51 protein-coding genes, 2 pseudogenes and 1 other annotated feature are annotated in these 57,671 nt (G+C 37.4%); of the genes and pseudogenes, 48 read left to right on the forward strand and 5 right to left on the reverse strand.

Translation table 11 applies throughout. The annotated features are described in order from the left end of the window. Positions 1-113 precede the first annotated feature (113 nt). Positions 114-624: pseudogene (locus AC5KOD_RS13845) on the reverse strand (HPP family protein). Between the two features lie 126 nt (positions 625-750). Between AC5KOD_RS13845 and AC5KOD_RS13850 the strand changes: the two are divergent. The 10 genes and pseudogenes from AC5KOD_RS13850 to AC5KOD_RS13895 all read left to right on the forward strand — a co-directional run bounded on the left by AC5KOD_RS13850 (position 751) and on the right by AC5KOD_RS13895 (position 11,860). After that, positions 751-1,320 carry a CGNR zinc finger domain-containing protein gene (locus AC5KOD_RS13850; protein ID WP_496915157.1) on the forward strand — a complete coding sequence of 190 codons (570 nt, stop codon included), beginning with the start codon at positions 751-753 and terminating at the stop codon, positions 1,318-1,320. Positions 1,321-1,702: 382 nt separating this feature from the next. After that, on the forward strand, positions 1,703-2,854 hold the full coding sequence (locus AC5KOD_RS13855) for a hypothetical protein (protein WP_496915158.1): 1,152 nt from the start codon (positions 1,703-1,705) through the stop codon (positions 2,852-2,854). A gap of 123 nt (positions 2,855-2,977) precedes the next feature. After that, a complete protein-coding gene (locus tag AC5KOD_RS13860; protein ID WP_496915159.1) occupies positions 2,978-3,793 on the forward strand; it encodes an AraC family transcriptional regulator in 816 nt (271 codons plus the stop codon). Between the two features lie 124 nt (positions 3,794-3,917). Further along, the gene (locus tag AC5KOD_RS13865) at positions 3,918-5,228 is read left to right on the forward strand and encodes an alpha-glucosidase/alpha-galactosidase (protein WP_496915160.1); all 1,311 of its coding nucleotides are present in this window, start codon (positions 3,918-3,920) and stop codon (positions 5,226-5,228) included. A gap of 765 nt (positions 5,229-5,993) precedes the next feature. Then, positions 5,994-6,095: pseudogene (locus AC5KOD_RS13870) on the forward strand (SEC-C metal-binding domain-containing protein); the annotation flags it as partial. A 265-nt stretch (positions 6,096-6,360) separates the two neighbouring features. Beyond that, entirely contained in the window at positions 6,361-6,927 is a 567-nt protein-coding gene (gene ahpC, locus AC5KOD_RS13875; RefSeq protein ID WP_496915161.1) for an alkyl hydroperoxide reductase subunit C, read from the forward strand. 76 nt (positions 6,928-7,003) lie between these two features. Then, positions 7,004-8,689 carry an FAD-dependent oxidoreductase gene (locus AC5KOD_RS13880; RefSeq protein ID WP_496915162.1) on the forward strand — a complete coding sequence of 562 codons (1,686 nt, stop codon included), beginning with the start codon at positions 7,004-7,006 and terminating at the stop codon, positions 8,687-8,689. Positions 8,690-9,015: 326 nt separating this feature from the next. Further along, positions 9,016-10,509, forward strand: a complete 1,494-nt coding sequence (thrC, locus tag AC5KOD_RS13885; protein WP_496915163.1) for a threonine synthase — start codon at positions 9,016-9,018, stop codon at positions 10,507-10,509. Positions 10,510-10,520: 11 nt separating this feature from the next. Continuing rightward, complete coding sequence (locus tag AC5KOD_RS13890) at positions 10,521-10,991, forward strand: ASCH domain-containing protein (protein ID WP_496915164.1); 471 nt, start codon at positions 10,521-10,523, stop codon at positions 10,989-10,991. Positions 10,992-11,125: 134 nt separating this feature from the next. Then, the gene (locus tag AC5KOD_RS13895; RefSeq protein WP_496915165.1) at positions 11,126-11,860 is read left to right on the forward strand and encodes a class I SAM-dependent methyltransferase; all 735 of its coding nucleotides are present in this window, start codon (positions 11,126-11,128) and stop codon (positions 11,858-11,860) included. 39 nt (positions 11,861-11,899) lie between these two features. Here the strand turns inward: AC5KOD_RS13895 and AC5KOD_RS13900 are convergent, their stop codons facing one another. Next, positions 11,900-12,871: an asparaginase gene (locus AC5KOD_RS13900; protein WP_496915166.1), complete on the reverse strand. Its 972-nt coding sequence runs from the start codon at positions 12,869-12,871 to the stop codon at positions 11,900-11,902. 118 nt (positions 12,872-12,989) lie between these two features. Between AC5KOD_RS13900 and AC5KOD_RS13905 the strand changes: the two genes are divergently transcribed. Genes AC5KOD_RS13905 through AC5KOD_RS13915 form a run of 3 tightly spaced genes read left to right on the forward strand, consistent with a single transcriptional unit; the run spans position 12,990 to position 15,195 of the window. Beyond that, a complete protein-coding gene (locus AC5KOD_RS13905) occupies positions 12,990-13,823 on the forward strand; it encodes a DUF72 domain-containing protein (RefSeq protein WP_496915167.1) in 834 nt (277 codons plus the stop codon). Between the two features lie 10 nt (positions 13,824-13,833). Next, positions 13,834-14,676 (forward strand): Cof-type HAD-IIB family hydrolase, encoded by an 843-nt coding sequence (locus tag AC5KOD_RS13910; RefSeq protein WP_496915168.1) that lies wholly within the window; start codon positions 13,834-13,836, stop codon positions 14,674-14,676. A gap of 15 nt (positions 14,677-14,691) precedes the next feature. Next, complete coding sequence (locus AC5KOD_RS13915) at positions 14,692-15,195, forward strand: pyrophosphohydrolase domain-containing protein (RefSeq protein WP_496915169.1); 504 nt, start codon at positions 14,692-14,694, stop codon at positions 15,193-15,195. A 246-nt stretch (positions 15,196-15,441) separates the two neighbouring features. Here AC5KOD_RS13915 and AC5KOD_RS13920 read toward each other — a convergent pair whose 3' ends face one another. Next, positions 15,442-16,797, reverse strand: a complete 1,356-nt coding sequence (locus tag AC5KOD_RS13920; RefSeq protein WP_496915170.1) for an aspartate kinase — start codon at positions 16,795-16,797, stop codon at positions 15,442-15,444. A 659-nt stretch (positions 16,798-17,456) separates the two neighbouring features. On the opposite strand from AC5KOD_RS13920, the gene AC5KOD_RS13925 reads away from it, so the two are divergent. From AC5KOD_RS13925 to AC5KOD_RS13970, 10 genes are all read left to right on the forward strand, one after another. Beyond that, positions 17,457-19,190: a septation ring formation regulator EzrA gene (locus AC5KOD_RS13925; RefSeq protein ID WP_496915171.1), complete on the forward strand. Its 1,734-nt coding sequence runs from the start codon at positions 17,457-17,459 to the stop codon at positions 19,188-19,190. 198 nt (positions 19,191-19,388) lie between these two features. Then, positions 19,389-20,537 (forward strand): cysteine desulfurase family protein, encoded by a 1,149-nt coding sequence (locus AC5KOD_RS13930; RefSeq protein WP_496915172.1) that lies wholly within the window; start codon positions 19,389-19,391, stop codon positions 20,535-20,537. 12 nt (positions 20,538-20,549) lie between these two features. After that, a complete protein-coding gene (gene thiI / locus AC5KOD_RS13935) occupies positions 20,550-21,767 on the forward strand; it encodes a tRNA uracil 4-sulfurtransferase ThiI (RefSeq protein ID WP_496915173.1) in 1,218 nt (405 codons plus the stop codon). Positions 21,768-21,921: 154 nt separating this feature from the next. Then, the gene (locus AC5KOD_RS13940) at positions 21,922-22,590 is read left to right on the forward strand and encodes a redox-sensing transcriptional repressor Rex (protein ID WP_496915174.1); all 669 of its coding nucleotides are present in this window, start codon (positions 21,922-21,924) and stop codon (positions 22,588-22,590) included. Positions 22,591-22,663: 73 nt separating this feature from the next. After that, entirely contained in the window at positions 22,664-23,155 is a 492-nt protein-coding gene (gene tpx, locus AC5KOD_RS13945) for a thiol peroxidase (RefSeq protein WP_496915175.1), read from the forward strand. Positions 23,156-23,263: 108 nt separating this feature from the next. Further along, positions 23,264-23,479, forward strand: a binding site (T-box leader). Between the two features lie 120 nt (positions 23,480-23,599). Continuing rightward, positions 23,600-26,245, forward strand: a complete 2,646-nt coding sequence (locus AC5KOD_RS13950; RefSeq protein ID WP_496915176.1) for a valine--tRNA ligase — start codon at positions 23,600-23,602, stop codon at positions 26,243-26,245. Between the two features lie 18 nt (positions 26,246-26,263). Next, positions 26,264-27,562: a bifunctional folylpolyglutamate synthase/dihydrofolate synthase gene (locus tag AC5KOD_RS13955; protein WP_496915177.1), complete on the forward strand. Its 1,299-nt coding sequence runs from the start codon at positions 26,264-26,266 to the stop codon at positions 27,560-27,562. 77 nt (positions 27,563-27,639) lie between these two features. Then, complete coding sequence (locus tag AC5KOD_RS13960) at positions 27,640-28,305, forward strand: HAD family hydrolase (protein ID WP_496915178.1); 666 nt, start codon at positions 27,640-27,642, stop codon at positions 28,303-28,305. Between the two features lie 97 nt (positions 28,306-28,402). After that, positions 28,403-29,062 (forward strand): RadC family protein, encoded by a 660-nt coding sequence (gene radC, locus AC5KOD_RS13965; RefSeq protein WP_496915215.1) that lies wholly within the window; start codon positions 28,403-28,405, stop codon positions 29,060-29,062. A gap of 182 nt (positions 29,063-29,244) precedes the next feature. Beyond that, complete coding sequence (locus tag AC5KOD_RS13970; RefSeq protein WP_496915179.1) at positions 29,245-29,448, forward strand: cold-shock protein; 204 nt, start codon at positions 29,245-29,247, stop codon at positions 29,446-29,448. A 138-nt stretch (positions 29,449-29,586) separates the two neighbouring features. On the opposite strand, the gene AC5KOD_RS13975 is transcribed toward AC5KOD_RS13970, so the two are convergent. Further along, positions 29,587-29,754, reverse strand: coding sequence for a DUF3042 family protein (locus tag AC5KOD_RS13975; RefSeq protein WP_496915180.1), 168 nt, complete (start codon positions 29,752-29,754; stop codon positions 29,587-29,589). Between the two features lie 189 nt (positions 29,755-29,943). Between AC5KOD_RS13975 and AC5KOD_RS13980 the strand changes: the two genes are divergently transcribed. The 10 genes from AC5KOD_RS13980 (at position 29,944) to thrB (ending at position 41,220) form a co-directional block, all read left to right on the forward strand. Further along, entirely contained in the window at positions 29,944-30,684 is a 741-nt protein-coding gene (locus AC5KOD_RS13980; RefSeq protein ID WP_496915181.1) for a glycerophosphodiester phosphodiesterase, read from the forward strand. Between the two features lie 17 nt (positions 30,685-30,701). Then, positions 30,702-31,643, forward strand: coding sequence for a tRNA (adenosine(37)-N6)-dimethylallyltransferase MiaA (gene miaA, locus AC5KOD_RS13985; RefSeq protein WP_496915182.1), 942 nt, complete (start codon positions 30,702-30,704; stop codon positions 31,641-31,643). 17 nt (positions 31,644-31,660) lie between these two features. Continuing rightward, positions 31,661-32,899 carry a GTPase HflX gene (gene hflX, locus AC5KOD_RS13990; RefSeq protein WP_496915183.1) on the forward strand — a complete coding sequence of 413 codons (1,239 nt, stop codon included), beginning with the start codon at positions 31,661-31,663 and terminating at the stop codon, positions 32,897-32,899. Beyond that, positions 32,896-34,158 carry a methionine gamma-lyase family protein gene (locus AC5KOD_RS13995; RefSeq protein WP_496915184.1) on the forward strand — a complete coding sequence of 421 codons (1,263 nt, stop codon included), beginning with the start codon at positions 32,896-32,898 and terminating at the stop codon, positions 34,156-34,158. The genes hflX and AC5KOD_RS13995 overlap by 4 nt, the downstream gene beginning before the upstream one ends. Before the next feature lie 340 nt (positions 34,159-34,498). Beyond that, a complete protein-coding gene (locus tag AC5KOD_RS14000) occupies positions 34,499-34,882 on the forward strand; it encodes a MerR family transcriptional regulator (protein ID WP_496915185.1) in 384 nt (127 codons plus the stop codon). A gap of 28 nt (positions 34,883-34,910) precedes the next feature. Then, entirely contained in the window at positions 34,911-36,251 is a 1,341-nt protein-coding gene (gene glnA / locus AC5KOD_RS14005; protein ID WP_496915186.1) for a type I glutamate--ammonia ligase, read from the forward strand. A gap of 155 nt (positions 36,252-36,406) precedes the next feature. Next, on the forward strand, positions 36,407-38,131 hold the full coding sequence (locus AC5KOD_RS14010; RefSeq protein WP_496915187.1) for a phospho-sugar mutase: 1,725 nt from the start codon (positions 36,407-36,409) through the stop codon (positions 38,129-38,131). Between the two features lie 219 nt (positions 38,132-38,350). Continuing rightward, positions 38,351-38,659 carry an ArsR/SmtB family transcription factor gene (locus AC5KOD_RS14015; RefSeq protein ID WP_496915188.1) on the forward strand — a complete coding sequence of 103 codons (309 nt, stop codon included), beginning with the start codon at positions 38,351-38,353 and terminating at the stop codon, positions 38,657-38,659. A gap of 340 nt (positions 38,660-38,999) precedes the next feature. Further along, a complete protein-coding gene (locus AC5KOD_RS14020; protein WP_496915189.1) occupies positions 39,000-40,286 on the forward strand; it encodes a homoserine dehydrogenase in 1,287 nt (428 codons plus the stop codon). A gap of 73 nt (positions 40,287-40,359) precedes the next feature. Beyond that, positions 40,360-41,220 (forward strand): homoserine kinase, encoded by an 861-nt coding sequence (gene thrB / locus AC5KOD_RS14025; RefSeq protein ID WP_496915190.1) that lies wholly within the window; start codon positions 40,360-40,362, stop codon positions 41,218-41,220. A gap of 78 nt (positions 41,221-41,298) precedes the next feature. On the opposite strand, the gene AC5KOD_RS14030 is transcribed toward thrB, so the two are convergent. Next, positions 41,299-42,126, reverse strand: a complete 828-nt coding sequence (locus tag AC5KOD_RS14030) for a pyruvate, water dikinase regulatory protein (RefSeq protein WP_496915191.1) — start codon at positions 42,124-42,126, stop codon at positions 41,299-41,301. Positions 42,127-42,267: 141 nt separating this feature from the next. Between AC5KOD_RS14030 and AC5KOD_RS14035 the strand changes: the two genes are divergently transcribed. From AC5KOD_RS14035 to AC5KOD_RS14105, 15 genes are all read left to right on the forward strand, one after another. Beyond that, the gene (locus tag AC5KOD_RS14035; protein WP_496915192.1) at positions 42,268-42,702 is read left to right on the forward strand and encodes a Fur family transcriptional regulator; all 435 of its coding nucleotides are present in this window, start codon (positions 42,268-42,270) and stop codon (positions 42,700-42,702) included. A gap of 157 nt (positions 42,703-42,859) precedes the next feature. Next, positions 42,860-43,036, forward strand: a complete 177-nt coding sequence (gene rpsU, locus AC5KOD_RS14040) for a 30S ribosomal protein S21 (protein WP_023605663.1) — start codon at positions 42,860-42,862, stop codon at positions 43,034-43,036. Positions 43,037-43,061: 25 nt separating this feature from the next. Further along, positions 43,062-43,511 (forward strand): GatB/YqeY domain-containing protein, encoded by a 450-nt coding sequence (locus tag AC5KOD_RS14045; RefSeq protein ID WP_496915193.1) that lies wholly within the window; start codon positions 43,062-43,064, stop codon positions 43,509-43,511. A gap of 231 nt (positions 43,512-43,742) precedes the next feature. After that, positions 43,743-44,708, forward strand: a complete 966-nt coding sequence (locus tag AC5KOD_RS14050; protein WP_496915194.1) for a PhoH family protein — start codon at positions 43,743-43,745, stop codon at positions 44,706-44,708. Between the two features lie 103 nt (positions 44,709-44,811). Beyond that, positions 44,812-47,007 (forward strand): HD family phosphohydrolase, encoded by a 2,196-nt coding sequence (locus AC5KOD_RS14055; RefSeq protein WP_496915195.1) that lies wholly within the window; start codon positions 44,812-44,814, stop codon positions 47,005-47,007. Between the two features lie 2 nt (positions 47,008-47,009). Further along, positions 47,010-47,483: an rRNA maturation RNase YbeY gene (gene ybeY, locus AC5KOD_RS14060; RefSeq protein WP_496915196.1), complete on the forward strand. Its 474-nt coding sequence runs from the start codon at positions 47,010-47,012 to the stop codon at positions 47,481-47,483. Then, positions 47,467-47,880 carry a diacylglycerol kinase family protein gene (locus tag AC5KOD_RS14065; protein ID WP_496915197.1) on the forward strand — a complete coding sequence of 138 codons (414 nt, stop codon included), beginning with the start codon at positions 47,467-47,469 and terminating at the stop codon, positions 47,878-47,880. Before ybeY ends, AC5KOD_RS14065 begins: the two co-directional genes overlap by 17 nt. Before the next feature lie 15 nt (positions 47,881-47,895). Continuing rightward, the gene (gene era, locus AC5KOD_RS14070) at positions 47,896-48,798 is read left to right on the forward strand and encodes a GTPase Era (RefSeq protein ID WP_496915198.1); all 903 of its coding nucleotides are present in this window, start codon (positions 47,896-47,898) and stop codon (positions 48,796-48,798) included. A gap of 124 nt (positions 48,799-48,922) precedes the next feature. After that, positions 48,923-49,765, forward strand: a complete 843-nt coding sequence (gene recO, locus AC5KOD_RS14075; protein WP_496915199.1) for a DNA repair protein RecO — start codon at positions 48,923-48,925, stop codon at positions 49,763-49,765. Positions 49,766-50,056: 291 nt separating this feature from the next. Continuing rightward, positions 50,057-50,950 carry a glycine--tRNA ligase subunit alpha gene (gene glyQ / locus AC5KOD_RS14080; protein WP_496915200.1) on the forward strand — a complete coding sequence of 298 codons (894 nt, stop codon included), beginning with the start codon at positions 50,057-50,059 and terminating at the stop codon, positions 50,948-50,950. 1 nt (position 50,951) lies between these two features. After that, positions 50,952-53,042, forward strand: coding sequence for a glycine--tRNA ligase subunit beta (gene glyS / locus AC5KOD_RS14085; protein WP_496915201.1), 2,091 nt, complete (start codon positions 50,952-50,954; stop codon positions 53,040-53,042). Between the two features lie 21 nt (positions 53,043-53,063). Further along, positions 53,064-53,444, forward strand: a complete 381-nt coding sequence (locus AC5KOD_RS14090) for a RidA family protein (protein ID WP_496915202.1) — start codon at positions 53,064-53,066, stop codon at positions 53,442-53,444. Positions 53,445-53,738: 294 nt separating this feature from the next. After that, positions 53,739-55,292 carry an FtsX-like permease family protein gene (locus tag AC5KOD_RS14095; RefSeq protein WP_496915203.1) on the forward strand — a complete coding sequence of 518 codons (1,554 nt, stop codon included), beginning with the start codon at positions 53,739-53,741 and terminating at the stop codon, positions 55,290-55,292. Positions 55,293-55,305: 13 nt separating this feature from the next. Further along, positions 55,306-55,980: an ABC transporter ATP-binding protein gene (locus AC5KOD_RS14100; protein WP_496915204.1), complete on the forward strand. Its 675-nt coding sequence runs from the start codon at positions 55,306-55,308 to the stop codon at positions 55,978-55,980. Further along, complete coding sequence (locus AC5KOD_RS14105) at positions 55,973-57,517, forward strand: PASTA domain-containing protein (protein ID WP_496915205.1); 1,545 nt, start codon at positions 55,973-55,975, stop codon at positions 57,515-57,517. The genes AC5KOD_RS14100 and AC5KOD_RS14105 overlap by 8 nt, the downstream gene beginning before the upstream one ends. Positions 57,518-57,671 lie beyond the last annotated feature (154 nt).

The following is a 57,671-nucleotide window of genomic DNA, read 5'->3' on the forward strand; positions in this document are numbered from 1 at the left end:
CAGATACCTAGAAAAAATTTGTATTCTTCTCTAGGTTTATTTATGTTGCATTAAAAATCACAACAAACAATTTTAAAATAGTTCAGTTTTTACTTGACCTTTTTATAGCTGGCTTAAATCCAAAAGGTTGGATATTTTCTTTTTCCAGATAAATTATTAACAACTAATGCAGTTAATACTATTACGACCGAACCTAGAAGAACAGGAGTGACTAAATAAGACCATCCCACTGCATTTGTGCTAAGTAAAACAACTAATGGATCTGCTCCGGCTGGTGGATGTGTTGTTTTTGTCAACATCATAAGTGCTATTGATAATCCTACTGCAAAAGCTGTGACCATTAAAGAACTTCCTAAATGTCTTACATAATAATCCAATCAACGTTGCAACCAAATGTCCTCCTATAATGTTTCTAGGTTGTGATAGTGGCGAATCCCATACACCAAACGCCAAAACACAACTTGCTCCGAATGGTGCCATAATCCATAATTCATCTGTCAAACTTATTAGCAGAAGGAGTAAAAATATTACTGTAAACCCTCCTATGAAGCCAATAATACTTGCATAAGGATCGATTTGTAGGGGAGTTCTATTCTTAGACCTCATTTTTTTTACAAATTTCATAACTAACCTCCTTTTTTATTTATTATAGGTTAGTTTTTATAACCTGTCAAATCAGATTTAAGAGGTTAGTGAAATGGACGAACTGAATTCAATGTGATAGGATAATATTAAGGAGGTAATCATTCTATGCCTAATGAATTTCCGAAGATAACCGAAAATATATCACTGAATTTTTTGAATACTAGAATTGTTAGAAATGGAAAAACTGTTGAGCTAATGAATACGCCTGAAGATTTTCGGGAATGGATTGATAGTGAATCAGTTGGGGAAGAGTATAGCTATCAAATGGATTATTTATCGCCCTATTTCGAATCGATAACAGACGTATCAGAGGTTATATCTTTAAGAGATTATATCTGCACAAAAATTAATGATGCATTAACTGGGAACACTTCATTTTGCACTTTACAAAAGTGGATTGAAGCAGAATTGGACACGCATTCTTTTTTCGTCAAATTTTCAAAAAATAAAAAAATACTTGTCCCAAAACACAAGAACTTCATTGGCTTTAAATCGCTCATTTTCATTTACTTGTCTAATCTCATTGAAAGTAATGAGTTGGAAAAAGTGAGTCGTTGCAAAAATCCAGAATGTATTTTGTTGTTTATTAATAAAACTGGTCGTAGAAAATGGTGTTCCATGAAAATTTGTGGAAATAGAAGTAAAGTAGAGCGATATGAACAGAAACATAAGTAAAGTATCATAATAATTTGCAGTTTTTTTAGTCTGCTGTACTAGCGAAATACCTAAAAGGATGATGCATGGGACTAAAGAGCTAATGACACGGAATATTACTTCCAAGTTATTGGCTCTTTGTCTTAGAGGATAATGAGAGTTTGATAGTTTTTGATCTAAAAAAGCCAGTTATTAAAACGTTAAATAATTTTTAGAATTTTTTAACAATTGGTATTTTTTTAGAAGTAATCAGTATAGGGATTGGGTTTTTTTATGATTTTTCACAATAATCAGTTCGAAAAAAACAGCTTAATTTTTAGGCGCGATTGACTTCTTTCTATTAAATATGATATTTTGGGGGTGTCAGAAAAAATAATCATATTTAGTCAGATGGAGGAAAAAAATGAAAAAGAAATTAAGCATAATCACGGCATTATTTGTATTAGTCGTTATGTTAGGAGCTTGTGGAAGTGATCCTCGTAGCCAATTTGTTGAACAAATGAAAAAAATGAGTGAAACTAAAAATAATGCAGGGTCATTTGAAATGGGGGTAGTCGACTTAGAATTGGCTCAAGCCGCTTCAGGTGACGCAGCTAATAACGCGATGATGGGGATGATCATGTCGTCAATTAAGGATATTAAATTGACAGGTGATTATCTGACAGATGCTAAGAATTCCAATAATTTTGAGATGAAGATGAACTTAAGCTTGATGGGAACGGATATTCCACTTAATATGGTTGGAAGTATTGGCAGTGAACCAAAAATCTATATGGCGACGGATGTTATGTCGTCTATTCTGGAAGTAGCTAAAGCTTTCGGTGGCAGTAAGGTACCAGATATTACGGGTTTAGATGAGTTAAAAGGGAAATATATTGATTTGATGGCGATGCAAGAAGCGCAAGATAAAAAAGCGTCAAAAGCTGATCTTGAAGACATGAAGACCGCACAAGAATTTGGTAAAGCCTATCAAAAAGAAGTGGCTAAATATATTAGTGGATTAGATAAGAAGAGTTTTACCAAAAAAGATGACGTAATTTCCCATACTTTTACGAAAAAAGAATTAGTAGAAATGATTGAATTAACTAAAAAAGTAGCGAAATCAGATAAGAAATTTTCCGATTTTAAGGTAGATGAAGAGGATAAAATCGACGATGTATTTGCTGAATTTAGCGAGTTTTCTATAACGATCAAGGTGAATACAAAATCTAACGCGACTAAAATGCGGATGGTAATGAGACCTAGTAAAGATAGTAGTGCGAGTGAAGGATTTAAATTACTGTCATTTGATATGAAGACAACTAGTAAATCAAGTAAAGAGACAGTTAAAATGCCAGCTAAGAAAGACATTCTTTCAGAAGATGAGATGAAAGAATTGATGACTCAGTCAGGCACCTCTATGACATTGACAGATGAGCAATTCAAGGAGCTAATTGATGAGGCTAAAGCGACTAAGGGTGACTACGATGAAGAAGAAAAAAGTCAGCTATTAGCGATCTATCAAGAAGTTTTGACTGAAGCTCAATACAAAGAGCTGGAAGCAGCCTTGAAGTAAAAGAATAAGTTCACCAGAAGCTATGTAGCAATAGTTTCTGGTGTTTTTTATTTGGAAAAAAGCGCTGTTCTTCACTCATTCTTTGAGGTAGACTATAAGTAATATGAGAGCAAGGAGGAAATGATGGAACATTTAGATTATTATTTTGATCCCCCCTTGATGTTATCGTTTCATGTTTTTAATTTAGGGTACGAACAATGCTTACCAGGGCATCAGTTTGGCCCTCACGTTCGAGAGCATTATGTGATTCATTATGTTTTGGAAGGGCGAGGTTATTTTGAAAAATCTGGCGTTCGTTACGAACTCGAAGCAGGGCAATTCTTTTTGATTGAACCTGATGAGGTAACCTTTTACAAGGCAGATGAAGAGAATCCTTGGGTTTATTTTTGGCTAGGCTTTAATGGAAGTGAGACCGAGAGACTGTTGAAAATTTTAGGCTTACTTGATTATAACCGCGTGGGAACAGTTAAGGATCAGAATCAGTTGAAAAAGTGGCTTGAGTTGGCTTTAGAAGCTGGTTCTAGCATTGAGACCAATTCATTCTATATTCAAGGAGTGAGTCAGGCGATTTTAGGGGAGTTTCAACTTGAAGAACATTCTACGTACCGAGAGATTAGTCAACAAAATGTTCACATTGAAAAATTCTTAAATGCGGTTCATACTAATTTTGGCCGGACAGATTATTCTGTACAAGAAATAGCTCGGACGTTGAATTTGACGGCCCCTTATTTAACAGCATTAGTTAAAAAGGAATTAGGCAAGACGCCGAGTCAATTATTGTCAGCGTATCGGTTAGAAAAAGCTGCTTATCTATTAAAAAAAACAGATATGCGAGTTAATGAAGTAGCATTAGCGGTTGGCTACGAAAGCCCTCTAAGCTTTAGTCGCGCGTATAAAAAAATGTACGGTTTAGCGCCTAGTCTGGAACATCTTAAATAATGTTTGGTTTAAGATAAATTAAGTTATATCCTTTTTGCTGTTATTTCCTTATGATAAAGGCACTAACAATTCAGTTAGAAAAGCTATCTGCTAGATAGCCTGACTGATCAAGGAGGATATTTTTATGGTGAAAATTGCTTTTATTGGTGCAGGAAGTACGGTCTTTGCTAAAAATGTATTAGGAGATGCTATGTTAACTCCGAGTCTTAATCGAGCGGAAATTGCTCTTTATGACATTGATGCCAAGCGGTTGAATGAGTCGGAACTGATGCTAAAGACAATTAATAAAAATTGTAATGCAGGCCGTGCAACGATTATCTCTTATGATAATCGGATTGAGGCGTTACGAGGAGCGGATTTTGTTATTAATGCGATTCAGGTTGGTGGGTACCAACCAAGTACAGTGATTGACTTTGAGATTCCTAAAAAATATGGGTTACGACAAACTATTGCTGATACTTTAGGGATTGGCGGTATCTTTAGAGGGCTTCGGACACTTCCGGTGATGTTTGAATTTGCCAAAGAAATGGAAGAGGTATGTCCAGAGGCATGGCTGTTAAATTACACGAATCCAATGGCAATTTTAACAATGGGGATGCTAAAGGGGACAAAAATTAAGACGGTAGGTCTATGTCATAGTGTTCAGGTGTGTGTCCCAGATTTGTTTGCTCATCTAGGGATTACTGATCAGTACGATTTATCTGATTTTAAGTGGTCGATTGCGGGAATTAATCATATGGCCTGGCTATTAGAAATTACGTATAAGGGACAAGATTTTTATCCAGAAATTCGTCGACTAGCAGCTGAAAAGGCCCACCCTCATGATGACTCAGTTCGTTTTGAGCTTATGAAGCATTTTGGTTTTTATATTACTGAATCAAGCGAGCATAATGCGGAATATCATCCGTATTTTATTAAAGATAGATATCCTGAGCTGATTAATGATTTGGGGATTCCTTTGGATGAGTATATCAGACGTTGTGAAGAACAGATTCAAAATTGGGAAAAACAACGAGATGATATTGTTCATAATGGCGAGTTAACTCATGAGCGGAGTAAAGAATATGCGTCTTATATAATGGAGGCAATCGTTACAAATGTGCCAACAGTAATTGCGGGAAATGTGCTAAATACAGGTTTGATCACAAATTTACCGGCTGATGCTTGTGTGGAAGTTCCGTGTTTAGTTGATAGAAATGGTGTTCAACCGACAGTAGTTGGAGAACTGCCAACTCAACTGGCGGCGCTTAATCGAACAAATATCAACGTACAGGAACTGACTGTTGAGGCAGCGATGACTCTGGAACGAGATAAAATTTATCAAGCGGCGATGTTAGATCCCCACACAAGTGCTGAATTATCTTTAGAAGACATTCATAATTTGGTGGATGATCTAATTGAGGCTCATGGTGATTATTTGCCTAAGTATCATTAGTATTAAGCGCGAGAAGGAGGGGGGGGATTTTTATCGGACTCTTTCCTCGCGCTTTTTGGAGTATTTTTTGTTAGAGTAGGTAGTAAATAGTGATGTGCTGGACTCATATAATAGGGTAGGCCGGGCATTGCTGAAATTAATTTGAAAATAGGGCTGAAATCCGCTATAATTATAAAGGTTCGTCTAGGAACATAATTAAATTATGGAGGATGTTTTATGACTCACAAAGATTTTTCCGAAAAGAAAATGGAAAATGTAATCAGCCAAGCTAATGAATGGTTTGCAGCATTTAAAGAAAGTACACAATTTAAGGAATTAAGCTCTTCTGCGCAAACGACTAGTGGCGTTGTGACGATGGCTTTATCAGAATGGATGTATAAAGAGGAATTGCGTGGAGGTCGTGAATGGACTGCTACAACTTTAGAAAACATTTTGGTTAACGTCTTTCCTAGAGAAGTAAGTGAATACTCAGAAGTTTTGTCTGATATTTCAAGTATTTTAACTCACTATTTTACCTTTTTAAAGGAAGACAAAAAAATAACAAATGCAGATACACTTTTGCGCAGATTAGCTAAATTATCTTTTGGGGAAGTGACAACGGAAGACGTTGTGGATACTCCTAAAGAGGTAAAAAAATCACAAGCGAAGAGTAAAAAGAGTGAAAAATCAGTTCATTCAGAAAAATATTCTGCTAGAGATATTGCTCAATTTAATAGTTTTGAAATGGGTAACGCAATTAATGCGATGAGTCAGCCTCAATCTGTTAAGGAAGCTAAAAAGACCGAAGAGGTTGTAAAAAAAGTTGGCCGTAATGAGCCGTGTCCATGTGGTAGTGGAAAAAAATTCAAAAAATGTCATGGTAAATAAGAAAAAATTAAAAGCTAAATCTATTTAGATTTAGTTTTTTTTTATTCTTTCATTCTCAATTGGGTTGATCATTTTCTCAGTTGGGTGGCACATAATTATTGATTTTTAATTTGATAAGAATTGCTCTTTTTTGCGTAACGTGGTGTCTTTTAAATGTGTTTCCTTGTTTATATTCGTTTAGATATTTTTTTGACACCCTTGTTTTTATTTGTTATCATAATAAAGTAATATAAAATATTAATTAGTAAGAAGGAGAATGTAAATTATGAGTAATTTAATTAACAAGCAATTATTTGATTTTGAAACAGATGCGTACCGTCAAGGTGAATTCATTAAGGTGAAAACTGAAGATGTGTTAGGCAAATGGAGTATTTTCTTCTTCTATCCAGCAGATTTTTCTTTTGTTTGTCCAACTGAATTAGGGGACGTACAAGATCATTATAAAGAATTACAAGCAGCAGGTTGCGAGGTTTATTCCGTGTCAACAGATAGTCATTTTGTTCACAAGGCGTGGGCGGATGCAACAGATACAATCGGACGTCTTGAGTACACAATGTTGGCAGATACAAATGGAAAGATTTCTCGTTTCTTTGGCGTAATGGATGAAGAAGCTGGCCAAGCGTTTCGTGGGTCATTTATTATCAACCCTCGTGGTGAAATCAAAGCTTATGAAATTCATGATATGGGAATTGGCCGTAATGCCGAAGAGCTTGTTAGAAAATTAGAAGCAGCTGTTTTCGTTGAAGAGCATGGCGATCAAGTTTGTCCAGCAAACTGGAAACCAGGCGAAGATACTATCGCACCTAGCTTAGATTTAGTAGGAAAACTTTAAAAAACGGTTAGTTAAAAGGAGCTGTGACGCATTGTCACAGCCCCTTTTCTTAAAATCAAAGAAAGCAGGTTATAACATGAAACATATTTATGATTTAGTTGTCATCGGTGCTGGTTCTGCGGCACTTTCAGCTGGAATATATGCAGGTCGTTCAATGATGGATGTACTAATTATAGAAAAAGATAAAATTGGCGGGCAAGTCACAACTACATCTAGTATTGTTAATTATCCAGGGGTTCGCAATGGAACAGGTCCCGCTATGATGGAGGAAATGCGTTTACAGGCAACTGATTTTGGTGCTGAATTTGTAACAGATGATATTTTAGAAGTTGATTTAGCCGGTGAAATCAAACTGCTAACTGGTAAATCGGGTAAGGTTTATCAAGCCCGCTCAGTGATGATTGCGACGGGGGCTTCACCTAATAAAATTGGTTTTCCTGGAGAAGCTGAGTTTACTGGACGAGGAATTGGTTATTGTTCTACCTGTGATGGAGAGTTCTTTACTGGCTTAGATATTTTTGTTCTTGGTGGTGGTTACGCGGCTGCTGAGGAAGCGGTTTTCTTAACTCGTTTTGGTAAAAAAGTTCATATGATTATTCGTGAACCCGACTTTACCTGTGCAGAGATGACTGCAAATCAAGCAAAAAATCACCCTAAAATAGATATTGTCTATAATACAGAAGTTAAAGAAATTAGTGGCGATGGCCTGTTGCAGAAAGCTATTTTTGTTAATAATCAGACAGGGGAAGAAACTATTTTTGAGGCGGATGAAGCAGATGGTTCATTTGGCATGTTCGTTTTTGCGGGAAATAAGCCAAATACTGCAATGTTTAAAGGGCAGGTTGAGATGACACCACAGGGCTTCATTCCAACAAATGAAATGATGGAAACCAATATTCCGGGTGTTTATGGGATTGGTGATTTACGAGTAAAAGAATTGCGCCAAATTGTGACGGCAGTGGCGGATGGTGCGATTGCCGCAACTAAAGCTCAACAATACGTCAATGAAGAAAAAGAACGCCTTGGTATTCCTGTAACTCATAAGGAAATTAAAACGGTCAATGGTGAACCTGCTTCATCATCAACCACTCAACAACCTGCTGCTAATGCAGAACCAACTAAAAAAGGCGAGTGGTTCCCAGCTGCGATGAAAGAGCAGTTAAAAGGGATATTTGCTAAGCTGACTAAAAAAGTGGTAATTAAAACTATTTTAGATGCGAGTCAGCATAAAACGATGGAACTTTCAAGTTTTATTGAGGAGATCAGTACATTAAGCGACAAGATTAGTGTGAAAAATGTTTCTCGTGGCGAAGATACTGAATTAGAGCGTTCTATGAAGTTGGAGCGATTGCCAGCAGCAGCTTTGTTTAATGAAAAGGATGAGTATACAGGAATAAAGTTCAGCGGGATTCCTAGTGGTCATGAATTGAACTCGTTTGTTCTAGCTATCTACAATGTGGGGAGCGACGGGCAAGCGCTGGAAGAAGGTCAGTTAGATAAGATTACAGCCTTACCAAAGACTAAAGTTCAAATTTGTGTGTCCTTAACGTGTCATTATTGTCCAGATGTTGTGGCAGCTTGTCAACGAATTGCCGCAGCAAATCATAATATCGAAGCAGAAATGATTGATACAGCTCTTTTCCCAGAACTTAAAAAAGAGAAAAAAATTATGAGTGTTCCAGCGATGATTATTAATGATCAAAAAGTAGTTTTCGGAGCTAAGAACATGGATGAAATTTTAGAAGAGCTAGCAAACGCATAAAGCTATTAGCGCGATACCTTAACGCTCTTCGATGCCCTTATTTCACATAGAAGTTAATGCAATCGGTAACGTAGTGAGTAGACGTTGGGAGTACTGTGGGTTTGTCATATAATATACGTGGAATCAAACGAGGGGGACGTTGTCTCATCCTCGTTTTTTTCTACTGTAATCTTGTGATGATCTCATGTAATTTTAATGATAAATAGATGACAAAGGTGTCATATTGGACTTTTTTTGATGAAATTGCCATTTTATTAAAAAAATCTCATAAAAAAATGGTATACTAAGAGCATTATTATTTTTAAGATGAAAAGGGGTTTTCATAAATGGCATTAATCTATCAAAGTACACGGGATAAAAACAATCAAGTAACGGCATCTCAGGCTATTTTACAAGGTCTAGCAGTTGATGGGGGACTTTATGTGCCGACTGAGGTACCAACTGTTGACCTAGATTTTTCGAAGCTAGGCAAGATGAGTTATCAAGAGGTTGCTTACCTCGTAATGAAAGAATTTTTAACTGATTTTACTGAAGAAGAACTTAAGCATTGTATTAACTCAGCCTATGATCATAAATTTTCGGATGAAAAAATCGCTCCACTTAGAAAAGTGGGTAAAGATTATTTTCTAGAGCTATTTCACGGTTCAACGATTGCCTTTAAAGACATGGCCTTGTCAATTTTACCTTATTTAATGACTACATCGGCGAAGAAGAATAACGTGGATCAAGAAATTGTTATTCTAACGGCGACTTCAGGAGATACAGGAAAAGCTGCTATGGCAGGTTTTGCTGATGTACCGGGCACCAAAATAATTGTTTTTTATCCTAAAAATGGTGTTAGTCCCATTCAAGAAAAGCAAATGGTGACCCAAAAAGGGCGCAATACATGGGTAGTGGCAATTACAGGGAACTTTGACGATGCTCAAACGAATGTCAAAGAAATGTTTAATAATCAAGAATTGAAACAAGTTATGGCTAATAACGGCAAACAGTTTTCATCTGCAAATTCGATTAACATTGGTCGCTTAGTGCCACAAATTGTGTATTATGTTTACGCTTATGCCCAACTAGTATCAAGTGGCTCAATTACTGCAGGCGATAAAATAAATATTTCCGTTCCAACTGGTAATTTTGGCAATATTTTGGCGGCCTATTACGCGCAGCAAATTGGTGTGCCGATTAATAAACTAGTGTGTGCGTCTAATGAGAATAATGTTTTAGCGGATTTCTTGCGTTCAGGAACCTACAATCGTAATCGTGAATTTATGGTGACTAATTCGCCATCTATGGATATCTTGGTTTCAAGTAACTTAGAGCGGCTATTGTTTCACATTGCTAATAATGATGATAAGCAAACAAAGGCTTTAATGGATAGTTTGAATGCTGTAGGGAAATACAGCATTACCCAAGAGATGTCAGAGGGCTTAACTAATTTTTATGGTGATTTTGCTACTGAAAAGGAGTCAGCTACTGAGCTTAAAGTGGTGTTTAAAGAAGAAGATTATACGATGGACCCTCATACTGCTGTGGCTACCGCAGTTTATGAAAACTACCGAGAGGCTACGGGAGATAAGCATCCAACAGTGGTTGTCTCAACAGCTAGTCCGTATAAATTCCCACGGGCAGTTGTTGAATCCTTAGTTGGAGAGGTGTCAGAAAATATCGATGATTTCGCCTTGGTGGAACAATTGGCTGAGTTATCAGGAATAGAGATTCCTACGGCGGTAAGTGAGTTAGCAACTGCGGAGGTACGCCATGATATCGTCGTTGAGACCTCACACATGCAAGAAACTGTAGAATCTATTTTAAAATTGAAATGAGTGAGTAACTGATGGATGAAACAAACCAAACTATTGAATTATTTTGGCAGGAATTTTTAAGCAAATCGTCTGCTAATTTAGCTGATACAACTTATGAAGCATGGGCTTTTGGGAATAGCCCAGAGATGGCTGATGAGCTCTTAGACCTAGTGCTTAAAGGGATTAAAACTGGAACGGCAGGGGCTTATGACTCATATTTAAAGGACAACGACCCACTTCCAGAAATTGGCAGCTATAGTGTCTGTCTTTCTGGTGATGGTCAACCTAAATGTGTGATTCAAACACGTGGGGTAAAGACGGTCAAATTTAAGGATATTACTGAAGAGGATGCTTATAAGGAAGGCGAAGGGGAGCGGACTTTAGATTATTGGCGCCGAGTTCACCAAGCGTTTTGGGAAAGAGAATTTGTTAAGCATTCGCTGTCTTTTTCACCTGAGATGCTAGTTGTTTATGAAGAGTTTCAAGTTGTATACCAGCCATGAGCTAGATATCTGTCAATGAGCGAAGGAGCGGGACTTATGTCTCGTTCTTTTTACTTATCCGCTTGACTTGCAGTAGGACTGAAAGTAGGGAATAATAGAGATGATAGAAAGTGGTTATTAGGAGGGGAAAGAAGATGACCAATCATTATGATGACGAGCAATTTTTTAAAGCTTATGAGGAAATGGATCGATCAAAATATGGGCTTGAAGGTGCGGGTGAGTGGCATGAACTAAAAAAACTACTGCCCGATTTTACTGGAAAACGAGTGCTTGATTTAGGCTGCGGGTATGGCTGGCACTGTCGTTATGCGGTAGAACAAGGAGCGGATTATGTGTTAGGGATCGATTTGTCTTCAAAGATGTTGGAGAAAGCCAGAGAGCTAACCGACTCTTCCAAGATTACTTATCGAGAATTAGATTTTCAAGAATTGACTACTATTTTAGAAAGCTTTGACGTTGTTATTAGTTCATTGGCCTTTCATTATGTTCCAGATTTTGAGCAGATTGTTGAAGAGGTGAGTCGTTTGTTGAGGCCAGAGGGACAATTCATTTTTTCAGTGGAGCATCCTGTCTTTACTGCGGAAGGCTCACAAGAGTGGTGCTATGATAGTGAAGGGGAAATTAGTCATTGGCCTGTAGATAGTTATTACCGAGAAGGCTACCGGGAAAGTAACTTTTTGGGGCAAAAAATCGTTAAATACCACAAAACCTTAACGACGTATATAAATAGTTTGCTGACTTATGGTTTTAGGCTTAAACAACTGGTAGAGGCCAAACCCAGTATAGAAATGCTAGAAAAAATTCCAGAGCTGGCTGATGAATTGAGACGACCAATGATGTTGTTAGTCGCAGCTGAAAAAGAGCTGTGATAGGATCGCCATCGCAGCTCTTATTTTACTCGAACACTGTTATACTTGTTCAATTATAAAGTTAGATAATTCTGTTGGACTTAGGTTAGCATTTAATGCAACCATGAGTTTAATTCGAGCTTTCTGGCTGTTAAGCCCATTACAAAAAAGGACGCCTTTTTTTTCTAACTGAATGCCTCCGCCTTCATAATCATAGACGCCTTCAGCGATACCATTAAAGCAGCGAGAAACTAACACAAGTGGAACACCCTCGGCAATGAGTTTATCTATAGCGGGAATGGTTTGTGGAGGTAAATTACCTGCACCAAGAGCTTCAATTACAAGTCCGTCAATCTGATTAGTAAGTAAATCAAGGATACTTGTGCCCATACCAGCGTAAGCTTTAACAATTGGAATACGCCCGTCAACAGTGTTTATATCCATCGTATGAGTAGTAAGTAATTGTTGATAAAAACTAACTTGGTGTTTGTTAACTAACCCAATTGGACCAAAAGTAGGGGTTCTAAAGGTGGCAACATTTGTTGTATGAGTTTTCGTGACGTAGCGGGCTGTATGAATTTCATCATTCATCACAACTAGTGTTCCTTTATTAAGGGCCTCATCACTAGCAGCAACTCGAACTGCCGTCAGATAATTGTAAAGCCCATCGGAGCCAATTTCATTACTTGAACGCATGGCACCTGTCAAAACAATTGGTAATTTATCGCCAATCGTGATGTCTAAAAAATAGGCTGTTTCTTCTAGTGTATCTGTTCCATGGGTGATAACGACACCGTCGATACCATCTGCAAGTCCGAGTAGAATGCGATTTTTAAGCATTAACATATGATCTGGTGTAATGTGCGGAGAGGGAATATAAAAAAAGTCTTCAATAATTAATTCGAGCTCCTGATCGTCATGAGTAGGTAAATCTAGCAAGGGGTTGCGTTTTTCTGTGGAGACTGCTTTAGTTTCTAAGTCTTCTGACATGGCGATGGTACCGCCAGTATGAAGAACGAGTATTTTTTTCATAAGATCCCCAACTTTCCTATTTAATTTCCTTGTTTATTATAACAAACTCCTTCGACAATGGCTTGTTTTTGCTAAACAAATTAAGATTGTGTAAAATATAGATGAGAGGATGACGGCAATGATTAATATCGGCTTAACTACTTGGTCCGAACATACTAGTTTAATAAAAAAGCCCAGAGCAACGCTGGGCGACTATGCGTCTAAATTGCCGGTTGTTGAAGTCGACAATCCATTTTATGGTATTCCTAGCCGAAAAACATTTCAAAATTGGGAGAGTCAGACTCCTGATGGCTTTAAGTTTTTTGTGAAAGCTAATCAAGCGATGACCCTACAAACTTCTTGGGAGGATTATTATGATTCCGAGAGGGCTCTTTACGAGACGTATCTGACCGCGATTGAACCACTTGTTTTAGCAGGAAAATTAGAAGCTGTATTGTGTCAATTTCCAGCGATGTTTGATTGTACGAGAGATAATATCGTTCATTTACGCCGAATACGTCAGTATTTAGGAGCCTTGCCGGTAAGTGTCGAATTGCGACATCCTAGTTGGTATGAGCCTCAACTGATCACAAAGACCATTGAATTTATGCGAGCTGAAGAATTCATTTTATTGACGATTGATGAGCCGCAAGTCGCGGATCGTTCAATTCCCTTTTATCCAGTAGTCACTCACCCTGATAAGGCGATTTTCAGACTCCATGGACGCTATAAAGATGGCTGGATTGCTAAAGGGGATGACTGGCGAAAGAGGCGAACGCTTTACCGCTATAATCAAGAGGAATTAGAGGAAATTAAAGGAGCAGTGCTAAAGGTCGCGTCACAAGTTAAAACAACTACGGTTATCTTCAATAATAATTCTGGAGGAGATGCGGCCGATAACGCGCTGGCTTTGAAAGAGTTATTAGGCATTGATTATTCAGGATTGAATCCAGAGCAGATTGATCTATTTTAGGAGCGAGAGAATGAACATACGTGCTGTATTTTTTGATATTGATGGAACATTAGTTACTCAACAGGCAAAAGCGTTAGAGTCAACAAAAGAAAGCATTGAAAAATTGAAGGCTCAAGGAATAATTTGTGGCATTGCTACAGGCCGTGGGCCAGTGAGACTCGATGATCAGATTGACAAATTAGCATTAGATGTGTTTGTTACATACAATGGTCAGTATGTATATACCCCCACGGAAGTCTTGTATGCCAATGCCTTTCCTACTGAATTGGTGAAAAAGTTGGCAGCTTTTTGTGACAAAAATAAACGTCAAATTCTTTTTGGTAGTAGTGATGAACTAGCTGGTAGTTCAATTATGAGTATTGGCCAAAAGGCATGGGCGAAACGTCTCCAGCGATTTTTGCCTCAGGCTAGAAATTCACTTCTATTTAAAAAGCTTGCTCAAAAAATTAGTCGAACGGGTAATAAACAACGCTATCAGGATCTAGCTATTTTGACCAAACCTATCTATCAGTGTGTGTTAATCAGTCCAGAAAGTGAGCAGCCTTTTTTAGAAACGCTGTTTCCTGAATGTAAATTTACTCGTTCTAATCCCTATACAGTTGATATTATTTTGAAAGAAAACTCAAAAAGTGTGGGGATTCAAAAACTTGCTGACCATTTGAATTTTACGTTAACTCAAACGATGGCTTTTGGTGATAGTTGGAATGACACGGAGATGCTACAAGCGGTTGGCGTAGGAGTGGCTATGGGAAATGCCACTGATGATATTAAGAAATTGGCTGATTACGTGACTGCTAGTAATGTTGACGATGGTATTTATAAAGCACTTTATCACTATCAAATTATTTCGTAGAAAAGAGGAATTTAGATGACACCTTATGAACAAGCAAAAGAGTTTCATGATAAGTTTCATCCAAGTGAAAATAAGTATCCAACTGCTTTTTCTTCACAAGAGGCACTTTATCGAGCTGGTTTCAAAGCAGAAGAATTAGTTGAATTTTTATACGCTTCAGCCAATAATAATCAAGCGGAGTTTCAAGAGCTAGTCACTCAATTGAAAGAGAGCATCGATCAATCGGTGGAAAAGATAACCCTCAAATCAGAGACAGTTCAAGATCCATTAGTTGAAGAAGTTGACGCATTGTTGGATACTCTTTACTTCACATATGGGTCTTTTGTTTTAATGGGAGTGGATCCAACAGAGCTCTTTACGATTGTTCATCAAGCGAATATGGGAAAGTTATTTCCAGATGGTCTTCCGCATTTTCATCCAGTAACCGGTAAAGTCATGAAACCAGAAAATTGGGCGATTGATTTTGCCCCAGAAAAAAAAATAAAACAAGCGTTGGATCAACAACGAAAAACAAGCTAGAAGTCTGTCTAGTTTTTTATGCTGAAAACCTTGAAATACCAAGGGGGTGAACAGGACTCGATCGAGGACTTTGGTGTAAGGTGTTGTTTTGCTGTGTGTTTTAAGGTTCTTGATGGAGGACTTCTGTTTTAACCTTGCTTATTTTTATTTCAGTGATTTATGGATGACGATAGATGAATGCTGTTTCTTATAAAAATCCCCCATCACTTTTAAGTGATGGGGGATTTGAACTATTAGTGATTAAGTTTAATCAAAAAATGATTGGTAAAGAGCTTGAATTGCCACATTTTCATGACAGCTTTTAATTCCAAAAAGAATACTAACCTCAGATGATCCTTGGTTAATCATTTCTAAATTGACTCCGGCTGCAGAAAGTGCATTTGTACTCTTTGCGGCTGTTCCAATATTGCTCTTCATACCTTCGCCAACGATCGCAATCATCGACAAATTATGATTAACATGGATTTCATCGACGTGAAGTTCGTTTTTAAAGCGAGCCATTAGACGATCTTCGACTTCGGGTGTTAATTGATATTCGCGGACAATGATTGAAATATCATCGATTCCAGACGGCATGTGTTCATACTTAAGGTTTTCGTCCTCAAGGATTTCAAGCACCTTACGTCCAAAGCCGATTTCTCTATTCATTAAGTATTTACTCATATAGAAGATAGCAAAACCAGAATCACCGGCAATGCCAATAACACCTTCTTCACCCACATGTCGATCCAGTAAAATCTTTGTGCCAGGTGCACTTGGATTATTCGTATTTTTTATTACAACCTCGATTCCAGCCTGATAGGCTGGGATTAGAGCCTCATCGTGAAAGACCCCAAATCCAGCGTAACTTAATTCACGCATTTCTCTAAAGGTCAGCTCTTCAATTTTTTGAGGATGTGAAACTAGCCCAGGATGGGCCGCAAAAATTGCATCTACATCAGTGAAATTTTCATAAAGATCTGCTTTAACACCGGCTGCTAAAATAGAACCGGTAATATCTGACCCTCCTCGAGAAAACGTGCATATCTCACCAGCTTCAGTGTATCCAAAGAAACCAGGGATTACTAGAACTTCTTCGGTATCACGTAAGTCAAGCAGCTTTCTATAAGAATCAGGCAGAATCATCGCATTCCCAGGCTCAGCACTGACAATTAGGCCTGCATCCTGTGGATTTAGATAACGAGCATTCAGACCATTCTTTTTGAAAAAGGTAGCAACTAGTTTGGCGTTATTATTCTCACCGCTTGCTTTAAATCGATCTAACACCCATGCAGGATCTTGATTTAAACTAGTATCAGCGGCCAAATTAATAATAGTCTGGCGGATGTCAGAAACGATGTCCTCTCCTAAATCAAGTTCAAATGCAATGGCCTCATACCGCTCAATAATTCGTCTTTGAACGGTTTGATAATCAATATCTGCTAGAAAAGCTTCTGCATAATCAATTAGTAAATCTGTTACTTTGTCATCTTCTGCAAATCTTTTCCCGGGCGCAGAAACAACAACAATTTTACGTTCATCATCAGATTTGACGATGGCTAATACTTTATTCAATTGAGTTGAGGAAGCAAGTGAACTTCCTCCAAATTTTACAACCTTCATACGTTCAACCCCTACCATTCGTAAGCTTTACTTTAATAATTAAGTGTTTACTTAACAGAATACCTAAATTAGCTAGTAAAATCAATACAGAAGAGTCGAAAATTATGATAATTTAGTATTTTTTTATTCTTGTATCCTAATTATTGATAGAAGCAAAAGAGTCGCAACTATTTAATTTTTGACTAAACTAGCGATTGAACGAAGTTCACTTTGGTAAGTAAAGGCGTTATTAAGCGGAAATAGTAAAGAAATAACGAGAAAAAAATATTTTAGCCAGATAAAACTAGCAATTATCTAAAATAAGTTGTATAATTTTTTAGGGAAAAGCCTTTTTCGTGAAGGCTTTTTGTTTATGTAAGTTATCTAATCTGAGTAGAGATTCTAGTTAGGTTGGGATTTTGCTTAGTTAACCTTGAAAATTAAGTTAGTTTTTGTGTCTGTTTACTTGAAGCTTTTAAAGCTTTTATCATTTAACTAGTGAATGATATGATTTCCTATGTTATAATTTTAGAGATAGATGCAAAAAATAGAAACAAATTAAAAATAAACCTTAAAATGATTTACTTTTAGTGTTTTTTAGTATCAAAAATGCTAGGCTTATAGCTGTGTTATAACTAAAAGTAATCTTGATAATTGATAGAAAAGACGGAGGAAATTTCATGAAATCAACTAGTATCTGGCTTTGGGTATTCTTAGCGGTCATCGTCATCATCGCTTTGCTATATTTTATCGCTTTTTTAATGAAAAGAAAAAATGAAGAACGATTGGACGAATTAGAAAAGCGGAAGATTGATTTGTTTGATCTGCCAGTCATTGAAGAAGTTGAAGAAGTTAAAAAGATGCATTTAGTTGGTCAAAGTCAAAATACTTTTAGAGAATGGAATCAGCGTTGGACAGATATTTCTACCGCTTCCTTTGCAGAGCTAGAAAGCCGTATTTACGAAGTTGAAAATTTGAATGAAACATTCAGATTTATGAAAGTAAAGAGTGCTATTGAAGATGCTTATGAAACAATGGATGAGATGGAAGAGCAAGTTGAATCAATTCGTTTAGGATTGAAAGAGTTGCGTGAGAGTGAAGAACGAAACTCCTTAGCTGTGCAACAAGCTCTAGATAAATACGAAGAAATCAGCGCGTTATCTAAAGAAGAAACGAAAAAATATGGTCCTGCTATTAGCGAAATTCAAAAACAAGTACAAAGTATTGAAAATGAGTTCACTCAATTTGTTGCATTGAATACGGCTGGTGACCCTATGGAAGCTGGTTCTGTGTTAGAGCATGCTGAGGCACGAACGTATGAATTAGAAGCGATTATGGAAATGATTCCTCCTCTGTATGAAGAGTTGGATAAAGTTTTTCCTAATCAGATGAAAGAAATTATTAATGGCCATAAAAAATTAGTGAAGCAAAACTTTAAATTTCCAGAAGATGAAATCAAAAAGAATATTGTTAAAGTAAATTCTCGTATCAAAAAGAATTTAGCTTACTTAGAAAAATGTGAAGTACAGGTTGTAGCCGAAAATAATGCGGACATTTCAGAACGTATTGATCAATTATATGAAGTGATGGAAACCGAAATAAAAGCTCAGACTTATGTCAAAGCTAATATGAAGACTATCCGAGAGTTTATTGGACATGCACTACGGAATAATCGTCAGCTGTTAATCGAATTAGATCATATATCTCAAAGCTATGCTTTAAATCATAATGAACTAGGACGCTCGCGTGGCTTCCAAACACAGTTAGAAGAATTGACGAAACAGTTTACTGCGATTGAAGAGCAGCTTAAGAACCATGAAGCCGTTTATAGTGAGGTTGAGGTTCGCTTAAAAGACGCCTATGCGTTGTTGGATGAAATTGAAAATCAACAAATTGAGATTAATACTTCGTTACAATCATTGCGTAAAGGTGAAAAAATTGCGCAGAAGAAGATTGATGATTTTGAGTTTAGTTTGCGAAACATGAAACGGTATGTGGATAAACAACGTCTGCCAGGTGTGCCAAAAGAGTACTTAGAATTTTTCTTTGTGGCAACGGATCGAATTGAAGAATTAAGTAAAGAGTTAAACAAAATTCGAATTGATATGGAACAGATTAATCGTTTAGTAGAGTACTGTGAAAAGGACATAGAAGTACTTGAAGAGAAAACAAATGAATTAGTAGATAGTGCGGCCTTGACGGAGCAAATGTTACAATATTCTAATCGTTATCGCCATAGTCATGAAGGAGTTAGCCAAGCGATAGATAAGACATTACAATTGTTTAATGTTGAGTATCGTTATCAAGATGCGTTAGACGAAATAGGTTCTGCTTTAGAGCGGACTGAACCTGGTGCGTTTAAACGAATTGAATCTTTCTATTTTAACAATAAAGAAAGTATCACTCATTTTTAACTGAACTAAACTGTTTCTCTCGGAACTATTATACGGGAGAAACAGTTTTTCTTTTCATTTTCTTTAAGAAGTCGATTGTATTTTGGGAAAATAGCGACTATAATGAATAGGGATTTTTAGTAGAGGTAGCTAATTAATGATGATGACTTACAAGAAATACTATCAGCATGTAAGACTGATAGAGAAAAGAGGCAAAAAATGATTTATTTTGATAATAGTGCAACGACAAAAATACATCCAAGTGTTTTGGATACGTATCTTAAGACAAGTCAACGAATTATTGGAAATCCGTCAAGTCTGCATCAATTGGGAAGTCAAGCAACTCGTCTTCTTGATCAATCTCGCAAGCAGATTGCAGAGTTACTGGAAGTATTTCCAGAAGAGATTTATTTTACGAGTGGTGGGACTGAAGGAGATAACTGGGTTATCAAAGGGACTGCGATTGAAAAAAATGGATTTGGTAAGCATTTAATTATTTCTGATATTGAGCATTCAGCAGTTTCAAAGGCTGCGCAGCAATTAGAACAGTTTGGATTTGAAATTTCCAAGGTACCAGTAGACAATCGTGGAATGGTTGATGTCTCAGCGCTATCGTTGCTCATTCGTCCTGAGACTATCTTGGTTTCAATTATGGCCGTTAATAACGAAGTTGGAAGTGTTCAACCTATTGAAGAAGTTAGTAAGATTTTGGCACCTTATCCAACCATTCACTTTCATGTAGATGCTGTTCAAGCCTTAGGAAAGGTACCATCTTCAAGGTGGTTAACTCCGCGTGTTGATTTCGCTACTTTCTCAGCTCATAAATTCCATGGACCAAAAGGGGTCGGGTTTCTTTTCAGTCGTAGAGGTCGGTTAATCGCCCCACTTTTAAATGGAGGTGGTCAAGAGAGTAATCATCGTAGTGGGACTGAAAATGTTCCGGGAATTGTTGCAATGTCTCGGGCGGTCCGTTTGCATTTAGACGATCAAGATTTGAAAAATCGGCGAGAAGCTAATATTAAAGAGTATCTCTTGGATTCATTAGGTAAGTATGATAAAGTGACCATTTTTTCTGAGAATAACGAGAATTTTGCTCCTCATATTCTATGCTTTGGCTTAAAAGGAATTAAGGGAGAGGTATTGGTCCATGCTTTTGAGCAAAAAGATATCATAATCTCAACGACGAGCGCCTGTTCAAGTCGCAGTAAGGTTGCTGGAAGCACGCTACATGCAATGGGTGTTCATGATGCTGTTGCAACTACAGCCGTTCGCTTAAGTTTAGAAGCTGGATCGACCATGGTTGAAGCTGAGCAGTTTATGATTGTTTTTAATCAGTTGTATCAACAATTCTCAAAAATTAATGATTAGGGAGGGAAGTTAATGAACTATACAGAAATTATGGTCCGCTATGGAGAACTTTCTACCAAAGGTAAAAATAAGCGGATTTTTATTAGTATTTTAGCATCTAATGTCAAGAAGGCACTTAATCAATACCCTAAAGTGAAAGTTCATGCGAATCGAGATCGTATGCATTTGCTACTAAATGGAGAAGACAGTGCAGGGGTTATCGAATCTTTAAAACCAATTTTTGGTATTCAAAATGTATCACCTTCAATAAAGATAGAGAAAACGACTGAGGCTATTTATGCAACAGCAGTGACTTTGATGAAAGAAGTCTATCAAGAAGGACAAAGTTTTAAGGTGAATACTAAGCGTTCAGACAAAGAATTTGAATTGGATACTAATGAGTTAAACCGAGAAGTTGGTCATCATGTTATTCAAGCTATTCCTGATATTGTTGTGCAAATGAAGAAACCAGATATAACCTTGCGAGTAGAAATTAGACCAGATGGAGCGTTTATATCCTGTGAAACAATTTTAGGGGCTGGTGGCCTACCGGTGGGGTCAAGTGGCCGTGGTATGTTAATGCTTTCCGGTGGAATTGATTCGCCAGTAGCTGGTTATTTGGCTATGAAGCGTGGGGTTCAAATCGAAGCTGTTCATTTTCATAGTCCTCCTTATACAAGTCAACAAGCATTAAATAAAGCAAAGGATTTAACGGTCAAATTGGTACCATATGTTGGGAGTATTCAGTTTATCGAAGTGCCTTTTACAGAAATTCAAGAAGAAATTAAGAAACATGTTGAAGAAGGCTATTTGATGACAGTCACTCGTCGGTTTATGTTGCGAATTACAGATCGTATTCGTGAGAAGCGCAAAGGCTTAGCAATTATTAATGGTGAATCACTAGGGCAGGTTGCTTCTCAGACCTTACATAGCATGATTGCGATTAATGAAGTTACGTCAACGCCAATCATTCGTCCAGTGGTCTCGATGGATAAGAGTGAGATTATCGAAATAGCGGAAAAAATTGATACCTTTGATTTGGCTATTCAACCATTTGAGGATTGCTGCACAATCTTTGCTCCACCAAAACCAAAAACTAAACCTCGTTTAGATAGAGCAATCGGTTATGAAGAAAAATTAGATGTAGAAGGGTTGATCGAACGAGCTGTTGCGGGGATAAAAGTCAGTGAAATACAGTCAGGTCAACAATTTTTAGCAGGAAAACAAGAAGAATTTGACGACTTATTATAATATAAATAAAGGGTTGGAACGGAAGTATTTTTACTTTTTGTTTCAATCTTTTTTATATATTGAGATAATTAATCAGTATTTTCACAAAGTTATTGTAAAGAGTCTCAGTCAATGGTACACTTAAAGTGTGAATGTTTTAACAAGAGGTGAGAGAATGAAAAAAGAAGAAGAATGTAAAATACCAAATGCAACAGCAAAAAGAATTCCTTTGTATTATCGCTATTTAAAAATTTTAGAAGAATCGAATGTTGAACGAATTAAGTCTAAGGAATTTAGCCAATTAATCCAGGTTCCTTCTGCGACAATCCGACGTGATTTTTCACATTTTGGTGAATTAGGAAGAAGTGGCTATGGCTATGACGTTAGCTATTTAATTCAAGTGTTTAGTCATATCCTAAATACTCAAGTTGAGAAGCGCATTGCGCTGATTGGTGTTGGGAATTTAGGGAAAGCGTTGATTAAAAATAATTTTCGTCGAAATGAATACTTGAACATCGTCAGTGCCTTCGATAGTGATCCAAATCTGGTGGGGACAAAAATTAATAACATCACAATCCGTCATATGGATGAGCTAGATGAAGTTGTTGCAAAAGAGGGCGTTATGACAGCTATTTCAACAGTTCCAAGTAAGCATTCTCAAGGAGCAGTTGATTCGATTGTTGCTTCTGGAATTACTGCAATCTTAAATTTTGCGCCAGGTAGGGTAAAAGTTCCTGACAATGTTAAGATCCAGTACATCGATTTAACGACAGAATTGCAAACATTGATTTATTTTGACGAAAACTTTACTTCCAATCATCAGTTTAATTTCGCTAACCAGTAAGCATGAGTTTTGTTTTTAGATGAGATATCTCGTATACTAATAGTATCAAATATGGGAGGAGTTATCAGTAAATATGAAGGTAACATTGAAAGGCAAGCCATTAGAATTAGCAGGTGTCCAACCAAAAGTAGGAGAAAAAGCACCCGATTTTTCATTAGTTAATTTGAATAAACAAATTATTCAATTGTCAGATCTTTCAGATAAACCCGTGATTATTAGTGTGGTTCCAAATATTAATACGAGTGTATGTCAATTGCAAACGAAGCGTTTTAATGAGGAAGCGGCTAAAATAGACGGCGTTCATTTTTTAACTATTTCTAATAATACTAAAGAGGAACAAGAGTCTTGGTGTGCAGCAGAAGGCGTTGATATGCAGATGCTTCATGATACAGAGTTGAAATTTGGCAAGCTTTATGGCTTGTTTATGCCAGAGGTTGACTTGTTAGCTCGCGCAATTTTTGTAGTAGATAGAGAGATGACGATTGTTTACGAAGAGTTAGTGCCAGAGATTGCAACAGAACCAGATTATGAAAAAGCACTAGTAGCTGCTAAAGAATTAATTTAATCAGATTAACCTCCTTTGTTTGAGTTCTTAAGAAGGAGGTTTTTTTGTTGTGATGTTAGTTTATCTAGAAGAATGTTTGACGTAAAGTGACTTTCCATGTAGAATATGGTAAGGACATTGAGCAAGAAGAGTAGCTGTTGAAATAGTGCTAGAAAGAGAACCCTAAGGCTGAAAGGTTTTTACTAGGAAGAGAGTGAAGGTAGCTTGTGAGTCGATTAATTGAACTGATAGTAAGTTAATCCGAGTCGTGATCGTTATCTCACGCTAGAGATATAACTTTTTTGGTTATAAATTAGGTGGTACCGCGTGAATGACGCCCTAAGACACATGTGTGTTTTAGGGCTTTTTTGTTGTAGACAATCATCTCTACAGTCATTTTAGCGTCCCTATACTATCAGAGAATTGTTAATAATTACTAAATATACATAGGAAAGAGGAATGGTTATGTCAGAAGAAAAAAACTTAGCTCCTAAATATGCGCCCCAAGAAGTTGAAGTTGGGCGTTATGCAAAGTGGGTTGAGGATAAGCGATTTGTTCCAAGTGGCGATTTAGACGCAGCTCCGTATTCAATTGTTATCCCTCCGCCAAATGTGACTGGAAAATTACATTTGGGGCATGCATGGGATACAACATTACAGGATATTATTATTCGTCATAAGAGGATGCAGGGTTATGATACATTATGGTTACCAGGGATGGACCATGCCGGTATTGCAACTCAAACAAAAGTAGAAGAAAAGCTGGCTGAGGATGGTTTAACACGGTATGATTTAGGGCGTGAAAAGTTTGTAGAAAAAACATGGGAATGGAAAGAAGAGTATGCGGGGCATATTCGAGATCAATGGGCAAAGATTGGTATATCAGTTGATTATTCTCGCGAACGCTTTACTTTAGATGAAGGGTTGTCGGATGCTGTACGGAAGGTATTTGTTGGCCTATATGAAAAAGGGTTGATCTATCGCGGCGAATATATTATCAACTGGGACCCGAAAGCTAAGACTGCTCTTTCAGATATTGAAGTTATTCACAAAGATGTAGAAGGTGCTTTTTATCATATGAGTTACTTATTAGCAGATGGTAGTGGGGAATCAGTTGAGATTGCGACAACTCGTCCTGAAACAATGTTAGGAGATACGGCCGTGGCAGTACATCCTGATGATGCACGTTATCAACATCTGATTGGTAAAAAAGTTATTTTACCTTTATTGAATAAAGAAATTCCTGTGGTGGCAGATGGGTATGTGGACCCTGAATTTGGAACAGGTGTCGTAAAAATTACGCCAGCACACGATCCAAATGACTTTGAGGTCGGTAACCGTCACAGTTTGCCGCGAGTTAATGTCATGAATGAAGATGGCTCTATTAATAGTCTTGGTGGGAAGTACGAAGGCATGGATCGCTTTGTAGCTCGAAAACAAGTCATCAAGGATTTAGAGGCGGAAGGCCGTTTGGTTAAAATAGAAAAAATGAGTCACAGTGTTGGTCACTCTGAACGGAGTGGTGTTGTTGTTGAACCTCGTTTGTCAACTCAATGGTTTGTTAAAATGGCGCCACTTGCTCAAGAAGCGCTGGCTAACCAAAAAACAGATGACCGTGTTGATTTTTATCCGCCGCGCTTTAATCAAACTTTTACAACGTGGATGGAAAATGTTCATGACTGGGTTATTTCACGTCAATTATGGTGGGGACATCAAATTCCTGCTTGGTATCATAAAGAAACAGGAGAGATGTATGTTGGTGAAGACGCTCCGGCCGACAGTGAGAACTGGGTACAAGATGAGGATGTCCTTGATACGTGGTTTAGCTCAGCTTTATGGCCTTTTTCAACTTTAGGCTGGCCGAATGAAGAAGCGCCAGATTATCAACGTTATTTCCCTAATTCGACCCTAGTTACAGGATATGATATTATCTTTTTCTGGGTGAGTCGCATGATGTTCCAAAGTTTGGAATTCACTGGTAAAGCACCGTTTAAGAATGTCTTAATGCATGGGTTGATTAGAGCGGAAGATGGCCGCAAAATGAGTAAATCTCTTGGTAACGGGATTGATCCGATGGAAGTGATTGATAAATACGGAGCTGATGCGTTGCGTTGGTTTATGTCAAATGGATCAACGCCAGGTCAGGACATGCGTTTTAGTTATGATAAGATGGATGCGTCTTGGAATTTTATCAACAAAATTTGGAATGCTAGTCGATTTGTTTTGATGAATACGGAAGAATTTACGTTTGAAGAGATTGATTTAACGGGTCATAAAACGGTAGCTGATCGGTGGATTTTGACACGATTGAATGAAACGATTGAGCGTGTTAATACGTTATTTGAGAAGTTTGAATTTGGAGAAGCCGGTCGTCATTTATATAACTTTATCTGGGATGATTTCTGTGATTGGTACATTGAGATGAGTAAAGAAGTGTTATTTGGTGAAGATGAGGCTCAAAAACAAATGACTCGGAGTGTTCTTGTTTATACATTAGATAATATTTTACGATTACTGCATCCAATCATGCCATTTGTAACAGAAGCTATCTGGGAAAAAATTCCTCATGAAGGTGATTCGATTGTGGTTGCAAATTATCCGACAGTTGTTCCAGAATTAAGTGATGAGCAAGCTGCTCATGGTATGGAAGTGCTGAAAGAGGTGATTCGTTCTGTACGTAATATTCGTGCAGAAGTGAATACGCCATTATCTAAAGCAATTACATTGTTGATTAAAACTAATGACTCAGCTGTTGAGGACTTTTTGAAAACAAATAAAAATTATATTGAACGCTTCTGTAATCCAGAAGAATTAGTTATCTCGCCAGCTATTGAGGCGCCAGAATTGGCGATGAGTGCGGTGATTACAGGTGCTGAAATCTATTTACCGTTAGCTGATTTAATTAATATAGACGAAGAAATCGCTCGTTTGGAAAAAGAGTTGGCTAAATGGACAACAGAAGTTAAGCTAGTTCAAGGCAAGTTATCTAATGAACGTTTTGTGGCGAATGCACCAGAAGAGGTGGTAGCTGGTGAGCGTGAAAAAGAAAAAGGGTATCTAGAAAAACAAGCAGCTGTTAAGGAAAGAATTGCTACCTTACGAGATAAGTAGTGAGAAGGGAGCTCGAGTATGACATATACGGAAGCGCTAGAGTGGATTCATAGTCGTTTAGCGTTTGGCTCACGTCCGGGTTTGCAACGGATTAATGGCCTACTCGACAAAATTGATAACCCACAGCGAAAGATAAAAACAGTTCATATTGGTGGGACTAATGGAAAAGGGTCTACTGTGACCTTTTTAAGGTGCTTATTGGAAGAGATGGGTCTCGTTGTTGGGACCTTCACTTCCCCTTATATTACACTATTTAATGAACGAATTGCTATCAATGGTAGTCCAATATCTGATCAAGAATTAGTGAGGATGGTTGAAAAGTTTCAGCCGTTAGTTGCTGAACTTGATCAAATACCTGAGCTTAGTGGCGCGACGGAATTTGAAATTGTTACAGCAATGATGTTTGATTATTTTTATGAAAAAGTTGTTGATGTAGCGATTATTGAGGTCGGCTTAGGTGGAACACTTGATTGTACCAACGTTATTACACCGCTTATTTCAGGAATCACAACAGTTGGGTTAGATCACATGGACATTTTGGGATACACGATACCTGAAATCGCTGCTCAGAAGGCTGGGATTATCAAGGCTAGAAGGCCGGTGGTAACAGGTAATTTAACAACAGAAGCTTTTGATGTTATTGCTGAAGTCGCGAAAGAAATGAAAAGTACACTGTCTCAGTATCAAGTTACGTATCAAATTAAAGAAGCGCGTTCTTTAGGAATGAATGGCGAGGTTTTTGATTTTATCAGACCCAATTTTGAAATGAAGGCTGTTGAGATTCCTTTAGTTGGTCAACATCAACGAGACAATGCTGGTTTAGCTATTGAATTATATTATCAATTAGGTTCAATGCTTGGGTATGATGTAAGTCAGGAAATGGTGAGAAAGGCTCTTAAGAGAGTTGAATGGGCTGGGCGAATGGAAACGATCAGTCAATCGCCCCTTGTGCTAATTGACGGGGCTCATAATGAGCCTGCGGTTGAAGTTTTAGTCCATAATCTAAAAATGGAATTTCCTAATAGGAAGATTTATACGATTTTTGCGGCAATAAGGCCCAAAGAAGTTGAAAAGATGTTACACTTACTTATGACAGTTCCTGATTTACATTTATTTTTAACCAGTTTTGATTATCCTAAGGCCTATGAGCTTGGTGATTATCCAGACATGGCCGGGAAAGCTTTGCTGGTTGCTGACTGGCAAGAGAAGTTATTACAATTGCAGGAGCAGATAAGTGAAAACGATGTGTTGTTAGTGACTGGTTCGTTGTATTTTATTTCGCAGGTCAGAGCGTTTTTATTAGAAAATGTGAAATAAGGGATTAAAGTAGCTGAACTTTTTTGATGTGAGCATGATAGATATAGCATTGAGAGAGTTTCAATTAGGAGGTTCCAATGAAGAAAGAGTACAAAGGCGTTATTTTTGATATGGATGGATTGCTTTTTGATACGGAGACAATATATTGTGAGGCGAGTCTGAATTTAGCGCCAAAATATGGAATGAAAGGGTACGATGAAGAGTTGTATATGCGCTATGTGGGAATTTCTGATGAAGAGTTGTTACAGGCGTATTATCAAGATTTTTCTGATATCCCAAGAGAGATGATTGATGGGTTTATGGATGAAACGCATCAAGAAGTTAAAAAAATGTTTTTGGCGGGGAAAGCGGCACTAAAACCAGGAGTCGTTGAAATTTTGCGCTATTTTAAACAGGAGAATATTCCTTGTGTAGTGGCTAGTAGCAATTTGCGAGTATTTATCGATATTTTATTAGAAAAGGCTAAAATTCGTGATTTTTTTGTTGGAATTGTGTCTGCTGAAGATGTAAAGCGGGCTAAGCCAGATCCAGAAATTGTTGAAAAAGCAGTCGCAATGCTTGAGATTAATGCATCAGATTGCTTGATGTTGGAAGACTCTTTTAACGGAGTAAGAGCTTCATACGATGCTGGTGTTGATGTTATTATGGTTCCAGATTTATTGCAGCCAATACCAGAAATAAGTGAGAAGGCGTTAATTGTGAAGGCTGATTTGGGTGAAGTTAAGCAACTTCTAAAAAAATAAATGATTTCTCCTCTTTTTTGCTTATCTTATTAGTAGGATGCAAAAAGGAGGAGTTTTTTTGAACGAAGAACCTAGAAATCAAAATTTAGTTTCAGAAATGCCAGAAGCCAATCGCCCGCGAGAAAGGTTGCTCCACTACGGAGAAGGCGCGTTGTCCGATCAAGAGCTACTAGCGATTTTATTAAGAACAGGCTCTAAAGAGAAAAATGTGATGCATATGGCCTTACAATTCTTAAACCATTTTGGAAGTTTATATGAGTTAAAAATGGCCTCTCTTGAAGAGCTTCAAGGGATAAAAGGGATAGGACCGATTAAAGCGTTGGAGTTGCGAGCGGTTGTAGAATTTGGTTCTCGTCTTGCTAAAGCTCAACAACTGACTTTGGGCAAGGTCGCTTCTAGTATGGAAATTGGCCAAATGATGATTGATGAACTAAAAGATTTACGTCAAGAACATTTAATTGGCTTGTATTTAAATACGAAAAATGAAATTATAAAAAAAGAAACGTTATTCATAGGGAGTTTGAATCAGAGTATTGCTCATCCAAGAGAAATATTTCGTTCTGCAGTGAAATTGTCAGCCGCAAGAATAATTTTAGTTCATAATCATCCTTCTGGAGATACTTATCCATCCGAAAATGATATTAAATTCACTAAAAGGGTAGTTGAATGTGGTGAATTAATGGGCATTGAAGTACTAGATCATTTGATAATTGGGCATCGAAGTTACTGTAGTCTGAAAGAGCAACATGTTATTTAATATACGTTAAACGTAGAAAGAATCTGAAAACGTTCTACTTGCATTTGTTTTGTTAATGCGTTATCATAATAAGTGTAATTCTGGAATGGTCGTTATATAGAAAGAGTCATTAAGACCTCTATCGTACCAGAAAAAGTTTTACAATATTATGTGCACGAACAGGCACGAGGAGGAAACGCAACATGGAACAAGGTACAGTAAAATGGTTTAACGCAGAAAAAGGCTTTGGATTTATCCAACGCGAAAATGATGGTGGAGACGTATTTGTACATTTTTCAGCGATCCAAGGAGAAGGGTTCAAATCATTAGAAGAAGGTCAATCAGTTACTTTTGATATCGAAGATACAGACCGTGGACCACAAGCAGCTAACGTTACTAAAAACTAATAATGACTTAAATCAAAAACACTCAGTCTTCATGACTGAGTGTTTTTTTCATTGAGACAAACAAAATCAGAGTCTTCTTATTTGCTGCATAAGAGGGCTCTGATTAATGGGAAATAGTTCATTTTTTTTGTTATTTAATTAGCGGGCACGGCTTTTGCGCATTGCTTTACGACGGTTGTCATCAATTTGATTTTCTTTTTCTTCGATAGGTTCAATTACAGTTTTTTTAACGCCGTATAGAAGACCAGCCAAGGTTGCGACTGTAACAGTTGTTCCTGCTAGGAATCCAGATACGAATTTTTTCATTTTTTCATCACCTTTTCATCTATTGGATACTATCTATTATCTAATAGATTGCTGAAAAAAGCCAGTAATATACAAGTTAGATTATCATGATAGCCGTATGAGTCTGTTTATGATGTTATAAAGCATTCTTCCCCCTACTACTTTTGTTAGGAAAGTGATAGAATAAGAGAGAATTGGAGGTCAGTAAAGATGACTAAAGTGATTGCCCATCGAGGTAGTAAAGGAACTCATCCTGAAAATACATTAGCTGCGTTTCAGGAAGCGATTGCTTGTGAAAGTGATGGTATTGAATTAGATGTCCAGTACACTAAGGATCAAAAATTAGTGGTTATCCATGACAACACGGTTGATCGTACAACGAATGGCCAGGGTGAAATTAATAGTTTTATGTTAGCAGAAATACAACAGTTAGATGCGGGGAGTTGGTTTGATTCTCAGTACAGCGATCAACGAATTCCACTTTTTACAGAGGTATTAGAATTTTTACAGCAGCAACAATTTAAGGGATTACTTAATATTGAAATCAAAACAGACGAAAAAGAATACCCTGGAATTGAAGAGGCACTAGCTAAAGCTATGATGAAGCAGGCATGGTCGTTTGAGTATATCTATTCTAGTTTTAATTTGGACTCTCTTAAACGTGTTCACGAATTTGATTCGGCAACTGATATAGCTTATATAATGGCTACTTCTGCAAAAAAAATAGAAGCAGCTTCTGGAATGAGTTTGATTAAGGCGATTCATCCTAAGATTGATTGGGTACTGAAGCAAGGCGTGGCTATTAGAAATTATCCTAAGATAGTTCGTCCGTGGACTGTTAATGATAGGGTTCAGATGGAGTATTGCTTCAGGCAGAAATTAGCAGGGATTCATACTGATTATCCAAGAGAGGCTATTCGCATCCGTAATTCAATGCAATCAGTCTTTTAAAAATGAGAGGTAAACCGATGGAAAAAAAAGAAAAAGTGTTAGTGATTGTTGGCCCTACGGCGGTTGGCAAAACTGATTTAAGTGTAAAGTTAGCAAAAAAATTCAATGGCGAGATTATTAGCGGGGATTCTTTACAAGTTTATCGTAAGCTAGATATAGGAACTGCAAAGGCTACATTAAGCGAGCAAGAGGGGGTTCCTCACCATTTGCTTGATGTTAGAGAGCTCACTGAGACTTTTTCAGTAGCTGATTTTCAATCTATGGCTCGCCAGTTAATTGAGGAGTGCCAGATGCGTGGTAAATTGCCAATTATTGTGGGAGGCACAGGGCTATATATTCAAGCGTTGTTATTTGATTTTGAATTAGGCGGGCAAGGTAAAGAATTGGACACATCTGCTTTGCGGGAAGAACTAGAGGCGTATGGGGCACGTTTTGGCGCGCTACAGTTGTGGGAAAGGTTACGAGAGCAAGATGAGGCAGCTGCGGCGACTATTCACCCTAATAATGTTAGGCGTGTCATTCGTGCGATAGAAGTGATTGAATTGACTGGGAAAAGTTTGTTAGATCAATCAAAGAGTGATTTTCGACAAGTGACTAATGCTTTGTATGATGTTAAGTTGATTGGTTTGACAACTGAAAGAGAGTTATTGTATCAACGGATAAATCAGCGAGTCGAGCTTATGATGGACAGCGGTTTGTTAGATGAGGCTCGTTATGTATATGAACAGGGTGAAGTTCAAGGTGCACAGGGAATTGGATATAAAGAATTTTTTCCTTATTTTGAGGAGCAATCAACTCTTGCTGAAGTAGTTGAGCAAGTTAAACAGAATTCTCGTCGGTATGCTAAACGTCAATTAACATGGTTTCGTAATCGGATGTTTTTAGATTGGTGGGATTTGATTCAATATCCAGAAGAATTAGAAGGATTAGAGTCAGCCGTTGCTGACTGGTTGGAGTAAGAGAGGAGCTTGAATACGTGTTAGAGCGTGAACGAGTTATTTTAGTAGGGGTAGAAACCCAAGAGAATCAACAATATTTTCATGAATCCATGACCGAGTTGAAAAATCTAACTGAAACTGCTCAAGGAGAAGTTGTTTTTCAGCTTGTGCAAAAAAGACAGATTGTTAATCGGCAGACTATTATTGGTAAAGGGAAGTTAGCGGAATTAGTCAACTTAGTAGAGGCATATGAAGCAGATTTGGTTGTGTTTAATCAGCCATTGACTCCACATCAAAGTCAGCTAATTAATGATGCAGTGAATGTTCGGGTTTTAGATAGGGTTCAGCTGATTTTGGATATTTTTGCAATGAGAGCTCGCTCAAAAGCGGGAAAACTTCAAGTTGAGCTAGCACAATTAAATTATTTATTGCCACGCTTAACAGGACAAGGGACGAGTTTGTCACGTTTGGGTGGTGGAATTGGTACGCGTGGCCCAGGTGAAACTAAGTTAGAAACAGACAGACGACACATTCGCAATAAGTTGACAGCAATTCGTCGTGAGTTGAAGGAAGTTGGGGCGAGTCGAGAGCGTAATCGTCAAAAACGCAAGGATGCCGCTGTTTTTCAGATTGGCTTGATTGGTTATACAAATGCTGGAAAATCAACCTTGCTTAACATGCTGACCGATGCTGATACCTATTCAGAAGATCAACTATTTGCGACCCTAGATCCCCTAACGAAAAAATGGCAAATGGCAGAAGGGTTTCAAGTGACCCTAACTGACACGGTGGGGTTCATTCAGGATTTGCCAACGCAATTAATTGAAGCTTTTCAATCAACATTGGAAGAGAGTAGAAGTATGGATTTATTATTGCACGTTGTTGACGCTAGTTCAGAAGATCGTTATCTTCAAGAGAAAACGGTTTTGGGATTGTTAGCTGAATTAGAAATGAGCGATATACCTGTTGTAACGGTTTATAATAAGAGAGATCAAATTGATGAACACTCTTTTGTTCCAACGTTGTTTCCTAATGTTCAAGTGTCTGCTAAAAATCCAGCGGATAAAGTAATTGTTGAGGCTGGAATTAGGCAACAGATAATGGAAATATTTGAACCGTATGAAAAATATTTACGAGCAGATGAAGGTTATTTACTTAATCGCTTGGCTACAATGACGTTATTAGTTAGTCAGGAATTTGATGAGAAAAGCGGCGGTTACATTGCGAAGGGATTCGCTTCGAAAAATTCTCGTTGGATTGAGGAGGAGAGCGAATGACAGGTTGGATGTCTAGTTTATCACCAGAATTAAGTAGAAAAATTAAAGAAGTAGATGAGAAAATTATCCCAATTTATAGACAGATACAAGATGTCGCCCTTTTCAATCAAAATAAAGTTTTAACGGCTTTTCGACATAACCAGCTTTCAGAAAGTCATTTTGCAATGTCGACGGGTTATGGCTACAATGATTTAGGGAGAGAAGCGCTTGAAGCTATCTACGCTGATGTGTTCAAAACGGAGGATGCTATTGTTCGACCTCAATTAATTTCTGGGACTCATGCAATTGCCACTGCTTTGTTTGGGGTTTTACGCCCAGGAGATGAGTTGCTATACATAACGGGGACGCCCTACGACACTCTACTTGAAGTCATTGGGTTAACGGGTGATGGGATAGGCTCGTTTAAGGAATATGATATTGGCTATAATCAAGTGGAGCTTCTTTCTAATGGTGAGGTCGATTTTGAGGGGATTAAAGAAAAAGTTACTTCTAGAACGAAGGTCATAGCCATTCAGCGGTCACGAGGCTATGACAAGCGTCCGTCATTTACGATTGAAAAAATAGCGGAAATGGTAGCATTTGTAAGAAAACATTTTCCAGAGATAATTATTTTTACAGACAATTGTTACGGAGAATTTGCCGAAATGCTGGAACCAACTGAAGTTGGCGTAGATCTAATGGCTGGATCATTAATTAAAAATCCTGGTGGAGGGATTTGTAAAACAGGCGGTTACATTGCTGGACGTTCTGATTTAATTAAGCATTGTGCGTATCGATTAACCACACCGGGAGTTGGTAAGGAGGCGGGTGCTATGCTATATAGCGCTCATGAAATGCTTCAGGGGTTCTTTTTAGCGCCTCATACTGTCAGTCAAGCAATTCAAGGAGCTGTTTTTACTTCTGCACTATTTGCGGAGTTCGGTATCGAATCAACGCCTAAGTGGAATGATGTGAGAACTGATTTGATTCAGATGGTTGAGTTAAAGGAAGAAGAAGTAATGGTAAAATTTTGCCAAGCAATTCAAGCTTATTCACCAGTTGACGCGCACGTTTCGCCTATCCCTGCCTATATGCCAGGCTATGAGGACGATGTTATTATGGCTGCAGGAACATTTGTACAAGGGGCTAGCTTAGAGTTAACGGCTGATGGACCACTTCGTTCGCCTTACGTGTTGTATGTGCAGGGAGGATTGACGTATGAGCATGTTAAGTTAGCAGTCTCTCATGCGGTTAATGATGTTTTTTTTACTAATGAATAAATAGGCTGTTTTCCAGTAATTAATTAAACTGGAAAACAGTTTTTTTTAGTTTGCTAAAGAAAATTTAGTGAGAGTGAAATTATAGACTGATTTTAATTGGTATAGGTCGATTTTTTGATGGTTATTTATGTAAAACGAATATAAAATAAAAAATAAGTAAAAATGCACAAAAAATAGTTTGATTAATATTAGGATAAATGTTGATTTATCAATGATATTTTTAGAGTGTTCAATGATAGATCAAAAAAATAAGGTTTCATGTTAGGGAAGCTGACATCGTTTGTTGACAGTTTTTTTTCAAACTGGTATGATGCTAGTATCAATTGAGAGGAGGGCTGCTATGAGTGAAAAAGAATTGCGGAAGTCGATGTCTGTTTTTCCGATTGGAACAGTTATGAAATTAACTGATTTAAGTGCTAGGCAAATTCGTTATTACGAAGAACAGGAACTAGTATTTCCAGAGCGAACAAGTAGTAATCAGCGGATGTATTCTTTGAATGATGTGGATCGTTTACTTGAGATTAAAGATTGGTTGGATGCAGGCTACAATATGGCTGGCATTCGCAAGCATTATGAACGAGAAAAAGCGAAGCAACATTCTTCACAGAAAGCAGCTTACCACTTAACGGACAATGAGGTGCGGAGGATTTTTTATGATGAGCTACTTGCTGAGAGTGGCTTAAATCGGCAAAATCCTTTCCAATCTGAAGGCCCAAGGTTTTAAAAACTAAAGACAAATGGGGACGACAACTGTGGAAAAAAATACCAAACGAATTGCCGAGATCAAAAAAATTGCTAAGGAAGAAAATGTCCGATTTTTACGTTTGATGTTTACCGACGTAATGGGAACAATTAAGAATGTAGAAGTACCGATTAGCCAATTAGACAAAGTTTTGGACAACAAGATGATGTTTGATGGGTCTTCAATTGAAGGGTTTGTGAGAATCGAAGAAAGTGACATGTATCTGTTTCCAGATTTGAGTACTTGGTTGATTTTTCCTTGGGAAAATGGTGAAGGAAAAGTTGCTCGGTTAATTTGTGATATTTACATGCCTGAAGGGACGCCATTTTTAGGGGATCCTCGCGGTAATTTGAAGCGAGTGATTAAAGAGATGAAGGAACTAGGGTTTACATCTTTTAATTTAGGACCAGAGCCAGAATTTTTCCTTTTTAAGCTAGATGAAAATAACAAGCCAACAACTGAATTAAATGATAATGGTGGCTACTTCGATTTTTCTCCCCAAGATTTAGGAGAAGATTGTCGTCGAGATATTGTCTTAGAGCTTGAAAATTTGGGCTTTGAAGTCGAAGCTTCTCATCATGAGTGTGGGCCGGGGCAACATGAGATTGATTTCAAATATGCTGATGTCTTGGAAGCTTGTGATAATATTCAAACTTTTAAATTAGTAGTTAAAACTATTGCTCGTCGTCACGGACTGCATGCGACCTTTATGCCTAAGCCTTTACATGGGATAGCAGGATCAGGGATGCATTGTAATATGTCTCTCTTTACCGATGAAGGGAATGCTTTTTTTGATGAAGAAGGGGAGCGCCAATTAAGTCAAACAGCTTACTATTTCCTAGGTGGTTTACTTGCCCACGCTCGTGCGTACACAGCAGTTTGCAATCCAACTGTTAATTCTTATAAGCGTTTGGTGCCTGGGTTTGAAGCGCCAGTATATGTTGCTTGGAGTGGTCGTAACCGGTCACCATTAGTTCGAGTTCCAGAGTCACGTGGCTTGTCAACTCGATTGGAATTACGGTCTGTTGATCCGTCAGCGAATCCTTACTTGGCGATGGCAGTTTTACTTGAAGCCGGTTTAGATGGAATACGCAATAAGATTGTGCCACCAGCTGAGGTTAACCGTAATATTTATATCATGAATGAAGAAGAGCGTGAGGCAGCGCAAATCACTGATTTACCATCTACCTTACACAATGCTATCAAGGCATTACGTAAAGATGAGGTCATCATCGGAGCGTTAGGAGAGCATATTTACGCTAATTTCGTTGAGGCTAAACGTCTAGAGTGGAGTGCTTTCCGCCAACAAGTGTCAGAGTGGGAACGGGAGCAATATCTGGAGCTTTATTAAGAAATAGTGGCATAGTGAATCTTTCAAAAAAGTCAGAATAAGTCGGGGGGGGGCTTATTCTGACTTTTTTTGTGGTTATTGCTAAAAAATAGAGCAGAGTCAATTGTTTAATGGTATACTGTATTTTGTACAATTTATTGAAAGAGGTGGCTTGGATGACTTGGCAACAAGTATATAAAGAATGGCAAGAACAGCCGGATTTACCAGGGGCTTTAAAAGAAAATTTAACTGAATTAGCAACAAATCCTGAGCAATTAGAGGATGCTTTTTATGCACCTTTAGAATTTGGTACAGCAGGAATGCGCGGCATTTTGGGCGCGGGGATCAACCGTATGAATGTTTACACTGTAAGACAAGCAACAGAAGGCTTGGCACTTTTTATAGAAACGTTAGATGAAACCGCTAAAAATCGTGGTGTAGTAATTGCGTATGATTCTCGGCATCAGTCACCAGAATTTGGCGTGGAAGCAGCGCGTGTATTAGCAAATCATCACATTAAAGCGTATGTTTTTGAAAGTTTACGACCAACACCAGAGCTATCTTTTGCAGTTCGTGAGTTAAACTGTATCGCCGGTATCATGATTACAGCTAGTCATAATCCAGCAGCTTACAACGGGTATAAAGTTTACGGAGCGGATGGTGGCCAAATGCCTCCACAAGATGCGGATGCATTAACAACCTTTGTCCGTCAAATCGAAAATCCTTTAGCAATTAAAATTGCCGATCACAGTGAGCAGAACCCTTCATCATATATTGAGAGTGTTGGCGAAGCGCTTGATAGTAGTTATTTGGAGCAAATAAAGTCTGTGTCGATTGACCATGAGTTGATCAAAGAATACGGTAAAGAACTTAAATTAGTTTTCACTCCCCTGCACGGAACTGGAAAAATGTTGGGAGAACGTGCCTTAAAGCAAGCTGGGTTTGAGCAATTTATTCTTGAGCCAGAGCAGGCCATTGCTGATCCAGACTTTACAACTGTTAAGTCTCCCAACCCAGAAGAATTATCTGCTTTTGAGTATGCCATTAGATTAGGTGAAAAAGAAGGAGCAGATTTACTAGTTGCGACTGATCCAGATGCGGATCGTTTGGGTGCTGCTGTTCGCTTACCAGATGGTACTTATCAGGTATTGACTGGTAATCAGATTGGCGCATTGTTGATTCAATATATTTTAAAAGCTAAAAAAGAGGCGGGGCTATTACCGACCAATGCAGCTGTTTTGAAGTCAATTGTTTCAAGTGAAATGGCAACAGCAGTTTGTCGAAAATATAATGTTGAAATGATGAATGTTTTAACTGGGTTTAAATTTATTGCTGAAAAAATTGAAGAATTTGAACAAACTGGGTCTCATACCTTTATGTTTGGTTTTGAAGAAAGTTATGGCTATCTTGTTAAGTCTTTTGTTCGTGATAAAGATGCTATCCAAACCTTACTTTTATTAGCTGAAGTGGCTGCATCTTACAAGAAAAAGGGGCAAACCTTATATGATGGCCTTCAAGAGATTTTTGCTGAATTTGGCTATTTTGAAGAAAAGACAATTTCAGTTACAATGTCAGGGATTGAAGGCGTAGCTAAAATAAACGCGTTAATGGCAAAGGCACGAACAGAAAGAATGACTGATTTCGGTGGTATCGCAATTGTAAAAACAGAAGATTTCGAAGTACAACAAGCGACTTTAGATGATGGAACTGTCGAAACAATTGACTTACCGAAAGCGAATGTTTTGAAATATTCATTAGCTGATGGCAGTTGGGTAGCTATTCGCCCATCAGGGACTGAGCCGAAAATTAAGTTTTACATTGCTGCTCAAGGAGATAGCCAAGTAGCAGTTTCTGAAAAAGTATCGCAAATCAATAAAAGTATTGAGCTATTAACTAAATAATTACGATAAAATAGGGAAGGTTGGCAGAAATGTCGCCTTCTTTTTATGTAAATGAGAATAATTTCGTTTTAGAGAGTGAAAGACTAGACTTTTTTGATAAAACATATTAGCATAGAACAGTGGAGTTGTGAAGTAACGTGGAGTGAGAGCGGTCTTCATCAATTAAATTGACTTGTTTGAAATCATAAACAAGGACTTGAGTAGAAAGAGGAGAGCATAATGGCTGAACTTATGGCAACACCAGAGATGATTGAAAAAGTGAGTCAATTGTATAAAGCGTTGGGGGATCCAACTCGTATAAAAATATTAACTCTCTTAAGTCATTCAGAGCAGAATGTGGGAGCAATTGTCGAAAAAATAGGACTTGAACAATCGGCAGTCTCCCATCAACTTAAATTATTGCGTTTAAATCATTTAGTTAAGTCGCGTAAAGAGGGGAAATCAGTTTACTATTCATTAGACGATCAGCATGTAGTGGATATTCTTGGACAAAGTTTTAAACACATTACTCATTCTCAACACAGTTAAGTGCAAATTATGATAAGAGGGTAAGGTAAAAGTAGAAAATACTTATGCTTTGCCCTCTAAATCTGTCTAAAGAGAGATGGATTGAGTTAAAATGAATGGTTTCAGAAAAATGTGAGTTATTTCAAATTGCTTAAACCATTTTGTTAAACCGCTTCTCATATTCTGATTTTAAGTGCAGAAGCATCATGCGTTTATTCTTACTAAATATATTTGAATGTTATTTAAGTTTTATCTGTTAAGGGCTAGCAAAAGTGGCTAAATTTAGGTATACTGAGAGATATTATCTTGATTAAAAAACGATGATAACGTTTTAATCAAAGCTTAAGTAAGGAGTTTTTTTATGGAAAAATTAAAAGTGGCTGTTTTAGGTTTAGGGACGGTTGGTTCAGGTGTTCCCTTAATTTTAAAGGAGCATCAAGAAAAAATATCACTTGTAACTGGTGTTGAAATTGTCGTAGAGCAAGCATTAGTACGTGATGAAGCAGAAAAATCAGATTTAGCTAAAAATTATGACATTCATTTGACAACTAATTATCAAGATATTTTAGCTAATCCAGAGATTCAAGTGGTAGTTGAGTTGATTGGTCAAATTGAGCCAGCTAAAACGTATATCATGCAAGCACTTGAAAATGGTAAGCATGTTGTGACCGCAAATAAAGACTTGTTGGCACTTCATGGAAAAGAATTAGTTGAAACAGCGAATAAATATCAACGAGATCTCTATTATGAAGCCGCTGTTGCCGGTGGAATCCCTATATTAAGAACGATTGCTAATAGCTTGGCTGCAGATAATATTACGAGTGTTCGAGGCATTTTAAATGGAACGACTAACTATATGTTAACTAAAATGGCTAACGAAGGATGGTCGTATGAACAGGCATTAGATCAAGCGCAAGCACTAGGTTTTGCTGAGTCTGATCCAACAAATGATGTCGATGGGATAGATGCGGCTTATAAAGTGGCAATACTGACGCAATTTGCCTTTGGTATGAGTATTGATTTGGATGATATTGACAAAAAGGGTATTCGTGGTATGTCATCTGATGATATTCAAATGGCTCAACAATTGGGATATATTGTCAAATTGTTAGGTTCATCAAAAATAACTAATGGCAGTGTTTCAGCGGAAGTGGGGCCAGTTTTAGTTCCTAAAAGTCATCCACTAGCTTCGGTTCAGAATGAAATGAATGCCGTTTATGTTCAAAGTTCTGGTGTTCGTGAGTCAATGTACTATGGTCCTGGAGCTGGTGAAAAGCCAACTGCAACGAGTGTTGTTAGCGATATTATTACAGTAGCTAAAAATATCCGCTTAGGTATTAGTGGTCATATGTTTAACTCTTATGTTAGTGAAACACTATTGACCAAAGATGAGGACATTCAATCAAAGTATTATTTCTCTGTCAATGTCGTTGATAAAGTCGGTCAATTTTTAAAATTAACACAAATCATAACCGAAGCTGGAGCGAGTATCGATCAACTTATTCAGCAAAAATCAGATGGTGAACAAGCGCGTATTGTTGCGATTACCCACCTAATGACAAAGGCACAAATGGCTGAGGTTGCCAAGCAAATTGATCAGGTCCCAGAGTTTGAATTGGTGGCGTCATATCAAGTTTGGACAGATTAATAGAAATGAGAAAATAATGACCTATAAGTTCTTAGATGTATATGAAAAGAGTTATAGAGTTTGGAGCAAATTTATGAAAATTAGAGTACCGGCAACAAGTGCAAATTTGGGCTGTGGATTTGATTCCTGTGGGATAGCCTTATCGCTGTATCTACATTTAGATACGGGAGTTGAAGCCGCTGAATGGTCTATTGAACACAGTCTAGAAGGTGTCTCACATGATCAGAGCAATTTGATTATTACAACAGCGCTAAAGCTTAAGCCAGATTTACCCCCAAGAAAGATGACCATGCAAACAGACATTCCACCTGCTCGTGGGTTGGGAAGCAGCTCGACAGCAATTGTAGCTGGAATTGAGTTAGCGAATCGTGAGGGACAATTAGGCCTTACTCGCAAGCAAAAGCTAGCAATTGCAACTGAAATGGAAGGCCACCCAGACAATGTTGGTCCGGCTATTTATGGTGATTTTGTAGTAGCATGTTACGATCAAGCCGAGGTTAATAGTGTTAAGCATCACTTTCCTGATTGTGATGTGGTTGTTTTTATACCAGATGTTGAATTATTGACTAGTGAGAGTCGCGATGTATTACCAAAAAATTTGCCTTATAAAGAAGCTGTTACAGCGAGTGGTATTAGTAATGTCATGATTGGAGCAGTCTTAAATGGTAATTTACAGCTGGCTGGGAAAATGATGGAACAGGATTTGTGGCACGAAAAATATCGGGGAGAGTTAATTCCTCATCTGGCCCCCATTCGCGAGTTAGGTCATAGGTTATCAGTTTACGGTACTGTGCTTAGTGGGGCAGGGCCAACAATTTTAACGCTATGTCCTTACGAACAGACGGACGCGTTTGTTGCGGAGGTTAAGGCTTTGGGATTATCAGGAACAGTGGAAGTTTTAGCGATTGATAAAGAAGGAACCCAAGTTTATTAATAAAAATAAGAGTGAGAACGACGTATCGTTTCACTCTTATTTTTATCGTTGTTTTAGCTAAAACGAGATATTCTGTTATTAACCATAATAACTATGTTCTTGTAAATGTAGGTCGTCTAAGATAATTGAAGCCGTTTCTTCAATGGATAGATCAGCTACATTAATGACGAGACAACCGAGCTTTGCGTATAAATCTTTTGCAAAGGCTAATTCTTCTTTAATTTTTTCAATATTAGAATATGCTGTGTCAGGGTTTAAACCATAAGTTTTCATGCGTTCTTGACGAATCTTATTCAGAATATTTGGATCATTGGTTAGCCCAACAATTTTTTTCGGATCAACTTCCCATAATTGTTGTGGAATATGGGCTTGAGGAATCAGTGGTAGATTTGCGACCTTTAGATTTTTATTAGCTAAGAATAAACTTAGAGGGGTTTTCGAGGTGCGGGAAACACCTAATAAAACAATATCTGCTTCTAAGAACCCTTTTGGATCTTTTCCATCGTCATATTTAACGGCAAATTCCATAGCATTGATACGATTGAAGTAGTTTTGGTCCAACGAATGAACAGCACCAGCGACTCGATTTGGTTTTATGTCTGTTCGTTTGGCAATTTCATTGACTAAAGGAGAGAGTAAATCCATACAAAATAGACCACAATCAGAGCAGAAATCATTGGCTAATTTTACAAACTCCTCTGAAATCATAGTATGGACAACAATTGCATTAATTTTTCGAGCCTCCTCTAGTGAGGCAAGCAAATCTTCTTTTTCGCAGACGAAGGTTTTTCTAACGAGTGGAATGTCTGCTCCTTCATATTGAGCAACGGAGGCCTGGGCTAATTTGGCTGCTGTTTCTCCGGCTGAATCTGAAATGATATAGATACTGGGGATATTTTTGGTCATAAAGTAGTTCCCTTTCTTGATTTTATTTCATAATTATTATAGCATATATCTGAGGTATGTGATGGTTGTGAATTAACACCTTTAAAATAGGATCACGTATTTGGTGAATTAAAAGCGTTCCAAAGAGAGAAGGGCTGAATAATGACAGAGACAAATCGAATTGATTTAGCACTAGAAAAAATGAAGGAACATGGCTTCAAGTATACGAAGCGTCGCGAAATGTTATTGACATTTTTAGCAGAAGAAAATAAGTATACAAGTGCCAAGGAAGTTTATGAGTATATGAGTCAGCAGTTTGCAGGTATTAGCTATGATACCATTTACCGAAATTTAAAAGATTTTTCTGACATACATTTATTAGAAGAAACGGAGTGGGATGGCGAAAAAAAGTTTCGTTTTCATTGTGACCATAATCATATTGGCCATCATCATCACTTTATCTGCACAAATTGTGGGGCAACTCGTGAAATATTAATGTGCCCGATGGATTATTTTAAAGAACAGTTAGCAGGTTGTAAAATTGAGGGACACCGATTTGAAATTTTCGGAAAATGTGAGAATTGTTTTCAGTCATAAACAGAATTTTTAATAAAAAAGTAAAAAGATTGTCGAATTAAGTTGACGTTAAAAAGGAGTTTCGCTATAATGTTATAAGGACAGTTTTTTGTTATTAGATAATTATTATCAAACATGAAAAACGGTTACTTTTTAAGCACGGGGGGAGGGAATTTATATGTCAAAAACAGTTGTTAAGAAAAATGAATCTCTTGATGATGCTCTTCGTCGCTTCAAACGTTCCGTTTCAAAAACTGGTACTTTGCAAGAATACCGCAAACGTGAGTATTACGAAAAACCAAGTGTGAAGCGTAAGAAAAAATCTGAAGCAGCGAGAAAACGTAAGAAATTCTAGTTTTCAATGATTGGAGCTGATCCTAATGTCGCTTCTTACCCAATTGAACGAGGACATTAAAACAGCGATGAAAGCCAAAGACAAAGCGTCTTTAGATGTTTTAAGGCTGTTGAAAGCTTCTGTTCAAAACGAGCAAATTGCCAAAGGGGAAGACCTTACTTCTGATGAGGAGGTAACAGTTTTAGCCCGAGAGATGAAGCAACGTCGTGATTCACTTGTTGAATTCGAAAATGCTGGTCGTGACGATTTGGTTGAAACAGTAAAAGCGGGAATTGTTATTGTCGAGAAATATTTACCGAAACAATTAGATGAGACGGAAGTTCGTCAAATTGTTGCTGATGCAATTGACTTGACTGGCGCAAGCTCTGTTAAAGAGTTTGGAAAAGTTATGGGGGCAGTTATGCCTAAAGTCAAAGGTAAGGCTGACGGTAATATGGTCAATGCAGTTGTCAAAGAATTATTACAAGAGAAATAACTAAGAAACCAAGAAAGGTAACTTTCTTGGTTTTTTTGCTGATATTTTCTAAAGGGCTCTTGAAAGTGGTATAATTTACTGGCTAGTTTATTTCTCAAAAGAGAGGGAGACGATGGAAGGACCAAGGAGTGTTTACTTACAAAGGATAAAGATTCTTTTTTCAAGTAGCAAAGTGTGGTATTATTTGAATTAGTAAGATAGAGAGAAAATAGAGAAGGAGATGTTCTTTTTTTGTTAGAACAAAATCAAGTGTCTTTAGAAATTCAAGTGAAAAATCAGGAAGAAGCTACTGAATTATTGGGAACTCATGATAAGCATTTGAAATTAATTGAAGAAAATCAGCATGTGACGATTTTAAGTCGTGGCAACATGATCCAGATTACAGGCCTTGAAGAGAATGTCCAAACAGTCTTTGAGGTATTTAAAAAATTGCAAATTCTAGTGCTACGAGGGATACCGATTGGAACACCGGATGTCGTGACAGCTCTTAAAATGGCGAAAAAAGGTACTTTAGAGTACTTTACTGATATTTACGAAGAAGAGATTATTAAAGATAAAAATGGCAAAGCGATTCGTGTCAAAAATTATGGACAAAAAGACTATGTTGAGACGATTAAAAAGAAAGATGTTACGTTTGGAATTGGTCCGGCTGGAACAGGAAAAACCTTTTTAGCAGTTGTTATGGCGATCTCTGCCTTAAAACGTGGAGAAGTTCAAAAAATTGTGTTGACACGTCCAGCAGTTGAAGCGGGTGAAAATTTAGGCTTTTTACCAGGAGATTTGAAAGAAAAGGTTGATCCTTATCTACGACCAGTCTATGATGCGCTATATGCGATTTTTGGCATTGACCATACCAATCGTTTGATGGAGCGTGGTGTGATTGAAATTGCTCCACTTGCTTATATGAGAGGACGTACATTGGAGGATTCATTTGTTATTTTAGATGAAGCGCAAAATACAACCATTGCTCAAATGAAGATGTTTTTGACTCGCTTAGGTTTTAATTCTAAGATGATTGTTAATGGAGATGTTTCTCAAATAGACTTACCTAGAGGTGTTATGAGCGGTTTGATACACGCTGAAAAAACATTGAAGTCTATTAAAAAAATTGGTTTCGTTACTTTTACGTCAAGTGATGTTGTTCGTCATCCAGTTGTGGCGGAAATAATCAATGCTTATGAGGAAGAGAATAAATAGATGACAGCTTAAACTAGCTGTTCAAGTTGTCAGGTGTGTCGCTACTAGTTTTGTATAGGGAGAGACCAGCATTGTAAAGCTTTGTAAATAAGGAGTATTAGCTATGAAATTAGATTTTGGATCGTTACAGAAAAAATTAGGCAAAAAGTACATGTTAGGTCTGGTCATTGTTTTTGGTCTATTGTGTTTTGCGTTGCTTTATAATAATGTGCGCCAAAAGGCCGTCTCAATTAAAGAAGGTAGTTTAGCTTCTGAGACGATTCGGGCCAATAAAACCATTGAAAATAAATATGAAACTGATGAAAAAAGTCGTTTAGCTGCTGAAACAGTTAATCCAGAATACACTTATGATGAAGAGATTGCTACAAAGCAAGTCGAGTTAGTTAATCAGTTATTTACGTTAGTCTCAGAAGTTAAAACAGATGCCGCAAAGGACTTTGAGCAAAGAAAAAGTGCCGCTAAGGATAAAGCGCCAGTTGCGCCAGCTACTACTGAAGAACTAGTGGCGTCCTTAAAGAAGAAATTTGAAGCGATTAATCAAGATGATATTTCATTTTATCAAGGGTTTCCTAACCTTTTTTATGAAGGGGTCTTCGAACTAAGTGATGCTGATTTAAAGACGGTACGTGAGCAAAGTGTTTCTTTGGTGCAAACGCAGATGTCTGAGCGAATTCGTAGTAGTAATTTAGCGACAGTTAGACAAAAGGTTAATGAAGACATTCAATATTTAAATATTGGAAGTAACCTGCAACAATTGATTAAATATGTTGTAGATCGAGGAATTGTAGTTAATGAAGCAGCTAATGATAAACGAACCGAAGAACTAAAGGAACAGGCTAAGGCAAAGGTTAATCCTGTAATGATTTACTCTGGTGAAGTGATTGTTAGAGAAGGCGTTCAAATTGATTCTCGAGCCATTCAAAAGCTAGAACTATTGGGTTTAACTAGTCGAGATCCATCAATTTTTCCATTAGTTGCCTTAATTCTGTTGATTATGCTCCAAATAGCTGTTCTTGGTTATTTGGTTTTACATACAAGTGAGTTAGAAAGACAAGTCCGGTTCACTACCTTTTATGTTTTGATGATGATGATTGGGCTTATTGCGATGAAAGGTCTTCAATTATTTCAAAATGAAACTTTATCGTATGTGCCTTTAATTTTCCCAGCAGCTTTTATGCCTTTGGTGCTAAATTTATTTATTACTAGAAGAGCGAGTATTATGGGAGCTTTATTTCAAACAGCTTTTTCAATTTTTGTTTTTTACGATTTAATTGGAACAAGCACCTTACTGTTGATTGTCTTAACCTATATGTTTACAGGGCTGATGGCAACTTTAATTAAGCGTGAAAGAATTGGGCGTCAACTAGGGGCAGCTGCTTTATGGCTAATTGTTTTTCCTGTGGTATTTGTGTTTGTGGTGACTATTTATCAAGGAATGGACTTTACTGATTCTAAAACGATTGCGACGTTGCTATGTGCTTTTGCAGGCAGTGTATTTACATACCTTATGTCTGTAGGGCTTCATCCATACATTGAATTAATGCTTAATGATGATAGTGTGTTGGTTCTTAATGAGTTAAGTAATCCTAATCACCCGTTGTTGAAGCAACTATTAGTGGAAGCACCAGGAACCTATCATCACAGTATGATGGTTGCTAGTCTAAGTGCTAATGCTGTTGCCGACATTGGTGGGCGATCTCTGTTAACGCGAGTAGCTTGTTATTATCATGATATTGGTAAAATTAAACATGCTAATTTCTTTGTGGAAAACTTGCCTGATGGAGCTGAAAATCCACATAATTTTTTGTTGCCTGAAGATAGTAAGGAAATCATTTTTAGTCATGTTTCTGAAGGAGTAAAGATTTTAGAAAAAGAAAATATGCCACAGTTGGTAATCGATATATGCCAGCAGCATCATGGCACGACTTTAATGGGCTTTTTCTATGCCAAAGCTAAAGAGCGAGATCCCGAAACAAAAGAAGCTCAATTCCGTTATGTAGGTCCACGACCACAAACACGAGAAGCTGGCATAGTTAGTTTAGCTGATACATGTGAGGCAGCTATTAGAGCGATGGATCATCCAACTAATGAAAAAATTGGAAAGTTCGTTAAGGATCTAATTGAAGCACGTATATTAGATGGCCAGTTAGATGATACAGGGTTGACAATGAAAGAAATAAGAATAATTGAGAAGTCACTTATTAATGGTTTGTGCAGCACGTTCCACTCACGAATTAAATACCCTAAAATGAAATCTGAAGCTGAAGAAATGAAGAAAGAACAGGAAGAGAGAGCTTAACCATGGATATTACGATAATGGATGATACGGGAAAAGTAACAGCAACTCAAATAGCGGAGATCGAAGATCTGTTGAACTTTGCGGCGGAACACTTAGAATTAGCCGAAACAACGGAAATGTCTGTAACATTTATGGATAATGAGGGCATTCAAGTAATTAATCGAGATTATCGTCAAAAGGACGTATCGACGGATGTTATTAGCTTTGCCTTAGAGGAGTTGGGAGAAGGAGAGATGCCGATTATTTTTGAGGGAGCCGACGCACTTCCTAGAAATTTAGGCGATATTATGATTTCCATCGAAAAAGCCCACGAACAAGCAGTAGAGTATGAACACTCTTATGAAAGAGAATTAGGTTTTTTGGCTGTACATGGTTTTTTACATTTAAATGGCTACGATCATCTAACCGTTGAGGATGAAAAAGAGATGTTCGATTTACAGAGAAAGATTTTAGAGGCTTATGGGCTTAAACGGTAAAAAGAACGATGAACAAACCTTTAAAAATAAAAGTTTTATTGCGTCTTTAGAATTTGCTCTTCAAGGGTTTCGAACAGTCTTTAAAGAAGAGCGTAATATGAAATCCCATGTCTGTATTGCTATTCTTGCAGTGATTGCAGGTTTTATTTTTAAACTGCCAATTGATGAGTGGTTATGGTTATTATTGATGATTTTCTTGGTGATTGTTATGGAAATTATCAATACAACAGCAGAGAATATTGTTGATATGGTGACTAACTATCATTATCATTCAATAGGAAAGAAAGTAAAAGATATGGCAGCAGCAGCAGTTTTATTTACAGCGATTTTTGCAATAATCGTTGGAGCGTTGATATTTTTACCCAAAATATGGGGAATTGTCAGTAATTTTGTTTAAGAAAGAGGAAAGTAAATGAGTGCAGTACATAAATCAGGATTTGTTGCCATAATTGGCCGTCCTAATGTTGGGAAATCAACCCTATTAAATCGAATCGTACGTCAGAAAATTGCGATAATGAGTGATAAAGCTCAAACGACTCGGAATAAGATTCAAGGTGTTTACACGACACCAGATGCTCAAATAGTGTTCATTGATACGCCTGGTATCCACAAACCAAAACATCGTTTAGGTGATTTTATGGTCGAAACAGCCTATAGTGCCTTGCGTGAAGTTGACGCAACTCTTTTCATGGTCAGTGCAGAGCAGCCTCGTGGTCGTGGTGATGATTTTATTATTGAGCGCTTAAAAAATAGCCAGGCGCCTGTATTTTTAATTATTAATAAAATCGATACAATCCACCCAGATAAGTTGTTGGCGATAATTGAAGATTATCGTCAGCAGATGGATTTTAAAGAAGTGGTGCCAATCTCAGCAACAGAAGGAAATAATGTTGAGAAGTTATTGGAAGTAATTGAAGCCCAGATGCCTGAGGGACCTCAGTATTATCCAGAGGATCAAGTGACTGATCATCCAGAATATTTTATTGTTTCTGAATTGGTTAGAGAGAAAGTACTTTTATTAACACGTGAGGAAGTACCGCATTCGGTTGCTGTTGTAGTAGAAGATATGAAGCGTGATGAGTATGACAAAGTTCATATTCAAGCGACAATTATTGTTGAGCGTTCTAGTCAAAAAGGCATTTTAATTGGCAAGGGAGGCTTAATGATGAAGGATATTGGGATTAAGGCTCGTAAAGATATTGAGAATTTACTTGGTAATAAAGTTTATTTAGAGTTGTGGGTTAAGGTTCAAAAGAATTGGCGAGATAAACAAAAGTATCTTCAAGATTATGGGTATCGAGACATGGATTACTAAAAAGTGTGGGTGTTGATGAGTAATCATCAATGCCTCTTTGTTTTGTTGATAAATCTGTATTGGTTGGCGAATAGCTAGATTTAGAGTATGATAAATAGAGAATAAAGAAGTGAGGGAACGGCAAATGAAAAGTAGTAGCAGTGAATCAAAAGGGCTCATTTTATTTGCCCGTAATCATCGAGAAAAGGATAAGCTAGTTAAAATTTTTACAGAGAAACAAGGTAAGATGATGTTTTTTGTGAAAAATGCTAATCGGCCGAATAATCCGATTACGACAGCTATTTTACCTTTTACAGAAGCTGTTTATGTGGGAGAGTTTCGACATGAAGGACTTTCATTTTTAAATGATTCTAAAGAAGTGACCAGTTTTAAACAAATTCAACAGGATATATTTATCAGCGCTTACGCAACCTATATTTTGAATTTAGTTGACTCAGCAATTGAGGATTTGACCTATGATCCAGCACTTTATGGTTTTACCCGTCAGGCTTTGACCTATTTAAATGAGGGCTTAGATCCTGAAATTATTACTAATATTTTTGAAGTGCAATTGCTAGCTCGTTTTGGTTTTGCTTTTCAGTGGCAACAATGCGTGATTTGTGGAGAAACTCATGGTAAATTTGATTTTTCTTCTCAGTATTCAGGAGTTTTATGTGAGCGTCACTGGCATTTTGATGTGCGACGGTATCACGCTGATCCACGGGCTATTCATTTTATTCGACTATTTTCAAGTGTTAGTCTAGATCAGATTCAAAGCATTGAATTGAAAGATGAGACGAAAGTAGCTATTCGGCAAACGATTGATTTAATGTATGAAGAGTTTGTGGGAATTCATCTTAAGAGTAAAAAATTTATTGATGAGATGAAGGGGTGGGAAAGTACCATGAAGATTCCAAGACGAGTGGCCAAAACGGATGAGACATCGTTGGTGGAAGATGTAAATCAAGAGTTGGATGATTTGTTGTAGAAAAATAGTTGACAGTGTAGTCAGTAAAGGCTATTATTAGTGTAATAAAATAGTTGCTGTGACGGAGAATAGTAAATATTTTTTCTTATTTAAGCGAGATTGGGATAGTGGAAGCCAATTTAAGAAGAGTTGTTGAATGGCACTCTTGAGCAATTGCTAACGAAGCTGCTGAAATTAATCAGAAGTAGGGTGGAACCGCGATAAACTCGTCCCTATGTTTAACATGATTTTATGTTAAACATAGGGACTTTTTGTCTGAACATGAATGATACATAATAAAGGAGAGGTCAAATGAAACAGAAGTTAACAGTTCAAGAAATGATTTTAACATTACAAAAATTTTGGTCGGATCAAGGGTGTATGTTAATGCAAGCCTATGACACTGAAAAAGGAGCAGGGACAATGAGCCCCTATACTTTTTTACGTGCGATTGGACCTGAGCCGTGGAATGCAGCTTATGTAGAACCTTCACGTCGTCCAGATGATGGTCGCTATGGAGAAAATCCTAATAGATTGTTTCAACATCATCAATTTCAAGTTGTGATGAAACCCTCTCCTGATAATATTCAAGAGCTCTATTTACAAAGTCTAGAATTAGTAGGAATCAATCCTTTAGAGCATGACATTCGTTTTGTTGAGGATAACTGGGAAAATCCCTCAATGGGGTGTGCTGGACTTGGTTGGGAAGTATGGTTAGATGGGATGGAAATCACTCAGTTCACATATTTCCAACAAGTCGGAGGATTAGAGTGTAAACCAGTTACAAGTGAAATTACCTTTGGGATTGAGCGGCTAGCGTCTTATATTCAAGAGGTTGAAAGTGTCTATGATTTGGAGTGGACACACGGAGTGAAATACGGTGAAATTTTTATTCAACCGGAATACGAGCACTCTAAGTATGCTTTTGAAGAAAGTAATCAAGAAATGCTGTTTATGTTATTTGAAATGTATCAAAAAGAAGCGCAAAAGTGTATCGAAGCCGGCTTGGTTCATCCAGGTTATGACTATGTTTTAAAATGCAGCCATGCCTTTAATCTACTTGATGCGAGAGGGGCTATTTCAGTTACCGAGCGTGCAGGGTTCTTAGCGCGTATTCGTAAAATGGCTAGAGAACTTGCCAAAACATTTGTAGCAGAGAGAGAAAAATTGGGATTCCCATTATTAACTGAAAAGGAGGCTGATTAGAATGACTTATCAATTTTTATTAGAAATAGGCTTAGAAGAAATGCCAGCGCGGGTGGTAACACCGAGTATCAAGCAATTGAAAGAAAAGACTGAGCAATTTTTAGAAGATAATCGGTTAGGCTTTGAGTCAATAGATCATTTTTCAACGCCTCGTCGTTTGGCGGTTCGTGTGAATGGCTTAGCAGAAAAACAAGCGGATATTGAGGCGGAAGCAAAGGGTCCGGCCAAAAAAATCGCGTTAGATGCTGAAGGTAATTGGTCAAAGGCAGCTCAAGGATTTGTTCGTGGCCAGGGAATGACAACTGATGATATCTTTTTTAAAGAGATTAAGGGGATTGAGTATGCTCATATCAATAAATTTGTGGCAGGACAAACGGCCCAAGAAGTTATGCCTAAGATGGTTGATGTTGCTAAGAGTCTCAATTTTCCTGTTAGTATGCATTGGGGGGCAAATGACTTTAAATACATTCGGCCAATTCATTGGTTAGTCGGCCTGTTGGATGATAAGGTTATTCCGTTTGAATTGGTTAATGTACAATCGGATCGAGTGTCAAGAGGTCATCGCTTTTTAGGACAAGAAACAATTATTGATCATGCAGCTAATTATGAATCCAAATTAGCTGAACAATTTGTTTACGTGAAAGCTGAGGAGAGACAATCCTTGATTGTTAAACAAATTGCCTCATTAGCAAAAGCACAGAATTGGTTAGTTGAGCTTGATGATGATTTATTAGATGAAGTGACTAATTTAGTCGAATTCCCAACAGCTTTCGCAGGAAGTTTTGAACCAAAATATTTAGAGATTCCAGATGAGGTTCTAGTGACTTCTATGAAAGAACACCAGCGATATTTTGATGTTCGTAACAGTGATGGAGAGCTCTTGCCATTTTTTGTATCTGTTCGCAATGGTAATGATGAGCATATTGATAATGTGATTAAGGGCAATGAAAAGGTGCTAACTGCTCGTCTAGAGGATGCTGAGTTTTTCTATAAAGACGATCAGGCGTTGACGATTGATCAATGTGTGGCGAAGTTACGTCATGTGACGTTTCATGAGAAAATTGGCTCTATCTATGAAAAGATGCAGCGTGTTGGGGCAATCGCCCATTTAATTGGTCAGGAAGTTGGGTTAACTGAATTAGAATTAACCCAATTGGACCGAGCAGCTGAGATCTATAAGTTTGATCTAGTGACAAATATGGTAGGCGAATTTCCAGAATTGCAAGGCATCATGGGTGAAAAATATGCGTTAATGCAAGGTGAAGAGCAAGCAGTGGCACAAGCTATTCGCGAGCATTATTTACCTATCTCAAGCGAGGGAGACCTACCAGAATCTAAGGTTGGAGCAGTATTGGCAGTTGCGGACAAGACAGATTCTGTGGTCAGTTTCTTTAATGTCGGCATGATTCCAAGTGGTTCAAATGATCCTTATGCCTTGCGTCGCCAGACTTATGGTATTATTCGAATTATCACAGAGATGGGATGGAATTTCCCATTAATTCGTTTGCAAACGGAGATTGCAGAAATAGTAAATGAAGACATTGAACGTTTTGGTATTGAATTATCTCAATCTCAAGACGGTGTAACTGAATTTATTAAGGGTCGAATGAAACAGTTCTTAAGTACTCGTGGGATTCGCCATGATATTATTGAAGCCGTTACGAATGCAGAGCAAAATGATTTAGCGACAATGGTAGAGGCAGCAGCTATTTTGAAAGAACGTCATGACGATAGTGATTTTAAACCATCTGTTGAGGCATTGACTCGTGTCATGAATTTAGCAGCTAAAGGGCAAGAATTAATGAAACAAGGGGTGGAAGAGCCTGTTAATCCTGATTTATTTGAGAATGAGGCTGAGAAATCTCTGTATGAAGCAGTTAAGTGTGTGGAAAACAATTTGAATCAACAAACATTAAGTGAAAATTATGACGCATTAAAAAATCTTTATCCACAGATTGAAGCTTATTTTAATGATACAATGGTAATGGCGGATGATGAGCTCATTCGTGAAAATCGATTACGTCAATTATTTAGAATTGCGCGATTAGTCTTGTCGTTTGCAAGTCTGGATTTATTAATTGTCAAACAATAAAAGAATAGAAGGAGATTAGTTATGAAGAAAATCGAAACAAGTAAAGCTCCGTCAGCAATTGGTCCATACGTCCAAGGTAATATCGTGAATGGTTTATTATTCTCGTCAGGTCAAATCCCAATAAACCCAGCATCTGGTGAAGTAGAAGAAACAAGTATTGAAAAACAAACTAAGCAAGTGATGGAAAATATTAAGGCAATTCTAGAAACAATTGATGGAAATTTTGACAGTATCGTTAAGACAACGTGCTTCTTGTCTGATATGGAGAACTTTGGGATATTTAATGAAGTTTATGGCTCATACTTTGGCGATACTTTACCGGCTCGTTCATGTGTCGAAGTAGCTCGTTTACCTAAAGATGTTTTAGTTGAAGTTGAATTGATTGCAGAAGTTGGTAAATAATTAACGTGATAAGGAATGGCATACTTAATCTTCAACAATTAGTGTAAAAAGGTTGAGGCACAGTGTGACAAACATTTTTTATCTGCAACTATTAGTAGTTAGTTGAAGAACCTAAAAGAGGCTGGGACAGATGTCTGAGCCTCTTTTGCGTTCACTAGATTTTGAGTACGAAAGTGACAATATTGGAAGAATAAACCTTATAAAATTTATAGTATTTGTTTTTTTACTATGGTATAGTTTAAAGAGCAGTTTAATAAACGGTTCTTTAAAGTATGTTTAATGGAGGGAAAAAAAATGAATTTTTTCAAACGTGCGCTTGCAAGTGTTACTAGAAGAAAAGGGAAATCAATAATTTTATTTGCAGTTGTATTTATTTTAGGAAATGTCATTGCAGGAGCAATTTCTATTCAACAAGCAACTAAGAACGTTGAGAAGAATATTAAAAGTCAGTTGGGTGGAACGGCTACAATTACGCAAGATTGGGAAAAAATCCAAAAATCAGCAGATGGTGATGGCAAAGAACCGAAATATAAGACTATTACTAAAAAAGACATCGAAACAATAGGTCATTTATCTTATGTTAAGTATTATGATTATTCAGTTGTGGATTGGGCGAGTACTTCAAAATTAAAAAATTATCAACCAAAAACAGATGATGAAAATGGTATAATGATGGGAGACCCAAGCAGCAAATATAGTCAATTTTTTGATATTAAAGGCGTCCAGTTTGAAGAATTATTAGATGTTAAGGAGAAAAAAATTGAAATTGTAGGTGGACGTACGTTCACAAAGGATGAAATAAAAGACGGAAAAGCAGTGGCGGTTATTTCTAAACAAATGGCTGATACAAATAATCTGAAAATTGGTGACAAGATGATTTTGGACAAGGGCCAAGAGAATTACATGGCCAATCAAGCTGCCGAATCAAGTAGTGAAGACAGTGAGAAAGATACTCCGAGAGAGTATTTTACTCAAGATCAGGTTTATGAAGTTATTGGATTATTTACGCCATTAGAGAAAGAAGAGAAAAAGGAAAAGAAAAATGATCCCTACTCTCAAGATGCATATTTTGAATTTCAGCAGTTTAATCGGATATATGCACCTAATGAGCAGGTTATAAAGGCACGTAAAGAATTTCAAAAAGGCCTAGTGGGTAAATTTCCTGAAATGAAGGAAGAGTATGGATCAGAAAAAGAAATGAATGAAGCTATCGAAATGGCGACACCCTATTTTGTTTTAAAAACCCCTGAGGATGCGGAGGCTTTTCGCACTGAAGTGACGCCGTTGTTACCTGATGAGTATAGCAAGTTAGTGTTATCAACAGATCAATATGAAGCAATTGCAGCACCAGTTAAAAACATGTCAAAAATAGCGACATATGTCATTTACGTATCAGTTGGTGCGACATTACTGATTATTTCATTGGTTGTGTTATTATTCTTACGGGATCGTAAACACGAATTGGGAATTTACTTATCTTTGGGTGAAGGCCGTGGAAAAGTGATTGGTCAGATTGTGATTGAAGTAGTTATTATTTCTATTGTGGCAATTACACTTTCAGTTTTCAGTGGTAATATATTGGCAAAAGGTGTTTCAGGTTCATTGATTGATACACAAATGAAAGCAGAAGAAGAGAAGCAAATGAATGGCATGGATATGTCTTGGGAATTTCAGGAGTTAACAGGAAATGCTCTTGATGGCTCTGATGTAAAAGACTCTTATCAAGTTTCCTTGTCTATCGGTTATGTTATTATCTTTTATGTGGTAGGTATCGGAACGGTCTTGTTATCTACAGTGGTGCCATTAATTTATATTTTACGACTAAATCCAAAGAAAATTATGATGTAAGGGGGAGACCAAAATGGCAATACTTGAAACTAAGAAAGTCAATTATTATTATCAAGATGGTGACAAGCGTCGATTTATTTTAAAAGATACAAGTGTTAAATTTGAAAAAGGGAAATTTTACACAATTTTAGGACAATCTGGTTCTGGAAAAACGACATTCCTCTCATTAATTGCAGCATTGGATGCGCCGAAAGATGGCGAAGTCTTATATAAAGGGAAAGATATTAGAAAAATTGGGTATGAAAAATACCGCCGAAATGATATTGGGATTATTTTCCAAAGTTACAATTTAATTCCTTACTTAACAGCAGTAGAAAATGTTCTGGTACCAATGGCAATTACTGAGAATAAATTGCCTGATGATCAGAAAGAAGTTGCCTATAACTTACTTGATTATATTGGCATTGTGAAAACAAAGGCTAACCGTCCAGTTAATAAATTGTCTGGTGGGGAGCAGCAACGGGTAGCAATTGCTCGTGCTCTTGCTACGAATGTGGATATTATTTTGGCGGATGAACCAACAGGGAACTTAGATGAAGAAATGGAAAATGAGATTGTAGAGATTTTTAAAACTCTTGCTCATGAGCATGACAAATGCGTGATTGTTGTAACCCACTCCAATGAAATCGCAGAGCGTTCGGATGAGACGCTTTATCTTAGAAAAGGAATACTAGAAAAATATGAGTGATTTTTTATCTAATTTTGACAAGAATAATTACGAAAAAACCTTAACTGATAAAAAGGGAAAGAAATTATCGCCTGAAAGTGTAGAGTCAGTACCGACAGAAGATGAGCCGCGTGGGTCAAGAAAAAAACGATCATCTAGTAAAAGTCAATCCCGGGAAAAGAAATCTTCTAATAATGAAGAGGTAGTTGAGGAAACTGTTAATAAGCCTGAAGAGGTTGCTGAGGTAGTGATAGAAGAGCCTTCACCTCCCAAAATATTGGAAGCTGTAACGGCTGAAGAGGAAGAAACAAGTCGATTTGATGAAGAAGAAACAGAAGTTGATCCGACATATAAAAAGCGTAAACGAAATAAAATTATCATTTTTACATTGATTGGTATTTTGGTAGCTATTGCACTTTACTGGATGTACTACTCATTTACTCACGTACCAATGCCCAAATTTGTTGGCAAAGGAGTTTCAGAAGCTCGAGCTTGGGCTTCTGAGAATGATATAAAATTAGAGGTCGAACAGAAATATGATTTTGATCAGGAAATTAATACTGTTGTTAAGCAAAATGTTAAGGCTGATGCAAAAGTTAAGAAAAAATCAACTGTTCAACTTGTTGCTAGTTTAGGGCCAGATCCAGAAGAAGTTATCTCTCTTCCAGATTTCTCTAAAATGAGTAAGACTGCTGCTGATGAATGGGTAGTTGAACATAAGGCTGAGAATTTGTCCATTCTTGAAGAATATAGTGATCAAGTGGAAAAAGGGAAATTTATTCGTCAAGAAATCAATGACAAAGAGATTAAACCAGAGAATTATAAACGGGAAGATCAAGCCAATGTCTATTTTTCTAAAGGCAAAGAAGTGTTTGAAAAGGAAATTGCTGTTCCGGACTTTATTGGGAAACCTAAAGCGGAAGTTGAGACTTGGGTAAAGAACAACGAAATTAAGATGGAATACAAAGAAGTTGACTCTGATAAAGTCCTTGAGGGAATGATTGTTTCTCAAAGTATTGAAAAAGCTAAAAAAGTAGCGAAGCGTGATGCCATGAGTGTAGAGGTATCAACTGGTAAAGCTATTGTCGTGCCGAACTTTTGGGAGTATTCGCCTGAAACTGCAGCAACTGCGGCAGATGGTTTGTCAATCAATGTTAAGACTGTCTTTTCTGGTGATGTTCCTTATGGGCAATTAATCGCTCAATCAATTGAAGCTGGGACTAAACTACAAGCGAAAGAGATCAAACCAGTAACGGTCACTTATTCTGCTGGTAGACCATATTTACGTTCATGTTTCGGTTCATTAGAGGGGGATTTAGAAAAACTATTCTTTGAAGAGTATCGTTCTAAAGGTGCCAATATCACATACACGACACACTATGTGGATTCTAGTGAAGAACGTGGTAAGGTTGTTGATATGAGTGCTTATAATCAGTATGTACCGATGGATTATGTTGTTAGTATTGCGATCAGTAATGGGAGCAAGGCTGCGAAACCAACTGAGACACCTGATAATTCTAAAGCATCAGATACTCCAACTTCGCCAAGTAATGATTAAGATATTTAATACAGACGTGAACGGAGCTGTGACAAAAGTTGTTTTGCTCCGAGCGATCTCGAAGAATCCAGAACAATTGGTAATTTCGATTGCTCTGGTTCAGAGAACTTGCTGAGAGAGCAGATTTTTGGAACGCGTTTATCGCGCAATATAG

The sequence above is a fragment of the Vagococcus sp. WN80Y genome, from assembly GCF_059621045.1.

Coding starts and splice junctions, on each gene's coding strand:
- rpsU (WP_023605663.1), top strand. CDS start 42,860: ATGTCAAAAACAGTTGTTAAGAAAAATGAATCTCTTGATGATGCTCTT.
- AC5KOD_RS14055 (WP_496915195.1), top strand. CDS start 44,812: ATGAAATTAGATTTTGGATCGTTACAGAAAAAATTAGGCAAAAAGTAC.
- AC5KOD_RS14015 (WP_496915188.1), top strand. CDS start 38,351: ATGGCTGAACTTATGGCAACACCAGAGATGATTGAAAAAGTGAGTCAA.
- AC5KOD_RS14030 (WP_496915191.1), bottom strand. CDS start 42,126: ATGACCAAAAATATCCCCAGTATCTATATCATTTCAGATTCAGCCGGA.
- AC5KOD_RS14020 (WP_496915189.1), top strand. CDS start 39,000: ATGGAAAAATTAAAAGTGGCTGTTTTAGGTTTAGGGACGGTTGGTTCA.
- AC5KOD_RS14045 (WP_496915193.1), top strand. CDS start 43,062: ATGTCGCTTCTTACCCAATTGAACGAGGACATTAAAACAGCGATGAAA.
- AC5KOD_RS13995 (WP_496915184.1), top strand. CDS start 32,896: ATGACAGGTTGGATGTCTAGTTTATCACCAGAATTAAGTAGAAAAATT.
- recO (WP_496915199.1), top strand. CDS start 48,923: ATGAAAAGTAGTAGCAGTGAATCAAAAGGGCTCATTTTATTTGCCCGT.
- AC5KOD_RS13925 (WP_496915171.1), top strand. CDS start 17,457: ATGAAATCAACTAGTATCTGGCTTTGGGTATTCTTAGCGGTCATCGTC.
- AC5KOD_RS13900 (WP_496915166.1), bottom strand. CDS start 12,871: ATGAAAAAAATACTCGTTCTTCATACTGGCGGTACCATCGCCATGTCA.
- AC5KOD_RS13955 (WP_496915177.1), top strand. CDS start 26,264: ATGACATATACGGAAGCGCTAGAGTGGATTCATAGTCGTTTAGCGTTT.
- miaA (WP_496915182.1), top strand. CDS start 30,702: ATGGAAAAAAAAGAAAAAGTGTTAGTGATTGTTGGCCCTACGGCGGTT.
- tpx (WP_496915175.1), top strand. CDS start 22,664: ATGAAGGTAACATTGAAAGGCAAGCCATTAGAATTAGCAGGTGTCCAA.
- AC5KOD_RS13940 (WP_496915174.1), top strand. CDS start 21,922: ATGAAAAAAGAAGAAGAATGTAAAATACCAAATGCAACAGCAAAAAGA.
- AC5KOD_RS14100 (WP_496915204.1), top strand. CDS start 55,306: ATGGCAATACTTGAAACTAAGAAAGTCAATTATTATTATCAAGATGGT.
- AC5KOD_RS14010 (WP_496915187.1), top strand. CDS start 36,407: ATGACTTGGCAACAAGTATATAAAGAATGGCAAGAACAGCCGGATTTA.
- AC5KOD_RS14095 (WP_496915203.1), top strand. CDS start 53,739: ATGAATTTTTTCAAACGTGCGCTTGCAAGTGTTACTAGAAGAAAAGGG.
- AC5KOD_RS14000 (WP_496915185.1), top strand. CDS start 34,499: ATGAGTGAAAAAGAATTGCGGAAGTCGATGTCTGTTTTTCCGATTGGA.
- AC5KOD_RS13890 (WP_496915164.1), top strand. CDS start 10,521: ATGGATGAAACAAACCAAACTATTGAATTATTTTGGCAGGAATTTTTA.
- AC5KOD_RS13930 (WP_496915172.1), top strand. CDS start 19,389: ATGATTTATTTTGATAATAGTGCAACGACAAAAATACATCCAAGTGTT.
- thiI (WP_496915173.1), top strand. CDS start 20,550: ATGAACTATACAGAAATTATGGTCCGCTATGGAGAACTTTCTACCAAA.
- glyQ (WP_496915200.1), top strand. CDS start 50,057: ATGAAACAGAAGTTAACAGTTCAAGAAATGATTTTAACATTACAAAAA.
- AC5KOD_RS13855 (WP_496915158.1), top strand. CDS start 1,703: ATGAAAAAGAAATTAAGCATAATCACGGCATTATTTGTATTAGTCGTT.
- AC5KOD_RS13880 (WP_496915162.1), top strand. CDS start 7,004: ATGAAACATATTTATGATTTAGTTGTCATCGGTGCTGGTTCTGCGGCA.
- AC5KOD_RS13915 (WP_496915169.1), top strand. CDS start 14,692: ATGACACCTTATGAACAAGCAAAAGAGTTTCATGATAAGTTTCATCCA.
- glyS (WP_496915201.1), top strand. CDS start 50,952: ATGACTTATCAATTTTTATTAGAAATAGGCTTAGAAGAAATGCCAGCG.
- AC5KOD_RS13950 (WP_496915176.1), top strand. CDS start 23,600: ATGTCAGAAGAAAAAAACTTAGCTCCTAAATATGCGCCCCAAGAAGTT.
- AC5KOD_RS13910 (WP_496915168.1), top strand. CDS start 13,834: ATGAACATACGTGCTGTATTTTTTGATATTGATGGAACATTAGTTACT.
- AC5KOD_RS14035 (WP_496915192.1), top strand. CDS start 42,268: ATGACAGAGACAAATCGAATTGATTTAGCACTAGAAAAAATGAAGGAA.
- radC (WP_496915215.1), top strand. CDS start 28,403: ATGCCAGAAGCCAATCGCCCGCGAGAAAGGTTGCTCCACTACGGAGAA.
- AC5KOD_RS13850 (WP_496915157.1), top strand. CDS start 751: ATGCCTAATGAATTTCCGAAGATAACCGAAAATATATCACTGAATTTT.
- AC5KOD_RS13975 (WP_496915180.1), bottom strand. CDS start 29,754: ATGAAAAAATTCGTATCTGGATTCCTAGCAGGAACAACTGTTACAGTC.
- thrC (WP_496915163.1), top strand. CDS start 9,016: ATGGCATTAATCTATCAAAGTACACGGGATAAAAACAATCAAGTAACG.
- AC5KOD_RS13865 (WP_496915160.1), top strand. CDS start 3,918: ATGGTGAAAATTGCTTTTATTGGTGCAGGAAGTACGGTCTTTGCTAAA.
- AC5KOD_RS13920 (WP_496915170.1), bottom strand. CDS start 16,797: ATGAAGGTTGTAAAATTTGGAGGAAGTTCACTTGCTTCCTCAACTCAA.
- thrB (WP_496915190.1), top strand. CDS start 40,360: ATGAAAATTAGAGTACCGGCAACAAGTGCAAATTTGGGCTGTGGATTT.
- ybeY (WP_496915196.1), top strand. CDS start 47,010: ATGGATATTACGATAATGGATGATACGGGAAAAGTAACAGCAACTCAA.
- AC5KOD_RS14065 (WP_496915197.1), top strand. CDS start 47,467: ATGGGCTTAAACGGTAAAAAGAACGATGAACAAACCTTTAAAAATAAA.
- AC5KOD_RS13905 (WP_496915167.1), top strand. CDS start 12,990: ATGATTAATATCGGCTTAACTACTTGGTCCGAACATACTAGTTTAATA.
- AC5KOD_RS14105 (WP_496915205.1), top strand. CDS start 55,973: ATGAGTGATTTTTTATCTAATTTTGACAAGAATAATTACGAAAAAACC.
- AC5KOD_RS13970 (WP_496915179.1), top strand. CDS start 29,245: ATGGAACAAGGTACAGTAAAATGGTTTAACGCAGAAAAAGGCTTTGGA.
- AC5KOD_RS13895 (WP_496915165.1), top strand. CDS start 11,126: ATGACCAATCATTATGATGACGAGCAATTTTTTAAAGCTTATGAGGAA.
- AC5KOD_RS13960 (WP_496915178.1), top strand. CDS start 27,640: ATGAAGAAAGAGTACAAAGGCGTTATTTTTGATATGGATGGATTGCTT.
- AC5KOD_RS14090 (WP_496915202.1), top strand. CDS start 53,064: ATGAAGAAAATCGAAACAAGTAAAGCTCCGTCAGCAATTGGTCCATAC.
- ahpC (WP_496915161.1), top strand. CDS start 6,361: ATGAGTAATTTAATTAACAAGCAATTATTTGATTTTGAAACAGATGCG.
- AC5KOD_RS13860 (WP_496915159.1), top strand. CDS start 2,978: ATGGAACATTTAGATTATTATTTTGATCCCCCCTTGATGTTATCGTTT.
- era (WP_496915198.1), top strand. CDS start 47,896: ATGAGTGCAGTACATAAATCAGGATTTGTTGCCATAATTGGCCGTCCT.
- AC5KOD_RS13980 (WP_496915181.1), top strand. CDS start 29,944: ATGACTAAAGTGATTGCCCATCGAGGTAGTAAAGGAACTCATCCTGAA.